The organism is Aeromonas sp. R2-1 (assembly GCF_040908425.1).
Taxonomy (GTDB): Bacteria; Pseudomonadota; Gammaproteobacteria; order Enterobacterales; family Aeromonadaceae; genus Aeromonas; species Aeromonas caviae.
The window spans coordinates 1-57671 of record NZ_JBFODR010000035.1; the positions used below are offsets into that span (position 1 = coordinate 1).

Sequence of the window (57671 nt, forward strand, 5' to 3'; positions counted from 1 at the left end):
TGAATCGCCCCGGCTTCTCTAGACACTTTTGAGCCGTTCGAAATATTGCTTTTCACACTCTACTGGCGATAGCCCATTGTTGAAACTGTGCCGACGCTTGGGGTTGTAAAACATTTCAATGTAATCGAACACATCCTGCCGGGCCTCCTCCCGATCTGCATAGGTTTTACGTCGGATCCGCTCGCGTTTGAGGAGTTGGAAGAAACTCTCCGCCACCGCGTTATCATGGCAATTGCCACGTCTGCTCATGCTGGCCTTGAGCCGGTGCTCCCGCAAAAAATCCTGCCAGTCATAGCTGCTAAACTGGCTCCCTTGGTCAGAATGAACCAGCACTTCCTGCTCGGGTCGCCGTCGCCACACTGCCATCAGTAACGCGCTGATGGCCAACTCTCGGTCGATCCGTGGCCCCATTGACCAACCAATGACTTGTCGTGAAAACAAATCCAATACCGCGGCCAGATAGAGCCAGCCTTCATGGGTTCGAATATAAGTGATGTCCGTTACCCAGACCTTATTTGGCTCAGTCACATCGAACTGGCGTTCAAGATGATTCGGTGCAACCACCGTTGGCCGGCCACCATAATGACCGGGACGGCGACGATAACCGGTTTGTGAACGCAAACCTTCATGACGCATTAATCGCGCCACCCGGTGTTTCCCACAGGTCTCGCCCATCTCTCGCAGGTCATCCCGGATCTTGCGATAGCCATAGACGCCCCCGCTTTCTAGCCAACATTGCTTGATCTGGCCCAGGAGGCGTTGGTCTTCAAGTGCGCGGGCAGATAAAGGCTGGTGCTGCCAGGCGTAATAACCGCTCGGGTGGACATTCATCATCCGACACAGTCGGCGGATGGGATGTGTGGACGCGTGCACCCGGATGAAGGCGTACCTTACCCTGACAGCTTGGCAAAGTACGCGGCGGCCTTTTTTAAGATATCTCGCTCATCGGTGACGCGGCGCAGTTCAGCCTTGAGGCGCCGAATTTCGGCTTGCTGGCTGGAGTCATGCTGTTGCTGCACGGCGGGCTGGCTGTAGCGCCTGATCCAGGCGTAAAGACTGTGGCTGGAAACACCAAGTCGCTCAGCGACCTCTGCCACTGGGTAATGGCGCTCAGTCACCTGCTTGACGGCGGCCAGTTTGAATTCTTCCGTGTAACGTTGCTGCTTGCTCATAACACCTCCTGATTGACCTCAGTTTGAGGCTCTTGAGGTGTCTAGGAAAGTAGGGGCGATTCAGACTGAGGGGCTGGCTTGGTCGCAGATGGTGTCTGTTGCTGTAGCCGCTGAGGCTCCGGCAGGGAGCTTGGCTGAGGTTCTGGTTGGACAGACTCAGGTTTTACCCAAGAACGCGCACAGGCAAGCATCTTAGCCACCTGTTCACGAGCTACCAGCTTGTCCCGAGTACGGAGAGATTTCTTGATGTCTTTGCGGCGACCACAGGGGAGCACTGTCACCTTGCGGTAGTACCAGATACCTTGAGGGCTGAGCCAGAGATTCACTTTGAAGACTCCTGATTCATCCACACAAAGTGGATTACCAAGAGGTCTGAAGGGGGGTATTAGCTGTAACTTATTGAATTGCAGAAACAAGTGGTGGCCCTACCAGCCACATCCCGGCACTCGAGTCCCCCGCCTTGGCTGCTACCTTCCGGTCCTGACCAGGTCGACGGGTTATCAATGCGAGAGGACCAATAGGACCACCGGCGAGGAGAATAGGCAAACTGGCCCCTCAATGCAATGGCTTTCTACCGCATCGCGAGCCGTTCGCCTTATTTTTCAACAATCTGGCCAAGGGTTCAGCTAAAGAGCATGAATTTGGCACCCACCAGCAACATGAGCAGGGCAAAGGCCTGCTTGAGCCGCCGGGGTGACATTCGGTGTGCCAGTCTGGCGCCCAGACGGGCAAACTGGGTGCTGGTGAGCACGATGCCAAGCAGGGCCGGCAGATAGATGAATCCGACGCTCCACTCGGGCAGATCGGCGTCTCCCCAACCGGCATAGAGATAGCTGAGGCTGCCTGCCAGGGCGATGGGCATGCTGCAGGCGGCGGAGGCGGCCACGGCGTTGCGCATGGGCACCGAATTCCAGGTGAGGTAAGGCACGGTCAGCGAGCCGCCACCGATGCCGAACAAGGCCGACATCCAGCCGATGACGGTGCCCGCGATCCCGGTACCAAGGGGGCCCGGCATGTGTCGCTCCGCTTTTGGCCTCAGATTGAGCCCCATCTGCAGGGCCATGGTCCAGGCGAAGCAGCCGATGATGATGTTGAGGGTGCTGGCGCTCAGCAGGTTGGCGGTCATGCCGCCGAGCCAGGCACCGACCAGCATGCCGGCGCCCAGGCGCCGAATCATCCCCCAGTCCACCGCTCCTGCCTCCTGGTGCGCACGCAGGGAGCTGAAACCGGTGAAGATCATGGTGGGCAGCGAGGTGCCGAGGGCCAGATGGGTGATGATCTCTGGCGCCACGCCCTGTGCGTGAAAACTCAGGACCAGCACGGGGACGATGATGAGGCCGCCGCCGATACCGAACAGCCCGGCCAGCATGCCCGCGAAGGCGCCCAACACCAGATAGCCCACAAACAGCATAAACATTCCTTCAATAACGAAACAGCGGTCAACTTGACCGCCATTGCCCATAAAAAAAGAGATGGCATCTTGCCATCCCTTTATTGTGCCGATTAATGCAGGGGAATGGTACCGTCCATCACCTTGTAGAACGCCAGCACGGCGCAACCGAGCAGGGCTGCCGTCATCCCCTGCTCCAGCCGGTTGAGGCTGCGCAGGCCGTGGTGCTGGCGCGCCTTCCAGTAGATGAAGATCCCCGGGCTGTAGAGCAGCGCCACCAGCAAGAGGTACTCCACCCCGGCGGCATAGACCAGCCAGCAGCCATAGACGGTGGCCACCAGGGCCAGCAGCAGGTCGCGCTTGCGCTGATGGGGCTGGCCCGCGTAGGTCTCCCCTTTCAACGCCAGCTTGAGGCCGTAAGCACCGGAGAAGACATAGGGCACCAGGGCAGCCGAGGTGGCGATGTTCACCAACGCCAGATAGGTGCTGTTCTGGAAGTAGATGATGATGAGGAAGATCTGCACCAGGCAGGTGGAGCACCAGAGCGACACCTTGGGGGAGCCGTTCTTATTCTCCTTGGCGAACCAGGCCGGGAAGACACCGGTCTTGCCCGCGATGTAGGGCACTTCCGCCGCCAGCACGGTCCAGCTCAGCAGGGCCCCCATCACCGAGATCACCAGGCCGATGTTGATGAGCCAGGCGCCCCAGGGGCCGACCACGGCTTCCAGGATCATGGCGGTGGAGGGGTTCTTGAGGGCCGCCAGTTGCGGCTGGTTCATGACCCCCAGGGAGAACAGGGTCACCATGACGTAGAGCGCCAGGGCCCCCAGCAGCGCCAGCACGGTGGCGCGGCCCACGTCCTTGCGATGGCGGGCACGGGCGGAGACTACCACGGCCCCCTCGATGCCGATGAAGACCCAGAGGGTCACCTTCATGGTGGACTTCACTTGATCCATCACGGAGCCGAGCTCGGGACTCCCCTGCCCCCAGAGATCCAGGGTGAAGGTCTCCATGTTGAAAGCGAGCAGGATGGCCACGCAGAAGACGATGAGGGGCACCATCTTGGCGATGGTGGTGACGATGTTCACCAGCGCCGCCACTTGGATGCCGCGCAGCACCAGAGCATGCACCGACCAGATGAGCAGGGAAGCGAGCGTGATGGCGACCGGGGTGTTGCCGTCACCGAAGATGACATTGTCCGGCGTGTCGAAGAAGTAGCTCAGCGCACTGAACACCACGATGGCGTAGGAAACGTTGGCCAGCAGCTGGCACAGCCAGTAACCCCAGGCGGCGTTGAAGCCGACGAAATCCCCGAACCCCGCCTTGGCGTAGCTGAAGATGCCGCCATCGAGATCCGGTCGACGCATGGAGAGATTCTGGTAGACCAGGGCGAGGCAGATCATGCCGATCCCCGTGATGGCCCATCCCAGGGCGACGGCCCCGGCACTGGCGTGCGCTGCGATGTTTTGCGGCAGACTGAAAACCCCGGCACCGACCATGGAGCCGATCACCAGCGAAATGAGGGCACCCAGCCCCAGTTTCTTGTCCATCTCAAACCTGTTTTATTAGGCGGCGGCTGAGCATCCGTATTCATACAGCGCGCGACATGGGAGGGGCTAAAAATCCGTACCCCGTGAAAAAGGCGGCAACTATATTGCATGACTATTCCGGCCGCAATCCCTCTTGCCGTCAATCATGAGCCGCCTTGACCGCGCGCAATTTTACAGCACTGACCCGGGGTGCCTGTGAGCTGGTTCAAATTAAGAAAGACCCGTTGATATTTCACGACTTTTCATGATGCCGCCCCGCTTTTCAAAAGCCGGACCTGCATGGCTATGCACCCTTGCACTGGGGCCTTTCCCCTGCAAAAACGCCCCTGCAGGAGGGGCGTCAGAGAGGGTATATGCAGGGGGGACTAGAGCCTCAAGCCGCCGTCCAGCTCGATCATCCGCCCCGACAGATAGTCGTTGGCAAGGATGAACTGCACCGTCTGGGCCAGCTGCGCCGCCTGCCCCAGGGTGCCCACCGGGATGGCCTGCTGCATGCGGGCCATGGCTTCGGGTTTCATCGCCGCCGTCATATCGGTGGCAAAGACGCCGGGGGCGATGCCCATCACCCGGATGCCGTGACGGGCCAGTTCCTTCCCCCATGTGACCACCAGAGAGGCCACCCCCGCCTTGCTGGCGGCATAGTTGCTCTGGCCCATGTTGCCGGCCCGGGCGATGGAGGAGATGTTGATGATGACGCCCCCCTCCCCGCCGGTGGCCATCAGCGCTGCCCCCTCGCGCCCGCACAGGAAAGTGCCGGTGAGGTTGACGTCGATGACGCACTGCCACTGGGCCAGGCTCATCTTCTCCGTCAGTGCCCCCTCCTTCACCTTGATCAGCATGCCGTCGCGCAGGATGCCGGCACAGTTGACGAGACCGTGCAGGGCCCCGAACTGATCCTTGATGGCGGCGAAGGTCGCCTCGACCTCCGGCTCGCTTGCCACGTTGCAGACGAACAGGGCGCAGCGGCCGTCACGGCTGCGCACCTCCGCCTCGGTCACCTCCAGATCGGTGCGGTTGACGTCGATGAGCGCAAGTTGCGCCCCCTGCTCCGCCAGACTCAGGGCGATGGCGCGCCCGAGCCCCCTGCCCGCCCCCGTGATCGCGATGACTTTCCGTGTGATATCCATAAATGCTCCTGGTGAGATGGCAGGTGACTGTCGAGTCAAAGACTATCGGGTAAATAGGTAGATAGCGGCCCTTAACCCGGCGCTGTCTTGTCCCGATAGAGCTCGAGGATGCTGGAGAAATCCTTGTTCTCCTGGCCCAGGCTCCCGTGCAGGTTGAAGAGGTTGCGGGCCAGGGCCCCCATGGGCACGGCGCTGTGGGCATGTTCCGCCAACGCCATGGCGAGCCCCAAATCCTTGACCATCAGCCGGGTCATAAAGCCCCCTGTATACCCACGGGATGCCGGGACGTTCTCCATCACCCCGGGCCAGGGGTTGTAGCGCTCAAGGCTCCAGTTGTTGCCCGAACTCTTGCCCATGATGGTGGAGAGCACGGCGGGATCCAGCCCCTCCTTGACCCCGAGCGCCAGCGCCTCGGCGGTGCCCGCCATGTGGATGGCGAGCAGCATGTTATTGCACATCTTGGCGATCTGGCCAGCGCCAAGCGCCCCGGCGTGAAACAGGTTCTGCCCCATGCAGGCGAGCACGGGTCTGGCCGCTTCAAAATCCGCTTGTTCGCCGCCGACGATGAAGGTGAGCGTGCCCGCCGCCGCACCGGCTACTCCCCCCGAGACGGGGGCATCGAGAAAACGGATGCCGCTCGCCTTCGCCGCCGCCCCCACCTGACGGGCCGAGGCCACGTCTATGGTGGAGCAGTCGATGACCAAGGCACCGGGCGACAGGGCCGCCAGCAGATCCTGGCCACCCCGCTCACCGACACTCTCCCCCAGCCAGAGGCTGCGCACATGCTCGCCCGCTGGCAGCATGCTGATGACCAGCTCGCAGCCGCTCACCGCTTCCCGGGCATTCCCGGCGGCAATACAGCCGGCCTCGATGGCCCGGGTCAGGCTCTCGGGCACCAGATCAAACACCTGCACCCTGTGCCCCGCCCTGGCCAGGTTGGCGGCCATGGGCCCCCCCATATTGCCAAGCCCGATAAACCCAATCCTTGTCATGGTGTGCTCCTTGTGTGTGATCCCGCGTCAGCGGGGGCGCAAGGGGTTGTCACCCTCGGGCCAGCGATAGAAGGCATCCAGCCAGGCCTCACCCGTCTGCGGGGCCCGCCAGCGGGGGGATTTGTCCTTGTCGATGAGCAGAGCCCGCACCCCTTCCACGAAGTCCCCTCTGAGCACGCAATTGACCGAGAGGGTCAGCTCGTCGGCAAACACCTCGGCCAGGGACTGGCGCCGTGCCTGCCAGAACTGGCGCCAGAGAATGGCGCGGCTGATAGGGCTGCCGCGAAGGCAGGTCTCCCGCCCCTGAGCCAGCGCCGGTTCATCCAACTCGGCGGCCTCGAGGCGTGCCAGCACCCGGTGCAGGGAGCGGCCGGCCAACAGCGCATCGATGCGGGCCTGGTGGGGCAGCAGTACAGGAGGCGGCAGCGTCTGGCCAAGGGATCGCTGCAAACCGGTGAACAGCACCTCGATCTGCTCGCAGGGGTCGCCTGCGGACCAGTCGAGGGCGGCGAGGCGCGCTGGCAGCTCCATCCGCTCGCGGCTCCCCATGGCGTGATCCGCGAGCCCCAGGCCGATGGCATCCGCCCCGTTGAAGCGGGCCCCGGTGAGGCCGAGCCAGAGCCCGAGCCGCCCCGGCATGCGGCTCAAAAACCAGCTGGCCCCCACATCGGGGTAGAGGCCGATGGTCACCTCCGGCATGGCGAACAGACTCTTCTCTGTCACCACCCGAAAACCGGCCCCGGCAAAGAGGCCGATGCCGCCCCCCATGCAGATGCCGTCCGCCACGCAGACAAGGGGCTTGCTATAGCGATGGATGTGATGATCGAGCCGGTACTCCTGCAGGAAGAAGTCGCGAGCATAGCCAAACAGTGCCGACTCGCTCGCCTCCTGTTTGCGGTAGTAGAAGGAGCGGATGTCGCCACCGGCGCAGAATGCCTTCTCGCCGGCCCCTTGCAACAACACGCAGACGATGGCCGGATCCTGCTCCCAGCGGGTCAACGCCCCCTGCAACAACTGGATCATCTCAAGGCTCAGGGCATTGAGGGAGGCGGGGCTGTCCAGAGTCAGCATGCCGATGTGGCGGCCATCCGCCGTGGGGTGGGTCTCGATGCGCACGGGCTCACTCATGGTCGGCCCCCGCAGACCGGGTATCTGCCCCTGCGACATGGCGGGTCGCCATCAATACCTCATTCATCCTTCACTCCCTCACTCTTTCGGCCTGGATTGGTCATAGCGCCAGCGCGGGGCCCGCTTCTCGAGGAAGGCCGCCACCCCTTCGCGCTGGTTGGCATCGTCAAACAGGGCGAGAAAGAGGCTGCGCTCGAGCGGCAGCGCCGCGTCCCTGTGGGTGCTTCGCCCCTGATTGATGAGCTGTTTGCAGGCACGCAGGGCGCTCGGGCTCTGGCGCTCCACCAGCTGGGCCATCTGCTGCGCCGCCTCCCAGGCGTGCCCCTCGGTCACCACCTCCTCCACCAGCCCCATCTCGTAGGCCAGGGTGGCGCTCACCTTCTCGCCGCAGAGGATCATCCGCTTGGCCCAGCCCGGCCCCACCAGCTCGGTGAGGCGCTGGGTGCCGCCAGCGCAGGGCAGCAAGCCCACCGAGGCCTCCGGCAACCCCAGCTTGGCCTGCTGCTCGGCGATGCGAATGTCGCAGGCCAGCGCGACCTCGAGGCCGCCTCCCATGGCATAGCCGTTGATGGCGGCGATGCTGACCCCGTGAAAGCGAGCCAGCGCCTCGAAGGCGTGACCAAAGGCCTCGGCCACCTCGCGGGCGTGCAGCAGGCTGCCGTCGGCGAACATCTTGAGATCGGCGCCGGCGCAGAAGAATTTCTCTCCGGCACCGCGGATCACCAGGGCCACCACGTCGGGGCGACCATCCAGCTCCACCATCATCTGCAAGAAGGCTTTCAGGCTGGCGAGCGTCCAGGTGTTGGCGGGTGGGTGATCGAGGGTGATGTAGGCCACGTGGCCGTGATATTCGAGCCTGATCCTTGTCATTGCGTTGTCCTTGTCAAAAAAACTGCCCCATGATGACAGGGTTGAATGGAGCCAACCTGCACCTGGCTCACAAAGCCTGAGGACGCGCCGACTGCGTCCTCAGGGCAGGCTACTCCCGCTACTCCAGCGACAGGCCGGGGTCGGCCAGCAGGCGGCGGGCGATGATGAGCCGCATCACTTCATTCGTCCCTTCCAGAATGCGGTGCACCCGGGTATCGCGCAGATAGCGCTCAAGCGGATACTCGCGGATATAACCATAGCCGCCAAAGAGTTGCAGGGCGTCGTCGCAGATGCGGTGCCCCACGTCGGTGGCAAAACGCTTGGCCATGGCGCACCAGGCACTTTTGTCCGGGCTGCCCTCATCGAGTTTGGCGGCCGCCTGGCGCACCAGCAGGCGGGCGGCGGCGAGCTCGGTGGCCATGTCGGCCAGGCGAAACTGCACGCTCTGGAATTCGCTGATCGGGTGTCCAAATTGCTGGCGCTGCTGCACATGGGCCAGGGCATCGTTGAGAGCCTGCTGGGCAGTGCCCAGCGAACAGCTGGCGATGTTGATGCGCCCCCCATCGAGCGCCCGCATGGCGAACTTGAACCCTTCCCCCTCCTCCCCCAGCCGGAAGCGAGCGGGAATGCGCACGGCGCTGAAGTTCACCTCCCGGGTCGGCTGGCTGTTCCAGCCCATCTTCTCCTCCGCCTTGCCATAGCTCACGCCGGGGGTCTGGGCCGGTACCATGAAGGCGGAGATCCCCTTGGCCCCCTCGCCGCCGGTGCGGGCCATCACCACCAGCACGTCTGTGCTGCCGGCACCCGAGATGAACACCTTGCTGCCATCGAGGAGGTAATCCTCGCCATCGCGCACGGCGCGGGTCTTGAGGGCCGCCGCGTCGGAGCCCGCCCCCGGCTCGGTGAGGCAGTAGGAGCCCAGCAGCTCGCCGCTGGCGAGCCTGGGTACCCACTCCTCGGCCACCTCGGCAGGCAGCCAGCTACCCAGCATCCAGCTCACCATGTTGTGGATGGTGAGATAGGCGGTGGTGGAGGTGCAGCCCATGGCGAGGCGCTCGAAGATGAGGCTGGCATCGAGCCGGCTCAGGCCCAGACCGTCATACTGCTCCGGGGTATAGAGGCCGCACAGGCCCAGCGCCGCCGCCTGCTTGATGGTGGGGATGGGGAACTCGTGCTCCCTATCCCAGCGCGCGGCGTGGGGTTTGAGCGCCAGATCGGCGAAGGCGCCGGCCGACTCGACACAGGCCCGTTGGGATTCGGTCAGGGTAAAATCCATCTTGTTCGCTTCCTTTGTATTTGTTCCGTCGATCCGTTGCTGTCAATGGGGGCACCAAGGCAAAGTGGGCAACCTGCCATCAGCGCAGCTGAATGGTCATATTGGGGCCGCTGGGAATGTCTTCGTCGAACCAGCGTTCGGTGACCGTCTTGGTCTCGGTGTAAAAACGCACCGCCTGCTTGCCGTAGGCATGCAGATCCCCGTAGAAGGAGCCACGCCAGCCGGTGAAGGAGAAGAACGGCAGCGGCACCGGGATGGGCACGTTGATCCCCACCTGGCCCACCGCCACCTCGTGGCGGAACTTGCGAGCGGCGGCGCCACAGCCGGTGAAGAGGGAGGTGCCGTTGCCATAGGGGTTGGCGTTGATGAGGGCAAGCGCCTCATCCAGGCTCCCCACCTCGAGGCAGGCCAGCACGGGCCCGAAGATCTCCTCCTGGTAGATGCGCATCTCGGGGGTCACGCCGCGAAACAGGGTCGGTCCCACCCAGTTGCCCACCGGGTAGCCGGGCACGTCGCAAAAACGGCCGTCCAGCAGGCACTCGGCTCCCTCGGCAATCCCCGCCTCGATAAGCCCCTCCACCCTGACTTTCGCCTCCGGGCTGATGAGGGGGCCATAAGCCGCCTCGGGGTCGTGCCAGACGCCGGGTTTCACCTTGGCGAACTCGGCGGCGAGTTCGGGGATCCACTCCCGGGCGCTCCCCACGAACACCGCCACGCTGATGGCCATGCAGCGCTGACCGGCGGCGCCGACCCCGGCTCCCACCAGGTTGCTGAGCACCTGCGCCTTGTTGGCATCCGGCATGATCACCATGTGATTCTTGGCGCCGACAAAACACTGGGCGCGCTTGAGCTGCGACGTGGCGCTGCGATAGACGTGACCGCCCACCCGGGCCGAGCCCACGAAACTGACTGCCTTGACATCGGGATGGGCCAGCAACGCATCCACCTGCTCGGCGCCGCCATGCACCACCGACAGAATGCCCTTGGGGGCCCCCGCCTCGGTAAACAGCTCGGCCAGGCGCATGGGGGTGAGAGGATCCTGCTCGGAGGGCTTGAGCACGAAGCCGTTGCCGCAGGCCACCGCCAGCGGGAACATCCAGAGCGGGATCATGGCCGGGAAGTTGAACGGCGTGATGCCGACGCAGACCCCGAGGGGCTGCACCCAGGAGTGGCCATCCACCCGGCGCGCCACGTTGCCCATGGTCTCCCCCAGGGTCTGGCTCGCGATGGCGCAGGCCTGCTCCACCACCTCGATGCCGCGCCACACATCCCCCTTGGCATCCGCCAGGTTCTTGCCGGTTTCCTGGGCCAGCAGGGTCGCCAGCTCGTCATGATGCACTTTCAACAGATGCTGGTAGTTGAACATCACCCGAGCCCGCTCGGAGGGAGGCACCTCCCGCCACTGCAGGTAGGCGTCGTGGGCGGTGCGCACCGCCAGCTCAATTTCCGCAGAGGTAGCTTTCGGCACCCGCGCCAGCAGATGCTGGTCCGCCGGGTCGGTCACCTCTATCCACTCGTCGCTTGCGGACGGACACGCCTCGCCACCGATGTAGAGCGGCAGATCCCCGTACTGGGTGTGATGCTGGCTCATGCCCCCCTCCTAGCCCGTTGGCAGGCGATGGCAGGCCACTGCAGGCCGGCCACATCAATCTTGCTGTTGCACATCCTGTTCACTCCTTGCGCTCCTCTGCCCGGGTAGCCCCTTGCGGCGGGCTGCCATCGAATTTACCTTAGACTAACAATCAATTTACGTTTACGCTAACGTAAACTTGAATCACGGATGGACTGACCAGTCATCACCCTGATGGCAGGAGAGATCGGCAGTCCACTGCACCAAGGAGAGCACGGATGCATGCCCTGATGGATGAAACCCTCCAGGCCCTGACCGAACAAGTCGAGGCTTTCTGCCAAAAAGTGATCGCACCGCGCGCCAGCGAGATCGATCAGAGCAACGCTTTCCCCCGGGATCTCTGGCCCCGCATGGGGGAGCTGGGGCTGCACGGCATTACGGTGGCGGAGGAGTATGACGGGGTGAACCTCGGCTATCTGGCCCATGTGCTGGTGATGGAGCAGGTGAGCCGCGCCAGCGCCTCGGTCGGCCTCTCCTACGGCGCCCACTCCAATCTCTGCATCAACCAGATCCACCGCCACGGCACCCCTGATCAGAAGGCGAGATACCTGCCTGATCTGGTCAGCGGCAAACACGTGGGGGCGCTGGCCATGAGCGAGCCGGGTGCCGGCTCCGACGTGGTGAGCATGCGCCTCACCGCAGTGCGCGAGGGGGATCACTTCGTGCTGAACGGCAACAAGATGTGGATCACCAATGGGCCCGATGCCAACACCTTCGTCATCTATGCCAAGACCGATGCCGCCGCCGGGCCCAAAGGGATTTCCGCCTTTATCGTCGAGGCGGGGACTCCCGGTTTTTCCACCGCCCAGAAGCTCGACAAGCTCGGCATGCGCGGCTCCAGTACTTGCGAGCTGGTGTTCGACAACTGCCGGGTGCCGCAGGAGAACCTGCTGGGCCCCCTGCACGGCGGGGTCAAGGTGTTGATGAGCGGGCTCGACTACGAGCGGGTGGTGCTGGCGGCCGGGCCCCTTGGCATCATGCAGTCCTGCATGGACGTGGTGCTCCCCTATGTGCGCGAGCGCAAGCAGTTCGGTCAGGCCATCGGCGAGTTTCAGCTGGTGCAGGGCAAGCTCGCCGACATGTATACCCGTCTCGCCAGCAGCCGGGCGCTGGTCTATTCGGTGGCGAGCGCCTGCGATCAGGGCCGCACCAGCCGCAAGGATTGCGCCGCCGCCATCCTGTTTGCCGCCGAGAACGCCACCCAGATGGCCCTTGATGCCATCCAGCTGCTCGGCGGCAACGGCTACATCAACGAATACCCCACCGGCCGCCTGCTGCGGGACGCCAAACTCTACGAAATCGGCGCCGGCACCTCGGAGATCCGCCGCTGGCTCATCGGCCGCGAGCTGATGGGAGAGAGCGCATGAGCAGGATCCACTCCCGCCTAGACACCGCCAGTCCCGACTATGAGGCAAATCGGGCCGCCATGCAGGCCCTGGTCGACGATCTCAATGCCCGCCTGGAGGAGATAGCCTTGGGCGGCGGCGCGGCCAACAACGCCCGCCATCAAGCCCGCGGCAAGCTGCTGCCCCGCGAGCGCATCGACCAGCTACTGGACCCGGGCTCCCCCTTTCTCGAACTGTCGGCGTTGGCGGGCTGGCAGGTCTATGACGAGCCGGTGCCCGCCGCCGGCATCCTCACCGGCATCGGCCGGGTCTCTGGACGCCTGTGCATGCTGGTGGTGAATGACGCTACCGTGAAGGGCGGCACCTACTACCCCCTCACGGTGAAAAAACATCTGCGCGCCCAGGCCATCGCCGAGCGGCTGCGCCTCCCCTGCCTCTATCTGGTGGATTCCGGCGGCGCCTTCCTGCCCATGCAGGACGAGGTGTTCCCCGACCGGGAGCATTTTGGCCGCATCTTCTACAACCAGGCTCGCATGTCGGCCCAGAGCATCCCCCAGCTGGCGGTGGTGATGGGGCTCTGTACCGCCGGGGGTGCCTATGTGCCCGCCATGGCGGACGAGTCGATTATGGTCAGGGAACAGGCCACCCTCTTTCTGGCGGGCCCGCCCCTGGTCAAGGCCGCCACCGGTGAGGAGATCAGCGCAGAAGCCTTGGGCGGCGCCGAGGTGCACTGCGTCCACTCCGGGGTGGCGGATCACATGGCCCGGGACGATGCCCATGCCCTTGCCATCGCCCGCACCCTGGTAAGCAACCTGGGTGACAGCCAGACGGCAGCGTCACCCGCCCCATCCGCTCCCTCCTATGATGAGCCGCACTACCCCATCGAGGAGCTCTACGGCCTGGTGGGCACCAGTCTCAAGCGCCCCTATGACGCACGAGAATTGATCGCCCGGCTGGTAGATGGCTCTGTGTTTGACGAATTCAAGGCGTTGTTCGGCACTACCTTGGTGACGGGTTTTTCCCGCATTGAGGGCATGCAGGTGGGGATCCTCGCCAACAACGGCGTGCTGCACAGCGACAGCGCCCAGAAGGGAGCCCACTTCATCCAGCTCTGCAACCAGCGGGGGATCCCGCTGCTGTTTCTGCAAAACATCACCGGCTTTATGGTGGGGAGTACGGCGGAAAAAGAGGGGATCGCCAAGCACGGCGCCAAGCTGGTGACCGCCGTGGCCTGCAGCCGGGTGCCCAAGATCACCCTGATCGTCGGCGGCAGCTTCGGTGCCGGCAACTACGGCATGTGCGGGCGCGCCTATGAACCGGATTTTCTCTTCAGCTGGCCCAACAGCCGCATCTCCGTCATGGGGGGCGAGCAGGCGGCCGGGGTGCTGGTGCAGGTGCGCCGGGACAAGCTCGCCGCCGAGGGCAAGACTCTGGGCGAGTCGGAGGCGGCCGCCATTCGCGCCCCGGTGATCGCGCAATACGAGCGCCAGGGTCACCCCTATTACGCCAGTGCTCGCCTGTGGGATGACGGCGTCATCGACCCGGCCCAAAGCCGCACCGTGCTGGCCCTGGCGCTGGCGGCCTGCCAGGGGGCCGAGCCGGGCCCCGGGCAGTACGGCATCTTCCGGATGTAAGGAGTTCATATGTCAGACCCGCTCTTCAACGATCCCCTTGCCCATTTTCGCCTGGAGCGCCACGGCCCGGTGATCGAGCTGGTGCTCGCCCGCCCGGCCCGCCACAACGCCCTTGATGCCGACCTGATGCAGGGGCTGCTCGACTGTCTCGGCGAGCTGGCCCACGGCCAGCCGCTGGCCGACCGCCCCCACGTGCTGCTGCTGCGCGCCGAGGGGCCGCACTTTTGCGCGGGCGCCGATCTCGAGTGGATGCGCAAGATGGCCGGGGAGGCGTTCGACCCCCTCGCCTTTGACAAGAATCGCGAGGACGCCCGGGTGCTGGCCCACCTGATGCAGGCACTGGACGAGCTGCCCCTCCCCACGGTGGCCCTGGTGCAGGGGGCCGCCTACGGCGGAGCCTTAGGCCTTGTCTGCGCCTGTGACATCGTGCTGGCCAGCGAAAATGCCCGCTTCTGCCTCTCCGAGGTGACCCTGGGACTGGTGCCTGCGGTGATCAGCCCCTACGTGGTGCGCGCCATGGGGATGCGCCAGGCCCGCCGCTACATGCTGAGCGCGGAGCCTTTCGATGCCATCACCGCCTGCCGACTCAACGTGGTGCACAGGCTCAGCCAGCCTGATCAGTTGCTGGCGGAGGGACGCGCCATGGCCCTGCGGTTGTGTCGCAACGGCCCCCAGGCGATGAAGGAGACCAAGCGGCTGCTGGCCGCCCTCGAAGGGCGCCCAGGCCACCAGCACGAAGAGCAGACCGTCGAGACCATCGCCCGGGTACGGGTCGGTCTCGAGGCCCAGGAGGGGATCCAGGCCTTCTTCGACAAACGCCCCCCCACCTGGCGCCCCCGTTTCAAGGACGAAGCATGACCCATCACACTCCCATCAAGCGCCTGCTGATCGCCAATCGCGGTGAAATCGCCGTGCGCATCATCAAGACAGCACGGCGCCTCGGCATTCACACCATCGCCCTCTACTCGGACGCCGACGCCCGCGCCATGCATGTGCGCAAAGCCGACGAGGCCTGGCATCTGGGGCCGGCCCCCGCCCGGGAGAGCTACCTCGACACCGGCAAGGTGCTCAAGATTGCCAAAGAGGCGGATGCCGACGCCATCCACCCGGGCTACGGTTTCCTGTCCGAGAACAGCGACTTTGCCACCGCCTGCGAGCAGCGGGGCGTGCGCTTTGTCGGCCCAAGCGGCGCCGCCATCCTCGCCATGGGGGACAAGTCGGGGGCCAAGGGGCTGATGCAGGCAGCCGGCGTCCCCGTGCTACCCGGTTATCACGGCGCGGATCAGCACCCCGATTTTTTGCGCGATCAGGCGAGCCTGGTGGGCTTCCCGCTCCTTATCAAGGCGGCCAGCGGCGGCGGTGGCAAGGGGATGCGCCGGGTCGATCAGCTGGCCGACTTTGACGACGCCCTGGCGGCAGTCAAGCGGGAGGCGAGTGCCGCCTTTGGCGACGACCATGTGCTGCTGGAGCGCTATCTCCCCCGCGCCCGTCACGTGGAGGTGCAGGTGTTTGCCGATACCCTCGGCAACGCCATCTATCTGGGGGACAGGGACTGCTCCTTGCAGCGCCGCCACCAGAAGGTGATCGAGGAGGCCCCCGCCCCCGACATCTCCCCTGCCCTGCGCCGCGCCATGGGCGAGGCGGCCGTGGCGGCGGCCAAGGCCATCCACTATCAGGGGGCCGGCACCATCGAGTTTCTGCTCTGCAAGGAGGCGTTCTTCTTCATGGAGATGAACACCCGGTTGCAGGTGGAGCATCCGGTTACCGAAGCCATCACCGGCCAGGATCTGGTGGCCTGGCAGCTGGCGGTGGCCGAGGGCAAACCGCTGCCCCTCACCCAGGATGAAGTGGTGCTGCGCGGCCACGCGGTGGAGGCGCGCCTCTACGCCGAGGACGTGGCCGCCGGTTTTCTGCCCGCGAGCGGCCCCATCCACTGGCTCACCTGGCCCAAGGGGGTGCGCATCGACACCGGCGTCACCGCCGGCGATGGGGTGAGCCCCTATTACGACCCCATGATCGCCAAGCTCGTCGCCCACGCACCGAGCCGCAGCGAAGCCTTTGCCACCCTGGCCGATGCCCTGGCGGCGCTGGATCTCGGCCCTCTGGTGCACAACGGCCCGCTCCTGCAACGCCTGTGCGAAGCGCCAGAGGTGCTGGCGATGTGCCACCACACCCAGTGGCCCATTCCCACCGACACCCTGCCCGTTCCGACGCTCGCCTGGCCCCTCGCCACCCTCTGGCTCGCCACTTGCGAGCGCGATGCCTCCCCCTGGCAGCAGGCCGCAGGCTTTCGGCTGGGCCCCACCCGCCGCTTTTGCGCCACGGTGCGCATCGGCGAGGAGACCCGCACTCTCACCCTCGCCGAGCGAGGAGGCGCCCTGCTCTGGCAGAGCGAGCAGATCCCGTTCGAACTCGGGTCAGATCAGATCCGCCTGTGCCAGGGTGGACATTGGCAGCGCTATCCGGTGCAGCCCCTCGGCGAGGGTGCCTATTTGCTGCACCTGGCGGGCAGACGCATCCGCTTCTCGCTCGATGATCAGCATCATCAGCTCCACCATGATCACGAAACGAGCCATGTCCCGGGCATCCTGGCCCCCATGCACGGCATCGTGGTGGCGCTGCAGGTCGAGACCGGCCAGCCGGTCAGCAAGGGGCAACCCCTGCTGGTGCTGGAAGCGATGAAGATGGAGCACGTCCTCAAGGCCGACCGGGACGGGGTGATTGAGGCCCTGCAGTGCCGCCAGGGGGAACAGGTGAGCCAGGGCGCCGTGCTGGTGCGCTTTGCCGAGGACCATACCGCGCAGGAGGAGCGCTCATGAGCCACACGCACGAGAACCGGGACGACAAGGTCAGCCTGGTGGAGATGGGGCCGCGGGACGGCCTGCAAAATGAAGCTGCGACCCTCTCCCTGGCGCAGCGGCTGGCGTTCATCGCCCGCCTGGCCGAGAGCGGGTTGCAGCGCATCGAGGTGGGGGCCTTCGTGTCGCCCAAGAAGGTGCCGCAGATGGCGGATTCCGCCGCACTCTTCAACGCCCTGCCGCGCAGGGGGCCGACCCGCTATGGTGCCCTGGTGCCCAATCTGCAGGGTCTGCAGGCCGCCATCGCCGCACGCGCCGATGAGATAGGCCTCTTCACCGCCTGCTCGGACGGCTTCACCCGGGCCAACATCGGCATCAGCGTGGAGGAGTCCCTGGTGCGCTTCGCCCCCCTGGTGCAGGAAGCGCGCAGCCTCGGCATCAAGGTGCGCGGCTACCTCTCCACCGTCATCGCCTGCCCGTTCGACGGCCCGACCCGCCCGAAACGGGTCGCCGCCCTGGCCGAGCGGCTGCTGGATCTGGGCTGCCACGAGATATCCCTCGGCGACACCATCGGCGTCGGCACCCCGGGCACCGTGGCTCCCATGCTGGATGCGGTGCTGCACGAGATCCCGGCGGGCCGGCTTGCGGTTCATTTTCACGACACCTATGGCCAGGGGCTGGCCAACCTGCTGCCGGCGCTGGAGCGCGGCATCCGCACCATCGACTGCTCGGTGGCCGGGCTCGGCGGCTGCCCCTATGCCCCCGGTGCCTCCGGCAATGTGGCGTCGGAAGAGGTGGTCTATCTGCTGCACGGCCTTGGCATGAGCACCGGCGTCGACCTCGACCAGCTGGCCGCCACCGGCCAGTGGGTGAGCGAGCTGCTGGGGCGCCCCAACGGCTCTCGGGTCGGCCAGGCCCTGCACGGGAGGGGACGGCGCCTCGCACAAGAGCGCACGCAGCGCGCCCCGGGAGGCCATCATGCATCATGAACCCGGCCCTTGCCGCTGTGCCAGGACCCCGCCAGCTCATCAGGAGGGCGCACCATGAGAGCCAGACACGCCAGTGGCAAGGAGAGGACCTACAGCATCTCGGAGCTGGCCCAGGAGTTCGACATCACCCCCCGCACCATCCGCTATTACGAGGACGAGGGGCTCATCACCCCGACCCGGGAGGGGCAGACCCGCATCTACAGCCACAAGGACAGGATCCGCCTGAAATTGACCCTGCGCGGTAAGCGCCTCGGGTTCAGCCTGGCGGAGATCCGCGAGCTGTTCGACATGTACGACACCGACCGCTCCAGCCGGATGCAGCTTCACTCCATGATCCAGCTCATCGAGGCCAGACGCCACTCCCTGCGCCAGCAGCTGGAGGACATCCAGATGGTGATGGCCGAGCTTGATGCCGCCGAGCAGCGCTGCATCCACTCCCTCGGCGGCTTGAAAACCGACGGGGATTGACAGACTCTGGGGGTATCTCGCCCCCGGAATCCCGGTTTTCCAGTGGATATTCGCAGTGGCAGGCCCTGACCCGGCAACCCCCTTGTTCCCCACATCGCCCGTCACGGCATGCCGGACAGACTGGGCGGTTTGGGCAAGCGGCGAGGTGGGGCAAACGGGGGAAATCCGGCCTTGGTCGCACAATAATTCCCCAGCCCGGTCAGAGTGCGGCGCACCTCATGAGTCCTTCCCATGAACCGGGCACGATTAATTGCTACCATATGCGCATCAAATGGAGACCATCATGCTCAAGCCTCTGCCCGCTCGTCTGCTGCGCTATGCCCTCTATCTTCTCGCGCTCCTGCTCATCGGCATCACCATCCTGCTCTGGCAGGCGCCGACCCTCATCCAGCGCCATCTCCCCGGCTGGCTTGCCACCCATTACGGTCTGCACCTCTCCCTTGGCAAGATAGAGGTGGGGATCCGCTCCCCCTCCCTCGTGCTGGGGCCCAGCGCCCTGCTCGATGACCAGCAGCAAGAACTGGTGTCATTTGAAGAGCTGAAGCTCATTCCCGCCTTGAAAGCGAGCTGGCAGAAGCGCGCCCTGGTACTGGAAGAGGCCACCCTGACAGCCCCCAGGGCAGATATGGTGCGCCTCGAGGATCTCAAAGGGGAGGCACGCTTCAACCTGACCGATGCACTGGCCTCCCTGCTCGCCCCTGCGCCGGAGCAAACGCCGCCAGCTAGCGCCGAGCCCGTGCTGGTGACCATCGGCAAGCTGTCCGTCGAGCAGGGCCGGCTCAGCTACCGGGACAGCCGCAAGCAGAGCAGCCCGGGGTGGGTGCCGCCCCTCACCCTGGACAAGCTCGCCCTGCACCTGCCCGGCTTTTCCACCGCAGAGGGGGTGCTCAACCCCTATCGCCTGAGCGCCACCGTCAACGAGAAGAGCCCCCTCAAGGCCGAAGGGGAGTTCGACATGATGAGCGGCGCCGGCAAGGGCAACCTCAGCCTTGGCAAGGTGGCCATCGCCCCCTTCGCCCCCCTCTGGGCCCCCTATCTCAAGGCGACCCTCGCCAAAGGGGAGGCCAGCGCCGAGCTCGCCTATCGCCTCACCCAGGGCAAGCAGGGACTGGACTGGCAGTTGTCAAAGGGCAAGCTGACCCTGGCCAACTGGCAGCTCACACGCAACAAGGGGGAGGAATTTGCCCGCTTCAAGCAGTTGGCGCTGACCGGGATCCGCATCGATGGCAACAAGCAGCGCCTTGAGCTCGATGCCGCCATCCTCAAGAGCCCGGCCATCACCGCCGCCCTCGACCACCAGCAACAACTGGATCTCGCGGACCTGCTGATCCCCCAGAAGACCCCCAAGGGGGGCAAACAACCGGCCACCCCCGCCAAGCCCTGGCAATGGGCCCTCAAGCAGACCCGCATCGACCAGGGCAGCCTCACCCTGACCGAAGCCACCAGCGGCAAGCCCCTGAAACGGGCCATCTCCGCCCTCGCCCTCACCCTGGGGCCCCTTGGCAGCCAGACCGCCCAACCCAGCCCCCTCACCCTCAACGCAGCCCTCGACACCAGGACGACGGTGGTGTTTGACGGCACCCTGGGGCTGACCCCCTTCACCCTGAACGGCGCCATCCGCCAACAGGGGCTGCCGCTGGCCCTGGCCCAACCCTACCTGCAGGATCTGCTGCGCATCAGCGTGCGGGACGGCGAGCTTGCCAGCCGCACCAGGCTGGACCTGGCCACCGACCGCCAGGGGGCCATCAGCAAGCTGGAGATAAGCGGTGGGCTCGAGGTCGCCGGGCTCAACGTGCTGGATCGGGCCGACAACCAGCGCCTGCTCCAGATAGAGAATCTGCAATTGAGCGGCCTGCACTATGATGGCCTGAGCCAGCAACTGCGCATCGCCGACATCCTGCTCAGCAAACCCTATGCCCGCATCGAGATCAACGAAGAGGGGATCACCAACGTGCAGCAACTGCTGCTGCCGCAACCCGCCGCGAACGACAAGGAGAGCGCCCCCGCCCCGCACATCGTCATCGATCAGATCCGCACCGCCCAGGGCAACCTGCGCTTCGCCGATCGCAGCCTGAGCCCGGAGTTCGTGGTGGACATCGCCTCCCTCGACGGCCAGAGCCGCCATATCAGCAACACCCCGGGGCAGCGCTCCGAGCTCGCCTTCAACGGCAAGGTGGACCGCTATGCCCCCGTCACCATCCGGGGGGGCGCCAACCTGCTCATCGAGGATCCCGTGCTGGACGTGGCCGTGGCCTTCAACAATCTGGAGCTCACCACCTTCACCCCCTACTCCAGCACCTATGCAGGCTATGCCATCGACAAGGGGCAGCTCTCCATGAAGCTCAACTACAAGCTGCAGGGCAACCGGCTGGAGGGGGACAACGACATCACCATCAAGAAGCTGCAACTCGGGGAGAAGGTCAAGAGCGAGCAGGCCAAGGATCTGCCCCTTGGCCTCGCCATCGCCCTGCTCAGCGATTCGAACGGCGTCATCAAGATGAACCTCAAGGTTAAGGGCAATCTGGATCAGCCTGATTTCAGCCTGGGCAACATCTTCTGGGACGTGCTCGGCAATACCCTCGGCAAGGCCATTACCTCCCCCTTCTCCCTGCTTGCGTCCTTGACGGGGGGCACCAAGGATCTCGACGAGCTCCCCTTCCTGCCCGGCGATCCCGCCCTGACCCCGACCCAGCAGACCAAGCTGACCACCCTCGCCCAGGCCCTCAAGGAGAGGCCCAAGCTCAGCATGAACATCCGCGGCAAGGTCAACTTCAACGAAGAGCGCCCCATCCTCCAGCGCCAGAAGCTTGAGCGGCTGCTGGCCAAGATCACCGGCAGCCCGGTGGATTTGACGTTGCTGGAGCAGGATCCCGCCATGCAATCCGCACTGGCAGAGGCCTATGAAGCCAAGTTCAACGAAGATCTCGGGGATCTGGCCGACCGGTTGCGACTCGATGAAGGGAGCGAGGCCCTGCGCGCCCAGGCGGTGCTCCTGCTGCGGGATCAGCAGCTCATCACCGCCAAGTCCCTGCGAAACCTCGCCATGCGCCGCGCCCAGAACACCAAGGAGTATCTGGTGGATACCCAGGGCATCGCGCCGGAGCGCCTCTTCGTGCTCGACAGCCAGGTGAAGGAGACGGACAAGGAAGCCAAGGTGGTGCTGACCCTGGACAACTGATCCGGCCCCCGCCGGATGCCCCTCTTGTTTGCCCCGACGGCATATGGTCCGATGGGCTCCCACCCCCGACCGGATAACGCCTTCCTGGCCATTTAAGGTGCCCACCGCCCAGGTACCGGGCGGCGCCAGTTGCTCGACCCTTTCGTCCCTTTCTTTCCCGCCGGGGCGAGCGGGCGGTTGCTGGCCCAGCGCTTTGCCCCTGTTGTTCCCTTTGTGCCTAGCGGCGGCGACATCATGGTGGAGCAGCCTTATCCCTCCTTGCCTGCTTGCCTGCTTGCCTGCTTGCCTGCTTCTTGCAGCGGGATGATCAGGATGGTGGCTCTCTACTTCTGGTAGCGTCTCTCCACGAGGGAATAAAGGAAGCGGATCCCTGTCCCTTGCTGAGTCTTTCACCGTGGCGGGCACGAGGTGGGCTCTCCTTATCCCTGGCTACCGGTCTGACCGATCAGAGGCAGGAGGCGACCTTGGCTACTTGCCTCCCCTTCTCTAACCTCCCCCTGACCCCTGCCATCAGGATTTGTCTCTCGCTAGCCGTCCCGAACAATCCAGTTATCCGGCATGTCGACATGTCAAAATAGATGGCCCGATTAGATATACAGTGTCTAATCGGGCCAATCTTGAACACCCTCTCGCGCACGCCACAGGGCCAACCCCGCGCCCCCTTCCATTTCGAAGTGTCTTTACTGGGCCCATGGCCCATCCCGCCTCTGGCTTTTTGACAAGGGCAGCCTCTGATCCTGCCCGTTAATCTTGCGCCCCTTTCGCCCGTGGCAGTCAACACGGCGCGCTTGCGGGTTTCTCAGGCGCCCCGCCCTTGTGTAGGGAACACGGTGACGAGCGCGGGGTTGACGAGAAAATGGGGAGCGCAACGGACACTGCGATGGCAGGCGATACGGGAGGTCCATGCGCCACAAACAGGAGGGAAACACTCTGGTCTGATGGCATATGAACTCATTTTTCAATCAAGCCGCCATAACGCGACCATCCGGGGCGCGTTTCCCTCACCAATCCCAGTCACCACCATCGTTGCCGACTTTCATACCAAGGTGCCTTTTATACAAAAACGCAACGTTGAAAACGTTTTTCGTTCACCACTCGTCTACCTGAATGGCACGAATGGTTGGCCACTTAAACTTTCGTGTTCTTTTTTTACCATTTCTGTGTGTCCCCCCCTTGCCCGGGACCCTGAGCCTGCCTAAAATCGCGCGTCTTTTATCAACCCCACCTCTATTGTTGGAGAACACCACGTGAGCGAAAAATTGGCCAACCCTGCCCCTCTGGGTCTGATGGGTTTCGGTATGACCACCATTCTGCTGAACATCCATAACGCAGGTTTCTTCCCCATCAGCGCCATGATCCTGGCCATGGGTCTGTGCTATGGCGGTCTGGCCCAGATCATCGCCGGCATCATGGAGTACAAGCGTGGCAACACCTTCGGTGTCACCGCTTTCATCTCCTACGGCACCTTCTGGTGGAGCCTGGTGTTCCTGCTGGTGATGCCGACCATGGGTCTGGCCGAGGCCACTCCCCACGCCTACATGGGCTGGTACCTGCTGATGTGGGGCATGTTCACCCTGTTCATGCTGATCGGGACTGTCAACTTCCCCCGCGTGAAGCAGTTCGTGTTCGCCTCCCTGACCGTGCTGTTCTTCCTGCTGGCCGCCCGTGACTTCACCGGCAGCACCCTGATCGGCACCATCGCCGGTTTCGAAGGCATCATCTGCGGCGCCAGCGCCATCTACCTGGCCATGGCCACCGTGATCAACGAGCAGTTCGGTCGCACCGTGCTGCCCATCGGCGAGCAGAAGAAAGCCGCTCCCGCCCAGCTCAAAGCCGCTGCCTAAGCACCCGGCGACATCGCTGTCACGAAAAAGGCACCCTCGGGTGCCTTTTGTGTTTCTGCCGCCCGGACACAGTGCCGGTCAGCCCTGCGCTCCGGGATCTCCCGCCAGCAACCGGGTGGCCGGGTAGCGGGCGGCGGGATCCTGGCCGTAGAAGCGAGCGAACTGGTCATAGACCGCGGGGTAGACGGCGCGCAGACGCAACGGATCGGTGAAGAAGCTCTCGCTGCACACCGCGAAGAATTCGGCGGGGTGCGAGGCGGCGTAGGGGTCTATCTCGGTCACCTCCTCTCTGGTCAACTGATCGTTCATCTCGTCAAACGCACCTTGCAGCGCCCGGGTCCATTGCTGGGGATCCATGCCCCGCGGCAGGGGCGGTGCACCGTCAGCATCCCCTCCCAGCATGTCGAGCTTGTGGGCAAGCTCATGGATCACCAGGTTGAATCCGTCCCAGTCCCCGTCCTGCTGCAATTCGCTCCAGGCCAGTACCAGTGGCCCCTGGGGCCAGGATTCACCGGCGTTCTCCTCTTCAAATTCGCTTACCAGCCCGAACTCGTCCTGCACCTCCTGACGACGGGTCACGGGCTCGGGGATGATGATCACCTCGTGGAAACCTCGATACCAATCGAACCCCAGGTGCAGGATGGGCAGCACTGCCTGCAGGGCCAGCACCCCCTGCTGGCGGGGCGTCAGTTCCACCCCGATCTGGGTGAGGGTCTTGCGCGAGAGAAAATGGCGCGCCAGCTCCATCAGCCTCTGCGCCTCTTCTTCTTCAAGCCCCTGCAAGATGGGCACCGCCGCCAGCGCCTCGCGCCACTCCTGTTCTTCGGGGAGACGGGGCTCCCGGGGAGATGCACCACCCAATACCTCTTTCAACCTGGACCAGAACACACGGACTCCTCTTGCCAATCAGACAGCTTTCACAAAACGTTTCGGACGCTCGCAATACCCTTGCGCCAGATAAAATCGGTGCGCCCCTTCGCGCTTGAGGCTGCTGGAGAGCTCCAGCTGGCCGCACCCCAGGGCTGCCGCCCGCTGCTCTGCCGCCGCCAGCAGCAGGGCCCCGATGCCCCCGCCCCTTGCACCCTCATCGACAACCAGCGCCGAGATCAGGCCCCAGGCTGGTGCAAGGTGCATGGGTTGCAAGTGGTGCCACACCAGCACCCCCACCGGGATCCCCTCGCACAGGGCCACCAGGACCTCCCGCGCCGGATCGGGCTGGGCCAGCCTGGCGCTGACCGCCCCGTCAGGGTTGGGGTAGCCCAGCTGGGCAAACAACCCCGTCAATCCGGCCCCATCCGCCTCCCCGGCGAGGCGAATGATGTATCTGTTTTCCCTTGTCGCCACTCCTGGCCTCCTATTTGCATTACCTCAATCAGCCCTCTGGGCATGGCAAAGCGGCAGATGATGGGTATGTACCGAATCTTGTCCAGTTTCATTCACCATTTGTTAATGTCAATTCACAAATTAACAAAGTCACAACACTTTTCACTAGGAAGGCCCTGAACAAACCGATATGTTAAATCCCGCGGACTAACCAGTCGAAAGTCCCGCACAATCCTGAGTGACCCCCTTGGTCACCGCATATTTCAATGTTAAGGGAGCGAGGCATATAGACCTCGCCAAGACAGCGCAACAAAGGAGTTGTTGTACATGAATGAGATCGTCAATGCCATCAATGGCGTGATTTGGAGCCCAGCGCTCATCTATCTGTGTCTGGGGGTAGGCCTCTACTTCTCCCTGCGCAGCCGTTTCCTGCAACTGCGTCATATCAAGGAAATGGTGCGCCTGATGTTCGATGGCAAGAGTACGGATGCGGGCGTCTCCTCCTTCCAGGCCCTTGCCATGACCCTGGCCGGTCGCGTCGGTACCGGCAACATCGCCGGTGTGGCCACCGCCATCACCTTCGGCGGCCCGGGCGCCCTGTTCTGGATGTGGATGGTTGCCTTCCTCGGCGCCAGCTCCGCCTTCGTGGAGTCCACCCTGGGCCAGGTCTACAAGGAGAAGATCAACGGTGAATACCGCGGCGGTCCGGCCTTCTACATCGAGAAGGGGCTCGGCATGAAGTGGTACGCCTGGACCTTCGCCATCGCCACCATCTTCGCCTGCGGCGTGCTGCTGCCGGGCGTACAGGCGAACTCCATCGGCTCCAGCCTGCAGACCGCCTTTGCCATCGACCCCAACGTGACCGCCGCCGGTCTGGCGCTGCTGCTCGGTTTCATCATCTTCGGCGGCGTCAAGCGCATCGCCAACTTCGCCAGTACCGTGGTGCCCTTCATGGCGCTGGGTTACATCATCGTCGCCTGCGTCATCATCGCCCTGAACATCGGCCAGCTGCCGGGCGTGATCCTGCTCATCTGGAAGAGCGCCTTCGGGATGGACGCCGGCTTCGGCGCCATTCTGGGCTTGGCCATCATGTGGGGTGTCAAGCGCGGGGTCTACTCCAACGAAGCCGCCCAGGGCACGGGTCCCCACGCCTCCTCCGCCGCCGCGGTGAGCCACCCGGCCAAGCAGGGTCTGGTGCAGGCGTTCTCCGTCTACATCGACACCCTGTTCGTCTGCTCCGCCACCGGCTTCATGCTGCTCATCACCGGCCTGTACAACGTGCAGGGTCCGGACGGTGCCGCCCTCTACACCGGCATCGCCGGCGTAGCCGCCGGCCCAGGCTATGTGCAGACCGCCATGGAGAGCATGATGCCAGGCTTTGGCAACTACTTCGTCGCCATCGCCCTGTTCTTCTTCGCCTTCACCACCATCGTGGCCTACTACTACATCGCCGAAACCAACATCGCTTTTGTCAATCGCAAGATTAACCGCCCCTGGCTCACCTTCCTGCTGAAGATTGCACTGATGGCATCCACCGTCTATGGCACCGTCAAGACCGCTGATCTGGCCTGGGGTCTGGGTGACATCGGCGTCGGCCTGATGGCCTGGCTCAACATCGGCGCCATTTTGATGCTGCAAAAGCCCGCCTTCGCCTGTCTGAAAGACTATGAGGCCCAGAAGTCAATGGGACTGGATCCCGTGTTCCACCCGGAAAAACTCGGTATCAAGAACGCTGACTACTGGACCGGCCGCCGTTCCGAGCAAAACCTGGAGCAGGAGCAATCCGGTCACCCCTTCGAACCGGACCGTCAGTCCACCTGAACCGTTGATCCCTAAACAGATAACAAAATGGCAGCCTAGGCTGCCATTTTTATTTGTGCTCTCTTGAGAGTGAGCGCCGCTTCAGAGCGCGTTGCGGCGGGGTCCGAACGGCAGGCGCCAGCGAAACAGGCTGTTGAGGGTCGCCCGCCACTGGTTGGGGCGCCCCAGGATCTGCCTCTGCAACCGGGTCTCTTCCTTGAGCATGGTCTCGTCACTGCGAGCCCAGGCCTGGGTGTAGAGCTGCTTGATCCCCGCCAGCGCATCCGGCGACTTGGTGATCAGGGTCCGGGCAAAGGCCCGCGCCTCTTCCAGGGGATCCGCGCACACCCGGCTCACCAGGCCGAGGGACTTGGCTTCGCTGGCTTCCAGCTCGCGCCCGCTCATGGCAAGCTCCATGGCGGTATCCATCCCCATCAGGTTGCGCAGGGTGACGCTGCCGCTCATGTCGGGGATGATGCCCCACTTGATCTCCATCACCGAGAAGCGGCAATCCGGGGTGCTGAAACGAAAATCGGCGCCGAGCGCTATCTGCAGGCCGCCGCCGAAACAGACCCCCTGGGTCACGGCGATCACCGGCACCGGCAACTGGTGCCAGCCATAGGCGACCCGCTGGGCCAGGTTGGTCGCCTCGTCCGCCTCGCGCTTGAGGATCTCCAGCGCCGCCACCGGCTGCCTCAGCATGGATTTCACATCCAGCCCGGCGCAGAACGCCCGCCCCTCCCCGTGCAGGATCACGGCCCGCAACCCTTTTTGCCGGGATACTGCGTTCAGCGTCTCGTCGATGGCGTCGAACATGGCCCGATCCAGCGCGTTGAGCTTGTCCCCCCGGCAGAGCATCACCTCGGCGATCCCCTCCTGAAACACCCATTTGACCCTTGGCTTTTCCATCTCCGTCTTCGTCCTTTGATTCAACTGGTCATACCACAACGTTACCAGAGTGTTATGGGCAGGTACAGGGAGGCAGCCCCGGGCCTGCGACTAAAGTCGGCTGGCCCGGTGGTGGAGCCTTTGTCAGACTGGCCCCATGGTCACGGTGGAGCCTCTCATGTCACTTCTGTTCAATTTTGCCCGTCCACCGTTCGACGGCCTGGACGAGGAGGCACGCCAGCGGCTCGGTCAGCACCTCAGCATCTGCTACTTTCGCGCGGGCCAGACGGTGCAGCACGCCGGGGAGGAGCCCGCCGGGCTCTACCTCATCATCAAGGGGGCCGTGGAAGAGTCTGCCCCCCATCAATCCTTTGGCGACTATGGCGAGGGGGACATGTTCGACGTCCGTGCCCAGTTTGACGGGCACTGCCGCCACCGTTTCGCCGCCCTGGAAGATACCCTCTGCCAGCTCATTCCCCGCCCCGTCTTTCTGGCCCTGTGCGACGCGCACCCCCATATCGCCCGCTACTTCACCGCCACCCTGGCGGAGCGCCAGCGGGAGCAGGAGCGGCGCAGTCAGCTCGGGCAGCAGAACCTGGCGGAGTTCATCCTGACCCGCATCGCTCCCGACCATCTGCAGGCGCCGCTCATCGTGGAAAGCAGCCTCTCGCTCCTGGCCGCCACCGAGGCCATGGTGGCCAGGGGCACCGACTGCCTGCTCTATCCCGGAGCAGACGGCAGCCTGAGCCTGGCCACCCGCAAGACCCTGCTCCACGCCCTCACCCTCAAGGGATTGCCGCTCAGTGCGCCGCTGGCGGTGCTGACCCCCACCCCGCTGACGGGTCTGCCACTGGGGAGCTATCTGTTCGATGCCCTGCTGCTGATGACCCGCCACCGCATCAAGCGCCTGGTCATCTGGCAGGGGCAGGAGGTGGCAGGCATCCTGCATCTGACCCAGGTGCTCGGGCTCTTCTCCACCCACTCCCATGTGTTGACCCTGCGCATCGCCCGCGCCGACTCCCCGACCACCCTCGAGGCGGTGGCTCGGGAGCAGCAGCAACTCACCCGCTCCCTGTTTGCTCAGGGGATCCATACCCTGTTTCTGATGAAGCTCATCGCCACCATCAACGAGCAGTTGATCGCCAAGGCCTTTTCCCTGGTGATCCCCGCGGCGCAGCAAGAGCAGGTGTGCCTGCTGATGCTGGGGTCGGAGGGGCGTGGCGAGCAGATCCAGAAAACCGATCAGGACAATGCCCTGATCCTGCCGGATGGCCTGCCGTGGCCCACCCAGTCGGCGGATCTGGCCGCCTTCAGCGCCCTGCTGGCGCGCCTGGGTTATCCCCCTTGCCCGGGCAGGGTGATGGTCAACAACCCGGCCTGGGTGAAGCCGCTTGACGGCTGGCTGCAAGGGATAGAGCAGGCCTGTGTGCGCGCCAGCGAAGCGGATCTGCTCTGGCTCGCCACCCTGGCCGATGCCCAGGCCATCACGGGAGATCGCGCCCGGCTCGCCCCCGTCGCCCGCCACCTGCGGGCCTGCCTCGCCGACCGGCCGGATCTGCTGGCGGAGATGGCAAGGGCCGCCGTCGCCTTTCACGCCCCCCTCACCCTCTTTGGCAGATTGGAGCAAGCCCCGGAGGGGCTGGATCTCAAGCGGGGCGGCCTCTTCCCCCTTGTCCACGGCGTCCGGGTGCTCTCCCTGGAGGCGGGGATCCTGGAGACCTCGACCACAGGACGCATCGAGGCCCTGGTGGGCCAGGGACGCCTCAGCCGGGACTATGGCACCAATCTGGCGGAGGCCTTCCGGCTGTTCATGCGGCTTCGGCTGCGCAGCCAGTTGCAGGAGGGAGACGGACGGGTGCGGGTGGCCGACCTCGGCCCCGCAGAGCGGGATCTGCTGCGCCATGCCCTGCACCAAGTGAAGAAGTTCCAGCAATGGCTCACCTTGCACTTTCGTCTTAGGCAATAGCGATGTGGAAGCACTGGCGCCGCCGCTGGCTTGGCAGGACGTTTCGGGAGGGGGAGTTTGCCCCGCTCTTTGCCCGCCCTGCTGGCGACGAGTGGGTGGCGCTGGACTTCGAGACCACCAGCCTGGATCCAGCGCTGGCGGAGATCGTCTCCATCGGGGCGGTGCGTATCCGGGGCAACCGGATAGAGACGGGCGATGCCCTTGCCATCCGGGTCCAGGCTCCCGCCAGCCTGAGCACCGGGTCCGTAGTGATCCACGGCCTGCGCCATCAGGATCTGCAACAGGGCATGGCACTGGAGCCCGCGCTGCGCGCGCTGCTGGAGTTCATCGGCCCCCGTGAGCTGGTGGGGTATCACATCGCCTATGACCTGCGCATTCTCAACCTCGCCTGCCAACGGCTGTGGGGGCTCACCCTCCCCCAGCGCGGCATCGAGGTGAGCCGCCTCTATCACGATCACCTCTATCGCCGCTATCCCGATGCCGCCATCGATCTGCACCTGGCCGCGATCTGTCGCCATCTGGCGCTGCCAGCCCTGCCCCCCCACGACGCCCTGAGCGATGCCGTCACCGCCGCCCTTGTCTTTGTTCGCCTGCATCAGGGCGGCCCGCTGGCTTATCCCAAAGTCTAATTGTCCACAAATAACATTTAATTCACATTTTGATTACATGGACAGCCGTGCTGTCCGGTAGGGAACCCCTCATCCACCGCTGACATTCACTGTCATGGAGAACTGCAATGGAACAGCAACCGTATCTTCGGATCCAGCAAGATCACAACTTCCAGGCACTGGTCGCCAAACGCCAGCGCTTTGCCTGGACCCTCTCCATCCTGATGCTGGGGCTCTACCTGGCGTTCATCCTGCTCATCGCCTTTGCACCGGGCTGGCTTGGCACCCCCTTGAGCGAAGGCTCCAGCATCACCCGTGGCATCCCGGTCGGGATTGGTCTCATCGTATCGGCCTTCGTGCTGACCGGTATCTACGTATTTCGTGCCAACGGCGAGTTCGACGAGCTGAACCAGAAGATCCTCAAGGGAGCGCAATCATGAAAGGCAAGTTTCTGCTGCCGCTGGCAGGTCTGATCTCCACCCCCTTGCTGGCGGCCGACGCCATCAGCGGCGAGGTGCAACGCCAACCCCTCAATATCTCGGCCATCGTGATGTTCGTGGTCTTCGTGGCCGCGACCCTGTTCATCACCTACTGGGCCTCCAAGCGCAACCGCTCGGCTTCCGACTACTACGCCGCTGGCGGGCGCATCACCGGCTTCCAGAACGGTCTGGCCATCGCCGGTGACTACATGTCCGCCGCCTCCTTCCTCGGCATCTCCGCCCTGGTCTATACCTCGGGCTACGACGGTCTCATCTACTCCATCGGCTTCCTGGTGGGCTGGCCCATCATCCTGTTCCTGATCGCGGAGCGGCTGCGCAACCTCGGCAAGTACACCTTTGCCGACGTGGCCTCCTACCGCCTCAAGCAGACCTCGGTGCGAAGCCTCTCCGCCAGCGGCTCCCTGGTGGTGGTCGCCCTCTACCTCATCGCCCAGATGGTCGGTGCCGGCAAGCTCATCGAGCTGCTGTTCGGCCTCCAATACCATGTGGCCGTGGTGCTGGTCGGCATCCTGATGGTGCTCTACGTGCTGTTCGGCGGCATGCTGGCCACCACCTGGGTACAGATCATCAAGGCGGTGATGCTGCTCTCCGGTGCCTCCTTCATGGCCATCATGGTGATGAAGTCCGTCAACTTCGACGTCGGGACCCTGTTCAGCGAAGCGGTCAAGGTGCATGCCAATGGTGCGGCCATCATGAGCCCGGGGGGCCTGGTCGCCGACCCCATCTCCGCCATCTCCCTTGGGCTGGCCCTGATGTTCGGTACCGCCGGTCTGCCTCACATCCTGATGCGCTTCTTCACCGTGAGCGATGCCAAGGAAGCCCGTAAATCGGTGTTCTATGCCACCGGCTTCATCGGCTACTTCTACATCCTCACCTTCATCATCGGCTTTGGCGCCATCCTGCTGGTCAGCACCAACCCGGACTTCAAGGACGCCACCGGCGCCCTGCTGGGGGGCACCAACATGGCGGCGGTCCATCTGGCCGACGCCGTGGGTGGCAGCCTGTTCCTGGGCTTCATCTCCGCCGTGGCGTTTGCCACCATACTGGCGGTCGTGGCCGGGCTGACCCTGGCGGGGGCCTCCGCGGTCTCTCACGACCTCTATGCCTGCGTCATCAAGGAAGGCAAGGCCAACGAGGCCGACGAGCTGCGTGTCTCCAAGATGACCACCCTGGTGCTGGGTGTGGTCGCCATCGGCCTTGGCATCCTGTTCGAGAAGCAGAACATCGCCTTCATGGTGGGCCTGGCGTTCTCCATCGCGGCGAGCTGCAACTTCCCGGTGCTCTTCCTCTCCATGTTCTGGTCCCGCCTGACCACCCGTGGCGCCGTCTATGGCGGCTGGCTCGGTCTCATCAGCGCCGTGACCCTGATGATCCTGGGCCCCACCGTCTGGGTGAAGGTGCTGGGTCATGCCCAGGCCATCTTCCCCTACGAATACCCGGCGCTCTTCTCCATGGGGCTGGCCTTCATCGGGATCTGGTTCTTCTCGGTCACCGACAAGTCCCAGGCAGCCTCCGACGAGCATGCGAAATTCTTCCCGCAGTTCGTCCGCTCCCAGACCGGGCTCGGTGCCTCCGGCGCCTCCGCCCACTAAGTGGCATCCTACGCATCCAAGCCGGCCCAGTGCCGGCTTTTTTCATGACCGCCCCCTCGCCTCCCCTCTGCAAGAGAGGCCGGAGCCCGTTGCCGGCCTGGTCGTGAAACCTTCCCCCCTGCAATGGGGCCAGATCACAGTTCCTGCTAAAACTTTCGGGGGATCTGTGCCATAATGCGCGCCATTTGACAGACCAACCGGGACATTCCAGTGCTTTCAAGCAACAACATCACCATGCAGTTCGGCGCCAAGCCGCTGTTTGAGAACATCAGCGTCAAGTTTGGCGGCGGCAACCGCTACGGCCTCATCGGTGCCAACGGCTGTGGCAAGTCCACCTTCATGAAGATCCTCGGCGGCGATCTCGAACCCACCGGCGGCAATGTGAGCCTGGATGTCAACGAGCGCATCGGTAAGCTGCGCCAGGATCAGTTCGCCTACGAAGAGATGCGCGTACTGGACGTGGTCATGATGGGCCACACCGAGCTGTGGGCCGCCATCGCCGAACGCGATGCCATCTACGCCAACCTGGAAGCCACCGACGACGACTACATGAAGGCCGCCGAGCTGGAAGGCCTGGTCGCCGAATATGATGGCTACACCGCCGAATCCCGCGCAGGCGAGCTGCTGCTGGGTGCCGGTATTCCCATCGAGCAGCACAACGGCCCGATGAGCGAAGTGGCCCCGGGCTGGAAACTGCGGGTACTGCTGGCGCAGGCGCTCTTCTCCAACCCCGACATCCTGTTGCTGGACGAACCGACCAACAACCTGGACATCAACACCATTCGCTGGCTGGAGCAGGTGCTCAACGATCGTGAAAGCACCATGATCATCATCTCTCACGACCGTCACTTCCTGAACTCCGTCTGCACCCATATGGCGGATCTGGACTACGGCGAGCTGCGGGTCTACCCGGGCAACTACGACGAGTACATGCTGGCTGCCACCCAGGCCCGCGAGCGCCTGCTGGCCGACAACGCCAAGAAGAAGGCCCAGATCGCTGATCTGCAATCCTTCGTCTCCCGCTTCAGCGCCAACGCCTCCAAGTCCAGCCAGGCTACCTCCCGCCTCAAGCAGATCGACAAGATCAAGATTGAGGAAGTAAAGGTATCCAGCCGTCAGAACCCCTTCATCCGCTTCGAGCAGGACAAGAAGCTCTACCGCAACATCCTGGAGATCGAAGGCGTCTCCAAGGGTTATGGCGACGGTCCCCTGTTCAAGGGGCTCAACATGATGCTGGAAGTGGGCGAGAAGGTCGCCATCCTGGGGACCAACGGGATCGGTAAGTCCACCTTGATCAAGACGCTGGTCGGTGCCCTGGCACCGGATACCGGCACCATCAAGTGGTCCGAGAACGCCCAAATCGGCTACTACGCCCAGGATCACGCCGAAGATTTCGACACCGATCTCAATGTGTTCGACTGGATGGCCCAGTGGAAGCAGGAGAACGAAGACGAGCAGGCGGTGCGCTCCGTGCTGGGTCGTCTGCTCTTCTCCCAGGACGACATCAAGAAGCCGGTCAAGGTGCTTTCCGGTGGTGAACAGGGCCGGATGCTGTTCGGCAAGCTGATGATGCAGCGCCCCAACATCCTGATCATGGATGAACCGACCAACCACCTGGACATGGAATCCATCGAATCCTTGAACCTGGCGCTGGAGATGTACAAGGGCACCCTGATCTTCGTCTCCCACGACCGCGAGTTCGTCTCCTCCCTGGCGACCCGCATCCTGGAACTGACCGAAGACGGCATCCGCGACTTCGGCGGCACCTACGAGGATTACCTGCGCACCCAGGGTGTGGTGTAATCCCCCGCCTTCAAGCAACCGGCGCCTCGTGCGCCGGTTTTTTTATGCCTGCTGGCAACGCCGAGCGGGATGCAAACTAGGACGACGTATCCCCCCTGCGAGCGGGCAGCAGCTCTCCCTTGTGCCGCGTGCAGATAAAAAAACGGCTCCATCATGGAGCCGTTTTCACACTTGGGGCCGTGAGGCTGACTTACTCGACAGTGGCTTCCACGTCGGTGAAGTATTCGATCTTGGCCGCCTTGCGCAGCTCGTCGATCAGCGACTTGTAGTCGGCCTGTGCCTTGCCCTGACCCAGCTGACCTTGCAGCAGGCTCACCATCTGGGACGGCTCCTTGATGACGTTGACCTTGTCCAGCGCCACCACCACACGATCACCGTTGGCTTCGGTCACCAGCTCGACGCTCGGCTTGCCATCGGTCGGATGGGGCATGCGGAACGCCTGGGTCACCAGGTTCTGATCCATCTCCTGAGCGAAACGGGATACGCCGGTATGGGTATCCACTTTCAGACCCAGCGCGGTCAGGTCGGCCTGAACGTTCTCACCGGCCTTGAGCTTGTCCAGCAGACCCTGGGCCTTGCCACGGGCCACTTCACTGGCCTTGTCGTGCTTGATGGCGGTGATCACCTGCTCTTTCACCTCGGCAAGCGGCTTGGCCGCCTTCGGCTGGTGACCCATGATGTGCAGCACCAGCGCCTTGCCGTCGGCCAGCTCGATCACGTCGGAGTTGGTATTGTCATCGCGCAGCTGTTCGGAGAACGCCACGGAGAGCACCTTGGGATCATTGAGCGGTGCCGGCGCATCGGCCTGGCTGAAATAGCCGGTGGACTGCACCTGGAGGCCCATGGCTTCGGCGGTCAAGTCCAGGGAGTCCGGGTTCTCGAAGCTGCTGTCGGCCATCTTCTGCTGTTCGGCGAAGAACTGCTCCTTGGCCTTCTCAGATTGCAGACGGGCGATGGTATCGCTCATCACGTCCACGAAGGGCTTGGTCTTGGCAGGCTCGACGCCCAGCAGCTTGATGATGTGGAAGCCGAACGGGCTCTTCACCACGGCGGAGAGATCGCCGGCCTTGGCCAGCGCGAACGCGGCTTTCTCGAAGGCAGGATCCATCACCCCTTTCTCGAACCAGTCGAGCTCCCCGCCCTTCTTCGCAGAGAAGGTATCGGAGGAGTCGGCCTTGGCCAGCGCGGCGAAATCGTCACCCGCCTTGGCCTTGGCCAGCACGGCCTCGGCTTTCTGCTCGGCGGCCTTTTCATCCTTGCCAAACGGGATCAGGATGTGCGCCACCTGACGGCGCTCGGGACGCTGGAACAGATCCTGATGCTGGTCGTAGTAATCCTGGGCATCTTGCTCGGTGACCTTGATGTTCTTGCCAAGGTTCGCGGCATCGAGCAGTAGATAGTCGACCTTGACCGTCTCGTCGTTCATGAAGCGAGCGCTGTTGGCCTTGTAGAACTGCTCTACCTCGGCATCGCTCACCTCGATCCCGTCCACATAGGCGGAAGCGGCCAGACGGATCAGGCGCAGGTCACGGGTCTGGTTGTAGAGACGATCCAGTTGCTCGGCTTCACCCTTGAGGGCGAACTCCGAACCCAGCACGGCGCCCATCAATTGCTGGCGCACCATGTCCTGGCGCAGGGAGTCGCGGAACATCTCGGGGGTCATGCCGGCACGGCGAATGAGCTGCAGGTAGCGGTCATTGCTGAACTTGCCGTTCTCGGCAAACTCGGGCATGGCGACGATGGCCTGCTTGATCTGCTCATCGCTGACGCGCAGACCCAGGGAGCGGGCCTTGTCATCGATCAGCGCCTGATCGATCAGACGGTCCAGCACGCCACGGCGGAACTGTTTCATGTAATCGGGATTGGCGGCCAGCTGGTTGAAGGCCTCACCCATTTGGGATTCCATGCGGGCCCGCTCATTGCGGTAGGCATTCTCCAGTGCGGGGGCACTGATGTCATTGCCGTTGACGGTGGCGGGGGCGGTACGTGCCGGGCCATTGAGGTAGCTGCCTACGCCGGCCAAGGCAAAGGAGAGGATGATCAGGCCCAAGATAACCTTGGCTACCTTGCCCTGCGCCCCTTCGCGTAGTTTATCCAACATCATGTTTGTACTTATGCTCCCGAACTCGATGGGCGTAAATAATGAAAAGGCGCACCGATTGCGATGCGCCTTGGTCAAGCAGTATGAGGGAGAGCCCTCTCACTTGTCTGGTCAGAGACCAAGGACGGTGCCGATAGATATCAGCGACCGGCTTAGTTGACCGCGTCTTTCAGGGCCTTGCCGGCTTTGAAGGCAGGAACTTTACCGGCAGCGATTTCGATGGTCGCACCAGTTTGCGGGTTGCGGCCGGAACGGGCTGCACGCTCGCGAACGGCGAAAGTACCGAAACCAACCAGAGCAACCTGGTCACCCTCTTTCAGGGCTTCGCCCACGGCATCGATGAAGGCATCCAGCGCACGGCCAGCGGCAGCTTTGGAGATATCAGCACCGTCTGCAATCTTGTCAATCAGTTGAGATTTATTCACTCTTATATTCCCCTTTTATCGAACATCGCTGCGGCGCTGATTTCCCTGGCCACAACAAGTGGAGGTTTTATAACAAGCCTCCTGATCAGTTGCAAGTGACAATCTGGCGCAAACCCGCGCCACATCACGCATTGCGACTCATCATGAGTACCCGATCGGTGGTCAAGGCTACTTCCGTTGTCCGGTGCATGCAAGCCTTAACCACCCCCCGAATGCGCCAAATTTGCGGCGCATCAACATTTACACGACAGAAACGCGTTCGAAACCTTGCGGATTGTCCTGCAACGCCAGTGCAAGCACCTCATCAATCCAGCGAACCGGATAGATTTCAAGATCTTGTTTGACGTTAGCCGGGATCTCCTCGAGGTCACGTTCATTCTCTTTCGGGATCAGCACACGCTTGATGCCACCACGGTGGGCCGCCAGCAGTTTCTCCTTGAGACCACCGATGGGCAACACCTCGCCACGCAGGGTGATTTCACCCGTCATGGCCACGTCGGCGCGCACCGGGTTGCCGGTGAGGCTGGAGACCAGGGCGGTACACATGGCGATACCGGCGCTCGGGCCATCTTTCGGGGTCGCCCCTTCCGGCACGTGCACGTGGATGTCGCGCTTCTCGTAGAAGTCGCCGTTGATACGCAGCTTCTCGGCACGGGCTCGCACCACCGTCATGGCGGCCTGGATGGACTCCTGCATCACATCACCGAGGGAACCGGTGTAAGTGAGCTTGCCCTTGCCCGGCATGTTGGTGGTCTCGATGGTGAGCAGATCGCCCCCCACTTCGGTCCACGCCAGCCCGCACACCTGGCCAATCTGGTTCTGGTCGGTGGCCTTGCCATAGTCAAAGCGCTGTACCCCCAGGAACTCCTTGAGGTTCTCCTGGTTGACCTGAACATGCTTGATGCTCTTGTCCAGCAGGATGCGTTTGACTGCCTTGCGACAGATTTTGGAGATTTCACGCTCCAGGCTGCGCACACCCGCCTCGCGGGTGTAGTAGCGGATCACCCCGATCAGCGCCGAATCCTCGATGGTGATCTCGGAAGGCTTCAGGCCGTTGCGCTGGATCTGCTTGGCCACCAGGTGCTGCTTGGCAATGTTGAGCTTCTCGTCCTCGGTGTAACCGGACAGACGGATCACTTCCATCCGGTCCAGCAGCGGACCCGGGATGTTCATGGAGTTGGAGGTGGCCACGAACATCACGTCCGACAGGTCATAATCCACTTCCAGATAGTGATCGTTGAAGCTGCTGTTCTGCTCTGGATCCAGCACCTCCAGCAGGGCGGAAGCGGGATCGCCACGCATGTCCGAGCTCATCTTGTCGATTTCGTCGAGCAGGAACAGGGGGTTCTTCACGCCCACTTTCGCCATCTTCTGGATGAGCTTGCCGGGCATGGAGCCGATATAGGTACGACGGTGACCGCGGATCTCCGCCTCGTCACGCACCCCACCCAGGGCCATGCGCACATACTTGCGGCCGGTGGCCTTGGCGATGGACTGCCCCAGGGAGGTCTTGCCCACCCCGGGAGGCCCGACCAGGCAGAGGATGGGGCCCTTGAGCTTGTTCACACGCGCCTGCACCGCCAGGTATTCGAGGATGCGATCCTTGACCTTGTCCAGGCCATAGTGATCTGCATCCAGCACCTCCTGGGCCTTGCCTAGGTCTTTCTTGACCTTGGAGCGGGCCTTCCAGGGCACCTGCACCATCCAGTCCACATAGCTGCGCACCACGGTGGCTTCCGCCGACATGGGGGACATCATCTTGAGCTTGGCGAGCTCGGCCTGGGCCTTCTCGCGGGCATCCTCCGGCATCCCGGCCTCTTCAATCTTGCGATTGAGGGCTTCGAATTCATCCGGGCTGTCTTCCAGCTCACCCAGCTCTTTCTGGATGGCCTTCATCTGCTCGTTGAGGTAATACTCCCGCTGGCTCTTCTCCATCTGCTTCTTGACCCGGGAGCGGATGCGTTTCTCGACCTGCAACAGGTCGATCTCCGACTCCATCATGGCCATCAGAAACTCGATGCGCTCGGACACGGAGGCGATTTCCAGCACCTTCTGCTTGTCTTCGAGCTTGAGCGGCATGTGGGCAGCCATGGTATCGGCCAGGCGCGCCGCATCGTCGATCGCCGAAATCGAGGTGAGTACCTCGGGCGGGATCTTCTTGTTGAGCTTGATGTAACCTTCGAACTGGCCGATGGCAGAGCGCACCAGCACGTCCTGATCCTTCTCCTCGATGGGGGAGGACGCGATGTACTGGGCCTCCCCGACAAAGAAGTCGCGATCGTCGATCATCCGCTCAAGGCGGGCACGCTGGCCCCCCTCCACCAGCACCTTGACGGTGCCGTCCGGCAGCTTGAGCATCTGCAGAATATTGGCCACTGTCCCGACGGAGAAAATTTCCTCCACCGTCGGTTCGTCAGTCGACGCATCCTTCTGGGCCACCAGCAGGACTTTCTTGTCCTGCTCCATGGCCGCTTCCAGACAGCGAATGGATTTTTCCCGCCCCACAAAGAGTGGAATGACCATGTGGGGATAGACCACCACGTCACGAAGAGGCAGGACGGGAATCTCGATGCGTTCTGAACGCTCTAGGTTCATATATGTCCTCTCGGCTTGTTATACCGTTGGCAAAGGCTTGGCTGAGTATATGGGGGCGCAAAGATGAGATTCAATCGCCTTGGCCGTAAAAAGCATGAAAGGGGCAAAAAGCCCCTTTATGTGATTAAAAATCAGACAGTTACTCTGAGGCTGCGGCCTGAGTCTCGGGATTGTCGTAGATCATCAGGGGCGCGGAGTCTCCCTTGATCACCGTCTCGTCGATCACCACCTTGCTGACCCCTTTCAGGGAGGGCAGGTCATACATGGTGTCGAGCAGTACGGCCTCGACAATGGAACGCAGACCCCGGGCACCGGTTTTGCGCTCCATGGCCTTGCGGGCAATGGCATTGAGCGCGTCGTCACGGAACTCCAGCTCAACCTCTTCCAGGGCAAACAGCGCGGCATACTGCTTGGTCAACGCGTTCTTCGGCTCTTTCAGGATCTGGATGAGGGCAGCCTCGTCAAGCTCGGTCAGGGTCGCGACCACCGGCAGACGACCGATGAACTCGGGGATGAGACCGTACTTGATGAGATCTTCCGGCTCCACCTTGGCAAAATTCTCGCTCAGGGTTGCCTTGGCATTCTTGGATTTCACCTCGGCGCCAAAACCGATGCCGGTGCCCTTGACGGAGCGCTGCTCGATCACCTTGTCCAGCCCCGCGAAAGCACCACCACAGATGAAGAGGATCTTGGAGGTGTCGACCTGCAAAAACTCCTGCTGCGGGTGCTTGCGACCGCCCTGGGGCGGCACGGAGGCGATGGTGCCTTCGATCAGTTTCAGCAGTGCCTGCTGCACCCCTTCCCCGGAGACGTCGCGGGTGATGGAGGGGTTGTCCGACTTGCGGGAGATTTTGTCGATCTCGTCGATATAGACGATACCGCGCTGGGCCTTCTCCACGTCGTAGTCGCACTTTTGCAGCAACTTCTGGATGATGTTCTCCACGTCCTCGCCCACGTAACCGGCTTCGGTCAGGGTGGTGGCATCGGCCATGGTGAAGGGCACATCCAGCAGACGAGCCAGGGTCTCGGCCAGCAGGGTCTTGCCGCTGCCGGTGGGGCCAATCAGCAGGATGTTGGATTTGCCCAGCTCCACGCCACCGGACTCGCTGCCGCTGCGAAGACGCTTGTAGTGGTTGTAGACAGCCACTGCCAGCACCTTCTTGGCGTACTCCTGACCGATCACGTAGTCGTCCAGATGGGCGCGGATTTCATGAGGGGTCGGCAGCTCGCTACCATCGCGCTTGGGAGAGATCTCGCGGATCTCTTCGCGGATGATGTCGTTGCACAGCTCGACACACTCATCACATACGTAGACGGAAGGGCCAGCGATCAGCTTGCGCACTTCATGCTGGCTTTTGCCGCAGAAAGAGCAATACAGCAGCTTGTCGCCCTCACCCTTGCGTTTCTCTGTCATTCAGCGACCTCGTTTTATCAATAGAGGATGGATCGTCCTGTTGAGTTTACAACAGGACGGGGTACCCTGCTCAGCCGCGCTGGCTCAGGATGCCGTCAACCAGACCATAGGCAACGGCCTGCTCGGCAGACATGAAATTGTCACGGTCGGTGTCGCGCTCGATGGTGGCCATGTCCTGACCGGTATGGAACGCCAGACGATCGTTCAGGGTATTCTTGATTTTCAGGATCTCCTGGGCATGGATCTGGATGTCAGAAGCCTGCCCCTGGAAGCCGCCCAGCGGCTGGTGGATCATCACTCGGGCATTGGGCAGGCAGAAACGCTTGCCCTTGGCGCCACCGGCCAGCAGGAAGGCCCCCATGGAGCAGGCCTGCCCCATGCAGACGGTGCTCACGTCCGGCTTGATGAACTGCATGGTGTCATAGATGGACATACCCGCAGTGACGGCGCCACCCGGCGAGTTGATGTAGATGCTGATGTCCTGATCCGGGTTCTCGGACTCCAGGAACAGCAGTTGGGCCACCACCAGGTTCGCCATGTGATCCTCGACCTGACCGGTCAGGAAGATCACCCGCTCTTTCAGCAGACGGGAATAGATGTCGTAGGAACGCTCCCCTTTCGCGGTTTGCTCTACCACCATCGGGATGAGCGCATTGCGTGGGGATTCAGTCACATCGTTATAGTTCTTGTACATAAGGCATTGTCCCTAAAATAAAATGGCCCGAGTGGAGATCACACGAGCCATTATACTTAACAGTTTTGACCTTAAGTCAAATGTTCTTAGGCAGCGGCACCGGACTTGTTGATCACTTCGTCGAAGGCAACTTCTTTCTCGGTGACTTGCGCCTTGGACAGGATCAGATCGATGGCTTGATCTTCAATGGCCAGGTTGCGCACGCCGTTCAGCATCTGCTCGTTCTGCTGATAGTACTCGATCACTTCTTTCGGATCTTCGTAGGCAGTGGCCATGGACTCGATGATGCTGGTCACACGGGCGTCGTCAGCCTTGATCTCGTTGGTGCGGATGACGTCACCCAGCAGCAGACCAACGCGGACACGGCGCTCGGCCTGGGCCTGGAACAGCTCGGCCGGCAGCTCGGGGGCGTTGCCGCCCTGGAAGCCACCGAAGCGCTGCAGAGCCTGCTGACGCAGGGTGTCGATTTCCTGGGCAACGGCAGCCTTCGGCAGATCGATCTGGTTGGCTTCAACCAGGCCGTTCAGTACCTGCTCTTTCACGCTGTTTTTCAGGGCCTGGGCCAGTTCGCGCTCCATGTTCTTGCGCACTTCAGCCTTCAGCTCTTCAACGCTGCCGCTCTCGATGCCGAAACGCTTGACGAACTCTTCGGTCAGCTCGGGCAGCACTTGCTCTTCAACCTTGTGCAGCTTGGAGGCAAACTTGGCAGCCTTGCCCTTCAGGGCTTCGGCGTGGTAGTCAGCCGGGAAAGTCACCTCGATGGTGAACTCGTCGCCCGCTTTCTTGCCCAGGATGGCGTCTTCGAAGCCCGGGATCATGCGGCCAGCGCCCAGTTCCAGGGTGAAGCCTTCAGCCTTGCCACCATCGAACTCTTCACCGTCGATGGAACCGACGAAGTCCATGGTCACACGCATGCCATTGGCGGCAGCCACAGCGGCTTCAGTCCAGGTGGCGTGCTGCTTGCGCAGGGTGTCGATCATGTTTTCCAGGTCGCTGTCCTTCACGGTGGCAACCGGCTTCTCGACCTTGATGCTCTCCAGACCGGCAACTTCGAACTCCGGATACACTTCAAAAGTAGCGGTGAATTCGAAATCCTGACCTTCTTTGATCTCTTTCGGATCCATGGTCGGGGCGCCAGCCGGGCTCAGTTTGTTCTCGATGATGGCCTTGATGAAGTTGTTCTGCATCATTTCATCGGCAACGCGGGCGTGAGCCATGGCACCGAACATCTTCTTGATGATGGCAACCGGAGCCTTGCCAGGACGGAAACCGTCGATGCGACGGGTTTTGGCCAGGCCATTCAATTCTTTGCGCACGGCGGCGTCAACGGTAGCGGCCGGTACAGTGATGGTAAGACGGCGTTCCAGACCCTGGGTTGTCTCTACAGAAACTTGCATTCTTTTACCTCGTTCAACTCAGCACTGCGTGCTGACCCTTTATTGCCCCCGGGCAAGCCCGGAGTCTTCCTGTTTATAAAGACAACGACTGTCTTTGTGATGAGAAAATATGACGCGACATTATAGCGGCGTGCAGTGGTCGCGTCGAGCCGCACATCCCCCATCCGGGGCACAGACAGCACAATTTGCGCAAGACTTTCTCCTATATGGGGAAGCCTTGCACCGAGTTCAAGCATTCCATCCGCAATAATTTGCACTGGCTCACTCTTTTTCACGGCGAACGGGCCATTTTGATCGCCATCCGCCGCCAATCGGGCACAAAAATGGCGTGCTGCGACCCAAATTGTCCACCTTCTCGCCTGTGCCATTGCGTCCCCCGGCCGGGCTCGCTATGGTGACAACCAATTTACGTGCTGCTGGAGTCACCCACATGTCCTTTTTCCGCTTCTTGTTCAATCTGCTCTGGTTCGTGCTGGGAGGCGTCTTCATGGGGCTGGCCTGGTGGCTGGCGGGGCTGCTCTGCTTCGTCTCCCTCATCGGGATCCCCTGGGGACGCGCCTGCTTCGTCATTGGCACTTTCACCTTCTTCCCGTTTGGCAAGCAGGCGGTGAGCCGCAAGAGCATGACGGGCCAGAGCGACATCGGCACCGGCGCCCTGGGGCTGATTGGCAACATTCTCTGGTTTGTGCTCATCGGGGTCTGGCTGGCCATCGGCCACATCGCCTCGGCGCTGGCCTGTTTCGTCACCATCGTCGGCATCCCGTTCGGCATCCAGCACCTCAAGCTGGCCCTCATCAGCCTGGCCCCCATCGGCCAGATGATAGTGACCAACCACGAGGCCGAATCGGGCCGCTACATCCGCTGACGGCCCATCTCAGGCTATCCTTGCGGGTGGAAAAAAGGGCAGACTAGGGTCTGCCCTTTTTCATTTCCCCATTCGAGGTCTTCCATGCTGCCCAGCCATTTTTTTGCCAACCTCGCCCGTATGCGCCTCATCTACCGCTGGCCCCTGATGCGCAACATCCAGCCCGAAAACATCGCCGAGCACAGCCTGCAGGTCGCCATGGTGGCCCACGCCCTCGGCCTTATCAGCAATCGCCTGTTCGGCGCTCAGGTGGATGCAGACCGGGCCGCCGTCATGGCCCTCTACCACGACAGCAGCGAGGTGCTGACCGGGGATCTGCCCACCCCGGTCAAGTACTTCAATCCCGAAATCGCCCGCGAATACAAGAAGATTGAGCTTGCCGCCGAGCAGCGCCTGCTGGGCATGTTGCCGCCTGAGCTGGTCGAGGACTTTCGCCCCCTGCTCGACTCCGGCGCCCAGGACGAGGCCCTCACCAGCCTGGTGAAGGATGCAGACACCCTCTGTGCCTACACCAAGTGTCTGGAGGAGCTGAGCGTCGGCAACCGGGAGTTCGAGCCCGCGCGAAAGCGCCTCGAGCAGATGCTGGACGCTAGGATGAACCCCGCCATGCGCTACTTCATCGATGTCTTCGTGGGGAGTTTTTCACTGCCTCTCGATGAGTTGAATGCCCATTGATGCCACCAACACGGTACCAGGCATCATCTCCTCCTGCGTATTGCCCCGATAACCGCCACGTCGGGGGTTTCCCCACAAAAGAGTGACAATAAAAAGGGCCCCGCAGGGCCCTTTATCACATCCATGGGCATCAATGCCCCAGTTCCCGGGACGGCACCAGGCCGCTCGCCCGCCAGGCAGGATAGAGGGTCGCCACCAGGCTCATCAGGATGGCGGCGCCGGTCACGATGAGCAAATCCTGCATGTGCAGCTCGGTCGGCAGGAAGTCGATGAAGTAGATGTCGGGATTGAGGAAACGGTGCCCGATCACCCCTTCGATGGCGCTCAGGATCTGGGTCAGCTTGCTGGAGAGCAGGCCGCCCAGCAGGGCGCCTAGCAGGGCACCCGCCACCCCGTTCACCATCCCCTGGATGACGAAGGTAAGCCGGATCTGGCCCGGGCTCGCCCCCATGGTCTTCAAGATGGCGATCTCGCTGCGCTTCTCGTTCACCGCCATCACCAGGGTGGAGACGATGTTGAAGCAGGCCACCGCCACCACCATCAGCATCACCACGTACATCACGGTGCGCACCATCTGGATGTCCTGATAGAGATAACCCTGACGGCTCATCCAGCTGCTGATATAGACGTAGTGCGGGAATTTCTGGGCCGCCGCCACCGTGATGGACTGGGCCTTGAGCACGTCGTTCACCTTGAGGCTGAACCCCTCCACCGCGCTGCCCATGCCGGTGATGGCCTGGGCGTCCGCCAGGTGCATGAAGCCGAGCAGGCCGTCGAGCTGGCCACCGATCTCGAGCAGCCCCACCACGGTGAGCGCCTCCCGTTTCGGGTTCTTGATGCCGGCGGCATCCCCCGCCTGGGGCAGCAGCAGGGTGACGGTGTCCCCTGTCTTGACCCCCAGCTTGTCGGCGATGATCTTGCCGAGGATGACCCCGTGTTCACCCGCCTGCAGCTCGCGAAGGCCCCGACCCGTCATGAAGTTGCCCGCATCGGAGAGATTGGCTTCCAGCTCCGGCAGCACCGCACGCAGCTGGACCCCCTTGAGGGCGGAGCCGTGCTCCAACAGGCCGTCCAGGCGAATAACGGGGGCAGCCGCCTCCACCCCGGGCTGGGCCAGCAGATAGTCCCTGAGCCTCGGCCAGTCAGGCAGCGGCGCTTCCATGCCGATGAGCTCGCCGTGGGGGACCACGGAGAGCACCCGGTTCTTGAGCTCCCGCTCGAACCCGTTCATGGCGGAGAGGCCAAGAATGAGGGCCATCACCCCGAGGGCGATGCCGATGAGGGAAGAGGCCGAGATAAAGGCGATGAAGCCGTTGCGACGGCGGGAGCGGCTGTAACGCAGGCCCAGGAACAGGGGCAGCGGCTTGAACATCAGGCGACCTCCGCCATGATGCCGCTCACCAGGGTGACCCGGCGGTGGAGCTTGGCGGCCAGGCTCAAGTCATGGGTCACCACCACGAACGCGGTGCCAAGCTCGCGATTGAGCTCGCACAAGAGCTCATAGACGGCGGTGGCGCTGGCATGATCCAGGTTGCCGGTGGGCTCGTCCGCCAGCACCAGGCTGGGTTCGTTGACCAGGGCACGGGCGATGGCCACCCGCTGGCGCTCGCCACCGGAGAGCTCGGACGGTCTGTGGTTGAGACGGTGGGAGAGCCCCACCCGCCCCAGCATCTTGCTCGCCTTCTCGGTGGCGCTGGCCACCGACTCACCGGCGATCAGCAGCGGCATGGCCGCATTTTCCAGCGCGCTGAATTCCGAGAGCAGGTGGTGGAACTGGTAAACGAAACCCAGCTCCTGGTTGCGAAACCTCGCCTGGGTGCGGCTGTCCCAGCCATGGATGTCCTGCCCCTTGAACAGCACGGCGCCGCTGGAAGGGTTGTCCAGCGCCCCCATCAGGTGCAGCAGGGTGGTCTTGCCGGAGCCCGAGCTCCCCACCACCGCCAGCATCTCCCCGGGGGCGACGTCCAGCTCGATCCCCTTGAGTACCTGGGTCTCCAGATTGCCCTCTTTGTAGACATGATTGAGGGCCTGGCAGCGCAGCAGCGGCTCGCAGGGGACGGATTGATTCATAACGGAGGCTCCACTTGCACCAGTAACAACAGAAGATGAATTATTCATAACGCAGCGCCTCCGCCGGTTTGACCCGGGCCGCGCGGGAGGCCGGGTAGAGGGTGGCACTGAAACTCAGCAGCACTGCACCCAGCAGGATCGTCATGACCTGGGCCGGCTCGACGATGACCGGCAGACCGCTGCCCCCCGCCGCCATATAGAGGTTGAGCCCAAGGGCATTGAGCAGAGGATTGAGGCCAAAGCAGAGCGCCAGCCCCGCCAGCCCCCCGAACAGGGCGCCGATGACGCCGCTCGACGCCCCCAGGACCATGAAGATCTTGACGATGCCGGATTCGCTCATGCCCATGGTACGCAGGATGGCCACCTCCCCTTCCTTGTCGGTGACCACCATCACCAGGGCGGAGAGGATGTTGAAGGTGGCGACCGCGATGATCAGCACCAGCATCAACCCCATCATCCGTTTTTCCATGGCCACCGCCTGGAACAGCTCGCCGCGCTCGCGGCGCCAGTCCTGCCACTCCAGCCCGTCCGGCAACGCGGTCTTCACCACCTCGTCGGCGGCGAAGGGATCGTCCAGCCAGAGGCGGATGCCGCCCACCTTGTCTGCGGGCAGGCGCAGCATGCGCTGGGCATCCCCCAGGGCAATCAGGGCCACCTGGCTGTCCACGTCGGCGCCGACCCCGAAAATGCCGGAGACGGTGAAAAGACGCTGGGCCGGCACCCGGCCAAAGGGGGTAAAGCGGGTACCTTCGGTCAGGATGAGACGCACCTGGTCGCCGATGGAGACCTTGAGGCGGCTGGCCACCCCCTGCCCCAGCACGATGTGGTATTCACCGGCCTGCAGGCTGTCAAGGCGCCCACCCAGCATCTGGGCGTGCAGGATGTCATCCTTGGGCCAGCGGGCGGGATCGATCCCCTGCACGCTCACACCGGTGAGCTGGCCCGGGCTTTGCAGCATGCCTTCGCTGTCGAGCATGGGGGCCGTGGCCACCACGTGGGGCAAGCGGGCCAGGTCGGGCAGACCTTCGGGCTCGGCCTCGATGCGTCCGGCCTGATTGGTCACCACCACATGGGGGATCACCCCGAGGATGCGCCCCTTGAGCTGGCCTTCGAACCCGTTCATCACTGAGATCACCACCATCAGGGCGGCGACCCCGATGGCGATGCCAAAGGTGGAGAACAGGGAGATAAAGGAGACGAAGCGGTTACTGCGTCGCGAGCCTGCATAACGCAGGCCGATGGCCAGCGACAGTGGCTGAAAAAGTCCGGTCTTCAAGGATATCTACGTTGCCAACGAAATAAGATACCGGATAATAAAGGGAAACCGTCTATGACAACAAGGGATAGCCTCCATGCAGGAACAGTTCTTCAGCGTCACCCATGCCACGCCGGTCAATGTGATCCCCATGCCGGCCGACTTTCGTCTGCCGACGCTGGAGGCCCTGGAGGCCGAGTTGCCCGAGCCGTTTCGCATCGCCTCCGCCATCACCTCCATCGATCTGGTGAGCAGCCGGTTGCTGCGCAGCCAGAACGAGTCCATGCACGATCTGGTGGAGATCATCAACCAGCAGTCCCGCAAGATCGACATGATCATGGGCTATGTGCTGGCAGCCCAGGATCACCCCGAGCACCGCTTCCACACCCTGCGCTTTGGCGCCGGGCAGCTCACCTACCTGCACCCCCACCAGGGGCACGGGGAGGCCCCCGCCCTGCACCAGATCGTGCGGCTCAAGATCTTCCTGCGGGAAGAGGCCTCCGCCGTCTACTGCTACGGCGAGGTCGTGCAGCGGGACGCTGGAGAGCACGGCACCCACGTGATGCTCGACTACGTGCGCATCCGCGAGGATGACCGGGAGCTGCTGGTGCGCGCCAGCCTGCATGTGCAGTCGAAACAGCTCAAGCTGCGTGCCCAGGAACGTCAGCGCTAACCCAGGTCCATGTCAAAAGAACGCCAACAGTAAAAGACTCCGATGATGCCAATGACCCTCCCCGCCTTGCCCGCCAAAGCGGGCCAGAAGACAACGTTCGGCCAGCTGGTCGGCAGCAGCCTGGCGCTGGTTGCCGCCCGCCTCACCCGGGAAGCCCGAAGACCCGTCCTGCTGGTCACCGCCGATACCCCGAGCGCCCTGCGCCTTGAACAGGAACTGGGGTTCCTGCTGGCGGATCAGGATTGCCCGGTGCTGCTGTTCCCGGACTGGGAGACCCTGCCCTACGACAGCTTCTCTCCCCACCAGGACATCATCTCCCAGCGCCTCGAGACCCTCTACCAGTTGCCGCAGATGCGCCACGGCGTGCTCATCGTGCCCATCTCCACCCTGATGCTGCGCACGGCGCCCCAGGCTTATCTCGACAAATACAGCCTGATGGTCACAAGCGGCCAGCGCCTCAACCTGCAGCAGTTGCGCGGGCGTCTGGCGCAGGCGGGCTACGTGGCGGTGGAACAGGTGCTGGAGCACGGCGAATTCGCCGCCCGCGGCTCCCTGCTGGATCTCTTCCCCATGGGGAGCAGCCGCCCCTATCGCATTGATTTTTTCGACGACGAGGTGGACTCCATCCGCCCGTTCGACCCCGAGACCCAGCGCTCCAGCGAGCCGGTCAAATCGGTGAGCCTCCTGCCCGCCCGGGAATTTCCCACCGACGAGGGGGCCATCGAGCTGTTTCGTGGCCAGTATCGCGAACAGTTCGAGATCTCCCGGGCCGAGGGCTCCGTCTATCAGGAGGTGAGCAAGGGGCGCTGGCCCGCCGGCATTGAATACTACCTGCCGCTCTTCTTCCAGCAGACCGCCAGCCTGTTTGATTACCTGCCCGAAAACACCCTGCTGCTCACCGTGGGGGAGATCTACCCCGCGGCCCAGCGCTTCTGGAACGACATCGGCCAGCGCTATGAAGACAGACGCTGGGACAACACCCGTCCCCTGCTGCCGCCCCAGCAGATCTATCTGCCGGTGGAGCAGCTCTTCGCCGCCCTCGGGGACTATGGCGCCGTGCGGCTGCAGGAGGCGACCGTTGACGGCGGAGCGGGTCAGCACGATCTGCCCCTCGCCCCCCTGCCGGATCTGCAGCTCGACCACAGCAAGGAGCAACCCCTGCTGGCCCTTGACGGCTTCCTGCAAGGCTTTGCCGGGCGCACCCTGTTTGCGGTGGAGTCCGAGGGGCGGCGCGAGGGGCTCGGGGATCTGCTCGCACGGATCAACCTGCAACCCCGGGAGTTTGCTTCCCTCGACGCCTTCCTGGTGAGCGATGCGCGCCACGGGCTGCTGGTCTGTCCCCTGGAGCGGGGCTTCCTGCTGCAAGAGCCCGGCCAGACGCCCCTTGCCCTCATCACCGAAGCCGAGCTGCTCGGCGGCAAGATCCGCAGCAAGCGCCAGCGGGACAAGAGCAAGAACTTAAGCTCGGATGCGGTGATCCGAAACCTGGGCGAGCTGACCCAGGGCCAGCCGGTGGTGCACCTGGATCACGGGGTCGGTCGCTATCTGGGGCTCGAGACCATAGACGCAGGCGGCCTGCCCACCGAGTTTCTGACCCTGGAATACGCCGGCGGCGACAAGCTGTTCGTGCCGGTCACCAGTTTGCACCTGATCAGCCGCTACACCGGCTCGGACAACCCGCCCAGCCACAAGCTCGGCGGCGAGGCCTGGGTCAAGGCGCGGCGCAAGGCGGCGGAGAAGGTGCGGGACGTGGCGGCCGAGCTGCTGGATGTCTATGCCATGCGGGCAGCCCGTCACGGCTTTGCCTTCAAACACGACCGGGAGGCCTACCGCCAGTTTGCCGCGAGCTTCCCGTTCGAGGAGACCGAGGATCAGCTCAATGCCATCAACGCTGTGCTCGGCGACATGTGCCAGGCCAAGAGCATGGATCGGCTGGTGTGCGGCGACGTGGGCTTTGGCAAGACAGAAGTGGCGATGCGGGCGGCCTTTGTGGCCGTGCACGGCGGCAAGCAGGTGGCCGTGCTGGTGCCCACCACCCTCCTGGCCCAGCAGCACTACGACAACTTCCGCGACCGCTTCGCCAACTGGCCGGTGCGGGTGGAGGTACTGAGCCGCTTCCGCTCCGCCAAGGAGCAGAGCGCCGTGATGAAGGAGATGGCCGAGGGCAAGGTGGACATCATCATCGGCACCCACAAGCTGCTCGGCGCCGAGCTCACCTTCAAGGATCTGGGCCTGCTCATCGTCGACGAGGAGCACCGCTTCGGGGTGCGCCAGAAGGAGAAGATCAAGGCGCTGCGCGCCGACGTGGATATCCTCACCCTCACCGCGACCCCCATTCCCCGCACCCTCAACATGGCCATGTCCGGCATGCGGGATCTCTCCATCATCGCCACCCCGCCCGCCAAGCGGCTCGCCATCAAGACCTTCGTGCGCCAGCACGAACCTGCGGTGGTGCGCGAGGCGGTACTGCGGGAATTGAAGCGCGGCGGCCAGGTCTACTACCTGCACAACGACGTGGAGAGCATCGAGAAGTGCGCCGCCGATCTTGCCGAGCTGGTGCCGGAGGCGCGCATCGGCATCGCCCACGGCCAGATGCGCGAGCGGGAGCTCGAGCGGGTGATGTCGGACTTCTACCACCAGCGCTTCAACCTGCTGGTGTGCACCACCATCATCGAGACCGGCATCGACGTGCCGAGCGCCAACACCATCATCATGGACCGGGCGGATCATCTCGGTCTGGCCCAGTTGCACCAGCTGCGGGGCCGGGTCGGGCGCTCCCACCACCAGGCCTATGCCTACCTGCTCACCCCCCATCCCAAGCTGATGACCAAGGATGCGGCCAAGCGGCTGGAGGCCATCGCGTCCCTCGAAGATCTCGGCGCCGGCTTTGCGCTCGCCACCCACGATCTGGAGATCCGGGGCGCGGGCGAGCTGCTGGGCGACGATCAGAGCGGCCAGATCGAATCGGTGGGCTTCACCCTCTACATGGAGATGCTGGAGCAGGCGGTGGAGGCGCTCAAACATGGCAAGGAGCCGTCGCTCGAGCAGCTGATGAGCCAGCACACCGAGGTGGAGCTGCGCCTGCCCGCCTTGCTCCCGGACGACTACATCCCGGACGTCAACATGCGCCTCTCCATGTACAAGCGCATCGCCAGTGCCGCCGATGAGCAGGAACTGCGGGAGCTCAAAGTGGAGCTCATCGATCGCTTCGGTCTCTTGCCGGAACCGACCAAGACACTGATGGAGCTGGCCGCCTTCCGCCAGCGCGCCACGGCGCTGGGCATTCGCCGGGTGGAGATGAGCGAGCGCGGCGGCTATCTGGACTTTACCCAGGAAACCCGCGTCAACCCGGCCTATCTGGTCAAGCTGCTCTCCGAGCAGCCGCGCATCTACAAGATGGACGGACCGACCCGGCTGCGCTTCCAGGTGCCGACCCAGGACAGGGCCATGCGCCTCAAACTGGTGGATGGCCTGCTGGCAGATCTCGCCCGCCATGCCACCCCCTGAGGGGAAGCATGACGTCAGCAGGGCGCGACCTGCCGCCTACAACAACGGGAGCCCCAGGGCTCCCGTTTCGTTGCTGGCAAGGGGCGGCATCTCGCCCCCGGCCCCCCTTCTTGCCCCCGACGCCTCGGTTCGCCCTCCTGGCAGCACCATTTTACCGCCAAATCCATCCACTGATGCGATACATTGAGTCACCACCCATCTGAAAAACAGATGGATGTGGGGATGATTGTGGGCAACAAACGGGCTCAATGCGCCTCGATAGCCCCGCAGATGGCCCGTGCCGTATTTATCCCGCCCACGTATCCAGACCAGGCATCCCGGCAAGGGGGCCACCAGCCATTGCACCGCGACCGCCGAGGCGCCGCATCGGTCCGTCAGTCCGTCAGTTCGTCAGTCCGTCAGTTCGTCAGTTCGTCAGTTCGTCAGTTCGTCAGTTCGTCAGTTCGTCAGTTCGTCAGTTCGTCAGTTCGTCAGTTCGTCAGTTCGTCAGCATATCAACCTGGCTATACCCGCCTGCCCGTCAATAAAAACGGGAGCCTTGACGGCTCCCGTGACGAAGGGACGCTGGCCCGGGCTTAGCCCTGGTTGGCCGGATCCTCGTGGGCGGAGAACTCCCGCATGAAGGCCTCGGCCCGCTCCACCATCCTGGTGGACCCGACGAAGTAGGGGGTCCGCTGGTGCAGAGCGGTAGGCTGGATGTCCATGATGCGGCCAAAGCCGTCGGACGCCTTGCCACCGGCCTGCTCCACCAGGAAGGCCATGGGGTTGCACTCATAGAGCAGGCGCAGCTTGCCGTTCGGGGAGTTGGTGCCGGACGGGTAGATGTAGATGCCCCCCTTGAGCAGGTTGCGGTGGAAATCCGACACCAGGGAGCCGATGTAGCGGGAGGTGTAGGGCCTGTGAGTCGCCTCGTCACGCTCCTGGCAGTATTTCAGGTACTTCTTCACCCCGTCCGGGAACTTGATGTAGTTGCCCTCGTTGATGGAGTAGATCTTGCCCTCCTCCGGAATGCGGATGTTCTCGTGGGAGAGGCAGAAGCAGCCGATGGAGGGGTCATAGGTGAAGCCGTTGACCCCAAAGCCGGTGGTGTAGACCAGCATGGTGGAGGAGCCGTAGACCACGTAGCCCGCCGCGACCTGACGGTGACCCGGCTGCAGGAAGTCCTCCAGAGTGACCCCGGCGCCCGGTTTGCTGACCCGGCGGTAGATGGAGAAGATGGTCCCGACCGAGACGTTGACGTCGATGTTGGAGGAGCCGTCGAGGGGGTCTATCAGCACCACGTACTTGGAGTGACGGGAGAGCTCGGAATCGAAGGAGACGAAGTCCTCCTCCTCCTCAGAGGCCATGCCGCACACCTCGCCACGGGCCTCCAGCGCCGCCTTGAAGCGCTCGTTGGCATAGACGTCCAGCTTCTGCTGCACCTCGCCCTGCACGTTTTCGGCGCCGATGGAACCGATGATGTCCGCCAGCCCCGCCTTGTTGATCTCCCGGTTCACCACCTTGGCGGCCAGGCGGATGGAGCTGAGCAAGGAGGTCAGCTCGCCGGTCGCGGTCGGGTAGTCCGCCTGCTTTTTGACGATGAACTCGCCCATGGTGATCATGTTTCGCATTCTTGTTCCTTTAAGATCGTTTCCGTTGGCCGTTGAAAACGTTTGCAAGTGTCGGCAAAAAAAGTGCCGATCCCCGGCAGCGTTGTTTTGTAACCCAATGTAACGCCTGTTTTTTGTTTTTGCAGCGAATTAAGCCGTTCTTTAAATCGCCAGAAAGCCGCGCCACCACGGGCTTTCGCCGTGAAACAAGGGTGCCATCCGGCATCTTTTGGGGGGTTAATTCGTGACAAGAATGCATCCGGGCCGACGCAGCTGCCCGCCCTGCTCCCCCTGGCGCCCGGCAATGTTGTGCCAGAGGCGCCCCTCTTGAGATCTCCCCCCCAATCCCGCACACTGGCTGCGCTTTGGAAGCAAAAAAACATAAGGATATTCAATGAAAAAGTCGCTTATCGCCGGGGCGGTTGCCGCTCTGCTCACCCTCCCCGTCCTCGCCGCCCAGGTGCCTGAAGGCACCCAGCTTCTGCCAGCCGCCCAGCAAGTGTTCGTGCGCAACATCGGCACCGAGCCTGCCTCCATCGATCCCCAGATGGTGGAAGAGAGCGCGGGCAGCGACGTCGTCAACGATCTGTTCGAGGGGCTCTATACCCTGGATGGCAACGGCAAGCTGCAGGCGGCGGGCGCCCTTGGCTACGAGCTCGATGCCACGGGCACCGTCTACACCTTCAAGCTCAGACCCGATGCCAAATGGTCCAACGGCGAGCCGGTGACGGCGGCGGACTACGTCTATGGCTGGCAGCGGGCGGCGGACCCCAAGAACGCCTCCAACTACGCCTGGTTCATCGAGCTGACCGGCGTCGCCAATGCCAGCGACGTGGTGCAGGGCAAGCAGAGCCCGGATGCCCTGGGGATCAAGGCGCTCGATGACTACACCCTGCAGATCACCCTGAAAAACCCGGTCCCCTTCTTCCTCAAGACCCTCTCCCACTACACCACCTTCCCGGCGCCCAAGGCCACCATCGAGAAGTTCGGTCATGAGTGGGTCAAACCGGCCAACATCGTCTCCAACGGCGCCTTCGCCCTCAAGGAGTGGACCCCGAACGAGCGCCTCATCGCCGAGCGCAACCCCCACTACTGGGACAACGAGCACACCGTGCTGAACAAGGTGATCTATCTGGAGATCGTCTCCGATACCGCGGCCTACAACCGCTATCGTGCGAGCGAGCTGCACTACACCACCTATCCCCTGGAGCAGTATCAGCAGATCAAGCGCCAGAGCCCGGAGGAGCTGGTGAGCGCCCCCATGCTCGCCACCTACTACTACGTCTTCAACACCCAGCGCAAACCCTTTGACGACGTCAGGGTGCGCAAGGCACTCTCTCTTGCCATCGACCGGGACACCATCACGGAGAAGATCCTGGGACAGGGGCAGCTCTCCGCCTTCAGCCTGACCCCGCCGAGCGTGGACGGCTTCGAGCTCAAACGCCCCGCCAGCGAGCTGATGAGCAAGGAAGAGCGCATCAAGCAGGCCAAGGCGCTGCTTGGCGAGGCGGGTTACGGCCCGGACAAGCCGCTGACGGTGGACATCCTCTACAACACCAACGAGGGGCACAAGAAGATAGCGCTCGCCATCTCCTCCATGTGGAAGCACAACCTGGGGGTCAAGGCGGAGCTCAACAACATGGAGTGGAAGACCATGGTGTCGGCCCTGAACGAGGGTGACTTCGGGGTGAGCCGCTACTCCTGGAACGGAGACTACAACGATGCCTCCACCTTCCTCGACATCATGACCTCCAGCAGCAGCGCCAACAGCGGCAAGTGGTTCAACAAGGAGTACGACGCCCTCCTGGCCAAGGCCCATGACGCCAAGGACCCCGCCGAGCGCAACCGCCTCTATCAGCAGGCCGAGGTGCTGATCGACGAGGAGGCCCCCATTGCCCCTGTCTACTTCTACGTGAAATCACGGCTGCTCAAACCCAACGTCAAGGGCTACCCCTACCAGAACCCGCAAGACCTGGTCTATGCCAAGGATCTCTATCTGACGGCGCAGTGACGCTGGGCACCGAACCAAAAAGACCGCCTCGAGGGCGGTCTTTTTTTATCCTACTTCTCCTGACAGCCCGCCACCGCGAGCCGGGCGCGTCTTCGCACCGTCACGGGCCTCACCAGCAACTGCGCCAGCAACACCCCCATCAGGGTCATGCCGCCACCGATGAGGTGATAGCTGGTGAGCCGCTCCCCGAGCCAGCTGATGGCAAGGGCGGCCGTCATGACCGGCAACAGGTTCATGAAGATGGCGGTACGGCTCGCCCCGAGCAGGGCAATGCCCTGCATCCAGAGCCAGGGCGAGAGGGCCGAGGTCGGGATCCCCGCATAGAGGATGAGCCAGAGGGCGCTGCCATCGGGCCAGTGCCCGTCCACCAGCAGATAGAAGGGGGTGAGGAACAGAAGGCTGCACAGCACCTGGCCGTAGAGCATGGACCAGTTGTCCAGCCCCAGATCCCAGCGCTTGAGCAGCACGCTGTAGAGCGCATAGGTGGCCGCCGAGAGCAGCATGTAAACGGAACCGATATGGATGCCCTGGGTCAGCAACCGGGCCGGATCCCCCTGCCCCAACAAAATCGCCAACCCCAGAATGGAGATGGCGCCTCCCAGCAGCGCCCCCCAGGTGGGCCGCTCGCGCAGCAACCAGATGCTGAGCAGCACTGTCATCAAGGGGGTCAGCCCCATCATCAGGCCAATCTCGGTGGCCCCCAGGGTCTGGGCCGCGTAATAGCCAAAGGTCTGGTTCAAGACCATGCCGAGCAGGGCCAGCACCGCCAGCTTCGAGAAACCGGCCCGCAGCTTGCGGCGCTCGCGCCAGGCCCGGTGAGCCAGAAACGGGGTCAGCACCAGGGCCGCCACCATCCAGCGCGACCAGGCGAGCGCTGCAGGAGACAACACCCCGACCGCCAGCTTGCTGACGATGCCATTGCCGGCCCAGATGGCCATGCAGGAGAAGGGAAACAGGAAGGCAAGGGGCATTGCGATATCCAGAATAAAAAGGCGGGCATTGCGCGCGAGTATAGAGAGGCAATCAGGATAAGCAAGCCTGCCAACGCAGGAAGAAGCGCCATGGCGCGAACGGTTGGCGCCGCGCCCAGGCGCCATCAACAATCATGCCCGCACAGGGGCGGGCATGAGGGGGACCAGGGTCAGCCTGAGGCGTCTCAAGCGGCATCCATGTGGAGCCTTGAAATCAGTTCATTGACCTCGAGCACCGTCTGGCGATGGGGAATGTCGGCTTGCAATGGCATCATCAGCAAGCCCGACTGGAAATCGAAGCGCCCCCTGCCGTGGATGTAAATCCGCCCCTTGAAGAAGGTTTTGACATGTTTTGCCACCATCAGTGGCAGGTACTTCTTGAACACTCTCATCGTTTGCAACCTCTTGAAGTTGTATCCGTATGACAGCAGCTTATGCGAAATAATTCCGTTAAATTTATATAAAAAACCGGAAAATTCGACTCTCTCTTCCCCAAAAAACCAAACTGTAACTTATTATTAACTTTTACCGTATTGTATGCGGTCCTTCCAGCCAGAGCAAGACTCCTTTGCCATCTTGCCATTCGATGCAGGCCAGCCCGGACGTCGCGAACATGGGGGCCCCTGCCGCCGGGCAGAGACTCTGGACCAGATACCCCACCAGCGGCAGGTGGCTGACCATCAGGATGTTGTCATGCTCCGCCGCCAGCTCCGTGAGGTAGCTCGCCACGAAAGCCGGATCCCCGTAGGGGGTGATGTCGCCGCTCTCCTCGACCTTGAGGGCCTTGGGCAACACGGGGGCGATGGCCTGCCAGGTCTGTCTGGCACGCAGGTAGTTGCTGTGGATCACCAGGTTCAGGGAGCCTGCCAATTGGGGAGCCAGCCAGCTCGCCATGTGGATGGACTCTTCGATGCCTTGCTCGGTCAGTGGACGCTGTTCATCAGTCTTTGCGTTCATGCCAGCCTGGCCATGACGCATGATGTAGATTTTCATTACAACCTCGCCCAGGGGGCCTGTTTAAATAGCGGGGGGATCTTACCCCGCCATGCCGGGGGAAACAATTGCGCCACCTCTCAGAAAAGGGTTTGCCTCGCAAGATAGCGGGGTCGATAATCATGTTTAAATTCAAATAAATTCACCGCGAGCCCCTCCCCAATGAGCCCATATGCCAGTCCCAATGACCATCGGCGGTATCACTATCTGGAGCTGGCAAACCGGCTCAGGGTCTTGCTGATCTGTGATCCCGAGACCGACAAATCCGCCGCCTCCCTGGCGGTGAATACCGGCCACTTCGACGATCCAGCCGATCGCCAGGGCATGGCCCATTTCCTCGAGCATATGCTGTTTCTCGGTACCCGCACCTACCCCAAACCCGGTGAGTACCAGCAATTCATGAGCCGTCACGGGGGCAGCAACAACGCCTGGACTGGCACCGAGTTCACCAACTTCTTCTTCGACATCGACAACGGCTTCTTCGAGGCGGGGCTCGACCGGTTCTCCCAGTTCTTCATCTGCCCCACCTTTGCACCGGAGTGGGTCGACAAGGAGCGCAACGCG

46 protein-coding genes and 1 other RNA gene (1 of these 47 running past the window's edge) are annotated in these 57671 nt (G+C 63.0%); 20 read left to right on the forward strand and 27 right to left on the reverse strand.

All coding sequences use genetic code 11. The features are described from left to right. Nucleotides 1-18 precede the first annotated feature (18 nt). The 10 genes from AB5Y80_RS13015 to AB5Y80_RS13060 all read right to left on the reverse strand — a co-directional run bounded on the left by AB5Y80_RS13015 (nucleotide 19) and on the right by AB5Y80_RS13060 (nucleotide 11096). Nucleotides 19-1172 (reverse strand): IS3-like element ISAeca4 family transposase gene (locus AB5Y80_RS13015; RefSeq protein WP_139739419.1). Its coding sequence is split into 2 segments (ribosomal slippage): nucleotides 19-935 and nucleotides 935-1172, totalling 1155 coding nucleotides; the frame shifts between segments, so codons are not numbered across the junction. Nucleotides 1173-1595: 423 nt separating this feature from the next. Beyond that, nucleotides 1596-1692, reverse strand: an RNA gene (gene ffs, locus AB5Y80_RS13020) — signal recognition particle sRNA small type. Between the two features lie 102 nt (nucleotides 1693-1794). Beyond that, on the reverse strand, nucleotides 1795-2583 hold the full coding sequence (locus AB5Y80_RS13025) for a sulfite exporter TauE/SafE family protein (RefSeq protein WP_042014760.1): 789 nt from the start codon (nucleotides 2581-2583) through the stop codon (nucleotides 1795-1797). A 92-nt stretch (nucleotides 2584-2675) separates the two neighbouring features. After that, nucleotides 2676-4112, reverse strand: coding sequence for an arginine-ornithine antiporter (arcD, locus tag AB5Y80_RS13030; protein WP_010674600.1), 1437 nt, complete (start codon nucleotides 4110-4112; stop codon nucleotides 2676-2678). A 365-nt stretch (nucleotides 4113-4477) separates the two neighbouring features. Continuing rightward, nucleotides 4478-5239 (reverse strand): SDR family oxidoreductase, encoded by a 762-nt coding sequence (locus tag AB5Y80_RS13035; RefSeq protein ID WP_323949836.1) that lies wholly within the window; start codon nucleotides 5237-5239, stop codon nucleotides 4478-4480. A 71-nt stretch (nucleotides 5240-5310) separates the two neighbouring features. Further along, complete coding sequence (gene mmsB, locus AB5Y80_RS13040) at nucleotides 5311-6231, reverse strand: 3-hydroxyisobutyrate dehydrogenase (protein WP_182934929.1); 921 nt, start codon at nucleotides 6229-6231, stop codon at nucleotides 5311-5313. 27 nt (nucleotides 6232-6258) lie between these two features. Beyond that, complete coding sequence (locus AB5Y80_RS13045; protein WP_368173027.1) at nucleotides 6259-7359, reverse strand: enoyl-CoA hydratase/isomerase family protein; 1101 nt, start codon at nucleotides 7357-7359, stop codon at nucleotides 6259-6261. Between the two features lie 78 nt (nucleotides 7360-7437). Further along, nucleotides 7438-8229, reverse strand: a complete 792-nt coding sequence (locus AB5Y80_RS13050; RefSeq protein WP_201901014.1) for an enoyl-CoA hydratase — start codon at nucleotides 8227-8229, stop codon at nucleotides 7438-7440. A 118-nt stretch (nucleotides 8230-8347) separates the two neighbouring features. Further along, entirely contained in the window at nucleotides 8348-9505 is a 1158-nt protein-coding gene (locus AB5Y80_RS13055) for an acyl-CoA dehydrogenase family protein (RefSeq protein ID WP_039039064.1), read from the reverse strand. A gap of 79 nt (nucleotides 9506-9584) precedes the next feature. After that, nucleotides 9585-11096: a CoA-acylating methylmalonate-semialdehyde dehydrogenase gene (locus tag AB5Y80_RS13060; protein ID WP_368173028.1), complete on the reverse strand. Its 1512-nt coding sequence runs from the start codon at nucleotides 11094-11096 to the stop codon at nucleotides 9585-9587. 257 nt (nucleotides 11097-11353) lie between these two features. Between AB5Y80_RS13060 and AB5Y80_RS13065 the strand changes: the two genes are divergently transcribed. The 8 genes from AB5Y80_RS13065 to AB5Y80_RS13100 all read left to right on the forward strand — a co-directional run bounded on the left by AB5Y80_RS13065 (nucleotide 11354) and on the right by AB5Y80_RS13100 (nucleotide 23392). Next, complete coding sequence (locus tag AB5Y80_RS13065; RefSeq protein ID WP_041215247.1) at nucleotides 11354-12502, forward strand: isovaleryl-CoA dehydrogenase; 1149 nt, start codon at nucleotides 11354-11356, stop codon at nucleotides 12500-12502. Then, entirely contained in the window at nucleotides 12499-14115 is a 1617-nt protein-coding gene (locus tag AB5Y80_RS13070; RefSeq protein WP_368173029.1) for a carboxyl transferase domain-containing protein, read from the forward strand. Before AB5Y80_RS13065 ends, AB5Y80_RS13070 begins: the two co-directional genes overlap by 4 nt. Nucleotides 14116-14124: 9 nt before the next feature. Continuing rightward, nucleotides 14125-14973, forward strand: coding sequence for an enoyl-CoA hydratase-related protein (locus AB5Y80_RS13075; protein WP_368173030.1), 849 nt, complete (start codon nucleotides 14125-14127; stop codon nucleotides 14971-14973). Continuing rightward, nucleotides 14970-16934 carry a biotin carboxylase N-terminal domain-containing protein gene (locus AB5Y80_RS13080; RefSeq protein ID WP_368173031.1) on the forward strand — a complete coding sequence of 655 codons (1965 nt, stop codon included), beginning with the start codon at nucleotides 14970-14972 and terminating at the stop codon, nucleotides 16932-16934. Before AB5Y80_RS13075 ends, AB5Y80_RS13080 begins: the two co-directional genes overlap by 4 nt. Continuing rightward, on the forward strand, nucleotides 16931-17902 hold the full coding sequence (locus AB5Y80_RS13085; RefSeq protein ID WP_368173032.1) for a hydroxymethylglutaryl-CoA lyase: 972 nt from the start codon (nucleotides 16931-16933) through the stop codon (nucleotides 17900-17902). Before AB5Y80_RS13080 ends, AB5Y80_RS13085 begins: the two co-directional genes overlap by 4 nt. Nucleotides 17903-17956: 54 nt before the next feature. Further along, complete coding sequence (locus tag AB5Y80_RS13090; protein ID WP_010674587.1) at nucleotides 17957-18370, forward strand: MerR family DNA-binding transcriptional regulator; 414 nt, start codon at nucleotides 17957-17959, stop codon at nucleotides 18368-18370. A gap of 283 nt (nucleotides 18371-18653) precedes the next feature. Beyond that, on the forward strand, nucleotides 18654-21548 hold the full coding sequence (locus tag AB5Y80_RS13095; RefSeq protein WP_368173033.1) for a DUF748 domain-containing protein: 2895 nt from the start codon (nucleotides 18654-18656) through the stop codon (nucleotides 21546-21548). A gap of 1247 nt (nucleotides 21549-22795) precedes the next feature. Beyond that, on the forward strand, nucleotides 22796-23392 hold the full coding sequence (locus AB5Y80_RS13100) for a GPR1/FUN34/YaaH family transporter (RefSeq protein ID WP_029314465.1): 597 nt from the start codon (nucleotides 22796-22798) through the stop codon (nucleotides 23390-23392). Nucleotides 23393-23470: 78 nt separating this feature from the next. Here AB5Y80_RS13100 and AB5Y80_RS13105 read toward each other — a convergent pair whose 3' ends face one another. Next, the gene (locus AB5Y80_RS13105; protein WP_039039054.1) at nucleotides 23471-24280 is read right to left on the reverse strand and encodes a zinc-dependent peptidase; all 810 of its coding nucleotides are present in this window, start codon (nucleotides 24278-24280) and stop codon (nucleotides 23471-23473) included. 18 nt (nucleotides 24281-24298) lie between these two features. Then, the gene (locus AB5Y80_RS13110; RefSeq protein ID WP_010674583.1) at nucleotides 24299-24667 is read right to left on the reverse strand and encodes a GNAT family N-acetyltransferase; all 369 of its coding nucleotides are present in this window, start codon (nucleotides 24665-24667) and stop codon (nucleotides 24299-24301) included. A 375-nt stretch (nucleotides 24668-25042) separates the two neighbouring features. Between AB5Y80_RS13110 and AB5Y80_RS13115 the strand changes: the two genes are divergently transcribed. Further along, nucleotides 25043-26536 carry an alanine/glycine:cation symporter family protein gene (locus tag AB5Y80_RS13115; RefSeq protein ID WP_368173034.1) on the forward strand — a complete coding sequence of 498 codons (1494 nt, stop codon included), beginning with the start codon at nucleotides 25043-25045 and terminating at the stop codon, nucleotides 26534-26536. A gap of 81 nt (nucleotides 26537-26617) precedes the next feature. Here AB5Y80_RS13115 and AB5Y80_RS13120 read toward each other — a convergent pair whose 3' ends face one another. Next, a complete protein-coding gene (locus tag AB5Y80_RS13120) occupies nucleotides 26618-27424 on the reverse strand; it encodes a crotonase/enoyl-CoA hydratase family protein (RefSeq protein WP_039039052.1) in 807 nt (268 codons plus the stop codon). A gap of 157 nt (nucleotides 27425-27581) precedes the next feature. Here AB5Y80_RS13120 and AB5Y80_RS13125 point away from each other — a divergent pair, with 157 nt between their 5' ends. From AB5Y80_RS13125 to AB5Y80_RS13145, 5 genes are all read left to right on the forward strand, one after another. Continuing rightward, nucleotides 27582-29369: a putative nucleotidyltransferase substrate binding domain-containing protein gene (locus AB5Y80_RS13125; RefSeq protein ID WP_368173035.1), complete on the forward strand. Its 1788-nt coding sequence runs from the start codon at nucleotides 27582-27584 to the stop codon at nucleotides 29367-29369. Nucleotides 29370-29371: 2 nt separating this feature from the next. After that, nucleotides 29372-29998: a 3'-5' exonuclease gene (locus AB5Y80_RS13130; RefSeq protein WP_368173036.1), complete on the forward strand. Its 627-nt coding sequence runs from the start codon at nucleotides 29372-29374 to the stop codon at nucleotides 29996-29998. A 107-nt stretch (nucleotides 29999-30105) separates the two neighbouring features. After that, nucleotides 30106-30417 (forward strand): DUF485 domain-containing protein, encoded by a 312-nt coding sequence (locus tag AB5Y80_RS13135; RefSeq protein ID WP_368173037.1) that lies wholly within the window; start codon nucleotides 30106-30108, stop codon nucleotides 30415-30417. Beyond that, the gene (locus tag AB5Y80_RS13140) at nucleotides 30414-32069 is read left to right on the forward strand and encodes a cation acetate symporter (RefSeq protein WP_039039048.1); all 1656 of its coding nucleotides are present in this window, start codon (nucleotides 30414-30416) and stop codon (nucleotides 32067-32069) included. The genes AB5Y80_RS13135 and AB5Y80_RS13140 overlap by 4 nt, the downstream gene beginning before the upstream one ends. A 210-nt stretch (nucleotides 32070-32279) precedes the next feature. Beyond that, nucleotides 32280-33872, forward strand: a complete 1593-nt coding sequence (locus AB5Y80_RS13145) for an ABC-F family ATPase (protein WP_010674576.1) — start codon at nucleotides 32280-32282, stop codon at nucleotides 33870-33872. Between the two features lie 190 nt (nucleotides 33873-34062). Here the strand turns inward: AB5Y80_RS13145 and ppiD are convergent, their stop codons facing one another. The 6 genes from ppiD to tig all read right to left on the reverse strand — a co-directional run bounded on the left by ppiD (nucleotide 34063) and on the right by tig (nucleotide 42498). After that, entirely contained in the window at nucleotides 34063-35976 is a 1914-nt protein-coding gene (gene ppiD, locus AB5Y80_RS13150) for a peptidylprolyl isomerase (RefSeq protein ID WP_042016078.1), read from the reverse strand. 149 nt (nucleotides 35977-36125) lie between these two features. Beyond that, nucleotides 36126-36398, reverse strand: a complete 273-nt coding sequence (hupB, locus tag AB5Y80_RS13155) for a nucleoid-associated protein HU-beta (RefSeq protein ID WP_005315375.1) — start codon at nucleotides 36396-36398, stop codon at nucleotides 36126-36128. A 240-nt stretch (nucleotides 36399-36638) separates the two neighbouring features. Beyond that, a complete protein-coding gene (gene lon, locus AB5Y80_RS13160) occupies nucleotides 36639-38993 on the reverse strand; it encodes an endopeptidase La (protein WP_368173038.1) in 2355 nt (784 codons plus the stop codon). A gap of 139 nt (nucleotides 38994-39132) precedes the next feature. Beyond that, nucleotides 39133-40407: an ATP-dependent protease ATP-binding subunit ClpX gene (gene clpX, locus AB5Y80_RS13165; RefSeq protein WP_010674573.1), complete on the reverse strand. Its 1275-nt coding sequence runs from the start codon at nucleotides 40405-40407 to the stop codon at nucleotides 39133-39135. A gap of 70 nt (nucleotides 40408-40477) precedes the next feature. Next, nucleotides 40478-41101 (reverse strand): ATP-dependent Clp endopeptidase proteolytic subunit ClpP, encoded by a 624-nt coding sequence (gene clpP / locus AB5Y80_RS13170; protein ID WP_005324106.1) that lies wholly within the window; start codon nucleotides 41099-41101, stop codon nucleotides 40478-40480. Between the two features lie 86 nt (nucleotides 41102-41187). After that, nucleotides 41188-42498: a trigger factor gene (tig, locus tag AB5Y80_RS13175; protein ID WP_010674572.1), complete on the reverse strand. Its 1311-nt coding sequence runs from the start codon at nucleotides 42496-42498 to the stop codon at nucleotides 41188-41190. A 430-nt stretch (nucleotides 42499-42928) separates the two neighbouring features. Here tig and AB5Y80_RS13180 point away from each other — a divergent pair, with 430 nt between their 5' ends. Continuing rightward, nucleotides 42929-43363: a YccF domain-containing protein gene (locus AB5Y80_RS13180; protein ID WP_039039046.1), complete on the forward strand. Its 435-nt coding sequence runs from the start codon at nucleotides 42929-42931 to the stop codon at nucleotides 43361-43363. Between the two features lie 84 nt (nucleotides 43364-43447). Then, on the forward strand, nucleotides 43448-44038 hold the full coding sequence (yfbR, locus tag AB5Y80_RS13185; RefSeq protein WP_010674569.1) for a 5'-deoxynucleotidase: 591 nt from the start codon (nucleotides 43448-43450) through the stop codon (nucleotides 44036-44038). Nucleotides 44039-44168: 130 nt separating this feature from the next. Here the strand turns inward: yfbR and lolE are convergent, their stop codons facing one another. Genes lolE through AB5Y80_RS13200 form a run of 3 tightly spaced genes read right to left on the reverse strand, consistent with a single transcriptional unit; the run spans nucleotide 44169 to nucleotide 47384 of the window. Then, nucleotides 44169-45410 (reverse strand): lipoprotein-releasing ABC transporter permease subunit LolE, encoded by a 1242-nt coding sequence (lolE, locus tag AB5Y80_RS13190; RefSeq protein WP_010674568.1) that lies wholly within the window; start codon nucleotides 45408-45410, stop codon nucleotides 44169-44171. After that, nucleotides 45410-46108: a lipoprotein-releasing ABC transporter ATP-binding protein LolD gene (lolD, locus tag AB5Y80_RS13195; RefSeq protein WP_039039044.1), complete on the reverse strand. Its 699-nt coding sequence runs from the start codon at nucleotides 46106-46108 to the stop codon at nucleotides 45410-45412. Before lolD ends, lolE begins: the two co-directional genes overlap by 1 nt. Nucleotides 46109-46148: 40 nt before the next feature. Then, the gene (locus AB5Y80_RS13200; RefSeq protein ID WP_010674566.1) at nucleotides 46149-47384 is read right to left on the reverse strand and encodes a lipoprotein-releasing ABC transporter permease subunit; all 1236 of its coding nucleotides are present in this window, start codon (nucleotides 47382-47384) and stop codon (nucleotides 46149-46151) included. Nucleotides 47385-47460: 76 nt separating this feature from the next. Between AB5Y80_RS13200 and AB5Y80_RS13205 the strand changes: the two genes are divergently transcribed. Further along, complete coding sequence (locus tag AB5Y80_RS13205) at nucleotides 47461-48036, forward strand: hypothetical protein (protein WP_049636824.1); 576 nt, start codon at nucleotides 47461-47463, stop codon at nucleotides 48034-48036. A gap of 42 nt (nucleotides 48037-48078) precedes the next feature. Beyond that, nucleotides 48079-51543, forward strand: coding sequence for a transcription-repair coupling factor (gene mfd, locus AB5Y80_RS13210; RefSeq protein WP_368173039.1), 3465 nt, complete (start codon nucleotides 48079-48081; stop codon nucleotides 51541-51543). A gap of 575 nt (nucleotides 51544-52118) precedes the next feature. Here mfd and fbp read toward each other — a convergent pair. Both fbp and AB5Y80_RS13220 read right to left on the reverse strand, forming a co-directional pair. Next, nucleotides 52119-53153, reverse strand: coding sequence for a class 1 fructose-bisphosphatase (fbp, locus tag AB5Y80_RS13215; RefSeq protein WP_029314452.1), 1035 nt, complete (start codon nucleotides 53151-53153; stop codon nucleotides 52119-52121). Then, nucleotides 53141-53383 (reverse strand): hypothetical protein, encoded by a 243-nt coding sequence (locus AB5Y80_RS13220; RefSeq protein ID WP_139739434.1) that lies wholly within the window; start codon nucleotides 53381-53383, stop codon nucleotides 53141-53143. The genes fbp and AB5Y80_RS13220 overlap by 13 nt, the downstream gene beginning before the upstream one ends. 143 nt (nucleotides 53384-53526) lie before the next feature. Between AB5Y80_RS13220 and AB5Y80_RS13225 the strand changes: the two genes are divergently transcribed. After that, nucleotides 53527-55143, forward strand: a complete 1617-nt coding sequence (locus AB5Y80_RS13225) for a peptide ABC transporter substrate-binding protein (RefSeq protein ID WP_010674562.1) — start codon at nucleotides 53527-53529, stop codon at nucleotides 55141-55143. A 50-nt stretch (nucleotides 55144-55193) separates the two neighbouring features. Here the strand turns inward: AB5Y80_RS13225 and AB5Y80_RS13230 are convergent, their stop codons facing one another. The 3 genes from AB5Y80_RS13230 to sixA form a co-directional block, all read right to left on the reverse strand. Next, a complete protein-coding gene (locus AB5Y80_RS13230) occupies nucleotides 55194-56114 on the reverse strand; it encodes a DMT family transporter (protein ID WP_039039040.1) in 921 nt (306 codons plus the stop codon). A 185-nt stretch (nucleotides 56115-56299) separates the two neighbouring features. Then, nucleotides 56300-56506 (reverse strand): DUF1107 domain-containing protein, encoded by a 207-nt coding sequence (locus tag AB5Y80_RS13235; RefSeq protein ID WP_005324080.1) that lies wholly within the window; start codon nucleotides 56504-56506, stop codon nucleotides 56300-56302. A gap of 133 nt (nucleotides 56507-56639) precedes the next feature. Continuing rightward, entirely contained in the window at nucleotides 56640-57107 is a 468-nt protein-coding gene (sixA, locus tag AB5Y80_RS13240; RefSeq protein ID WP_039039039.1) for a phosphohistidine phosphatase SixA, read from the reverse strand. A gap of 162 nt (nucleotides 57108-57269) precedes the next feature. Here sixA and AB5Y80_RS13245 point away from each other — a divergent pair, with 162 nt between their 5' ends. After that, nucleotides 57270-57671, forward strand: partial view of an insulinase family protein gene (locus AB5Y80_RS13245; RefSeq protein WP_368173040.1) — the 5' portion only. Its footprint extends 2373 nt past the window's final position; the window shows 402 of its 2775 coding nt (coding positions 1-402); it begins with the start codon at nucleotides 57270-57272; the stop codon falls past the right edge of the window.

What these genes read in the sequence shown, in the direction of transcription:
- AB5Y80_RS13025 (WP_042014760.1), bottom strand. Translation starts at nt 2,583, where the DNA reads ATGCTGTTTGTGGGCTATCTGGTGTTGGGCGCCTTCGCGGGCATGCTG.
- arcD (WP_010674600.1), bottom strand. Translation starts at nt 4,112, where the DNA reads ATGGACAAGAAACTGGGGCTGGGTGCCCTCATTTCGCTGGTGATCGGC.
- AB5Y80_RS13035 (WP_323949836.1), bottom strand. Translation starts at nt 5,239, where the DNA reads ATGGATATCACACGGAAAGTCATCGCGATCACGGGGGCGGGCAGGGGG.
- mmsB (WP_182934929.1), bottom strand. Translation starts at nt 6,231, where the DNA reads ATGACAAGGATTGGGTTTATCGGGCTTGGCAATATGGGGGGGCCCATG.
- AB5Y80_RS13045 (WP_368173027.1), bottom strand. Translation starts at nt 7,359, where the DNA reads ATGAGTGAGCCCGTGCGCATCGAGACCCACCCCACGGCGGATGGCCGC.
- AB5Y80_RS13050 (WP_201901014.1), bottom strand. Translation starts at nt 8,229, where the DNA reads ATGACAAGGATCAGGCTCGAATATCACGGCCACGTGGCCTACATCACC.
- AB5Y80_RS13055 (WP_039039064.1), bottom strand. Translation starts at nt 9,505, where the DNA reads ATGGATTTTACCCTGACCGAATCCCAACGGGCCTGTGTCGAGTCGGCC.
- AB5Y80_RS13060 (WP_368173028.1), bottom strand. Translation starts at nt 11,096, where the DNA reads ATGAGCCAGCATCACACCCAGTACGGGGATCTGCCGCTCTACATCGGT.
- AB5Y80_RS13065 (WP_041215247.1), top strand. Translation starts at nt 11,354, where the DNA reads ATGCATGCCCTGATGGATGAAACCCTCCAGGCCCTGACCGAACAAGTC.
- AB5Y80_RS13070 (WP_368173029.1), top strand. Translation starts at nt 12,499, where the DNA reads ATGAGCAGGATCCACTCCCGCCTAGACACCGCCAGTCCCGACTATGAG.
- AB5Y80_RS13075 (WP_368173030.1), top strand. Translation starts at nt 14,125, where the DNA reads ATGTCAGACCCGCTCTTCAACGATCCCCTTGCCCATTTTCGCCTGGAG.
- AB5Y80_RS13080 (WP_368173031.1), top strand. Translation starts at nt 14,970, where the DNA reads ATGACCCATCACACTCCCATCAAGCGCCTGCTGATCGCCAATCGCGGT.
- AB5Y80_RS13085 (WP_368173032.1), top strand. Translation starts at nt 16,931, where the DNA reads ATGAGCCACACGCACGAGAACCGGGACGACAAGGTCAGCCTGGTGGAG.
- AB5Y80_RS13090 (WP_010674587.1), top strand. Translation starts at nt 17,957, where the DNA reads ATGAGAGCCAGACACGCCAGTGGCAAGGAGAGGACCTACAGCATCTCG.
- AB5Y80_RS13095 (WP_368173033.1), top strand. Translation starts at nt 18,654, where the DNA reads ATGCTCAAGCCTCTGCCCGCTCGTCTGCTGCGCTATGCCCTCTATCTT.
- AB5Y80_RS13115 (WP_368173034.1), top strand. Translation starts at nt 25,043, where the DNA reads ATGAATGAGATCGTCAATGCCATCAATGGCGTGATTTGGAGCCCAGCG.
- AB5Y80_RS13120 (WP_039039052.1), bottom strand. Translation starts at nt 27,424, where the DNA reads ATGGAAAAGCCAAGGGTCAAATGGGTGTTTCAGGAGGGGATCGCCGAG.
- AB5Y80_RS13125 (WP_368173035.1), top strand. Translation starts at nt 27,582, where the DNA reads ATGTCACTTCTGTTCAATTTTGCCCGTCCACCGTTCGACGGCCTGGAC.
- AB5Y80_RS13130 (WP_368173036.1), top strand. Translation starts at nt 29,372, where the DNA reads ATGTGGAAGCACTGGCGCCGCCGCTGGCTTGGCAGGACGTTTCGGGAG.
- AB5Y80_RS13135 (WP_368173037.1), top strand. Translation starts at nt 30,106, where the DNA reads ATGGAACAGCAACCGTATCTTCGGATCCAGCAAGATCACAACTTCCAG.
- AB5Y80_RS13140 (WP_039039048.1), top strand. Translation starts at nt 30,414, where the DNA reads ATGAAAGGCAAGTTTCTGCTGCCGCTGGCAGGTCTGATCTCCACCCCC.
- ppiD (WP_042016078.1), bottom strand. Translation starts at nt 35,976, where the DNA reads ATGATGTTGGATAAACTACGCGAAGGGGCGCAGGGCAAGGTAGCCAAG.
- lon (WP_368173038.1), bottom strand. Translation starts at nt 38,993, where the DNA reads ATGAACCTAGAGCGTTCAGAACGCATCGAGATTCCCGTCCTGCCTCTT.
- clpX (WP_010674573.1), bottom strand. Translation starts at nt 40,407, where the DNA reads ATGACAGAGAAACGCAAGGGTGAGGGCGACAAGCTGCTGTATTGCTCT.
- clpP (WP_005324106.1), bottom strand. Translation starts at nt 41,101, where the DNA reads ATGTACAAGAACTATAACGATGTGACTGAATCCCCACGCAATGCGCTC.
- tig (WP_010674572.1), bottom strand. Translation starts at nt 42,498, where the DNA reads ATGCAAGTTTCTGTAGAGACAACCCAGGGTCTGGAACGCCGTCTTACC.
- AB5Y80_RS13180 (WP_039039046.1), top strand. Translation starts at nt 42,929, where the DNA reads ATGTCCTTTTTCCGCTTCTTGTTCAATCTGCTCTGGTTCGTGCTGGGA.
- yfbR (WP_010674569.1), top strand. Translation starts at nt 43,448, where the DNA reads ATGCTGCCCAGCCATTTTTTTGCCAACCTCGCCCGTATGCGCCTCATC.
- lolE (WP_010674568.1), bottom strand. Translation starts at nt 45,410, where the DNA reads ATGTTCAAGCCGCTGCCCCTGTTCCTGGGCCTGCGTTACAGCCGCTCC.
- lolD (WP_039039044.1), bottom strand. Translation starts at nt 46,108, where the DNA reads ATGAATCAATCCGTCCCCTGCGAGCCGCTGCTGCGCTGCCAGGCCCTC.
- AB5Y80_RS13205 (WP_049636824.1), top strand. Translation starts at nt 47,461, where the DNA reads ATGCAGGAACAGTTCTTCAGCGTCACCCATGCCACGCCGGTCAATGTG.
- mfd (WP_368173039.1), top strand. Translation starts at nt 48,079, where the DNA reads ATGATGCCAATGACCCTCCCCGCCTTGCCCGCCAAAGCGGGCCAGAAG.
- fbp (WP_029314452.1), bottom strand. Translation starts at nt 53,153, where the DNA reads ATGCGAAACATGATCACCATGGGCGAGTTCATCGTCAAAAAGCAGGCG.
- AB5Y80_RS13225 (WP_010674562.1), top strand. Translation starts at nt 53,527, where the DNA reads ATGAAAAAGTCGCTTATCGCCGGGGCGGTTGCCGCTCTGCTCACCCTC.
- AB5Y80_RS13230 (WP_039039040.1), bottom strand. Translation starts at nt 56,114, where the DNA reads ATGCCCCTTGCCTTCCTGTTTCCCTTCTCCTGCATGGCCATCTGGGCC.
- AB5Y80_RS13235 (WP_005324080.1), bottom strand. Translation starts at nt 56,506, where the DNA reads ATGAGAGTGTTCAAGAAGTACCTGCCACTGATGGTGGCAAAACATGTC.
- sixA (WP_039039039.1), bottom strand. Translation starts at nt 57,107, where the DNA reads ATGAAAATCTACATCATGCGTCATGGCCAGGCTGGCATGAACGCAAAG.